The 55,694-nt window shown below is 65.0% G+C and carries 53 protein-coding genes and 1 tRNA gene (2 of these 54 running past the window's edge); 22 read left to right on the top strand and 32 right to left on the bottom strand.

The genetic code is table 11. The annotated features are described in order from the left end of the window. A protein-coding gene (locus ACZ1JC_RS09590; protein WP_465137077.1) for a GNAT family acetyltransferase crosses the window boundary here: on the top strand, positions 1 to 396 show its 3' portion. The gene continues 24 nt to the left of window position 1, outside the view; 396 of the gene's 420 nt are visible here — the last part of the coding sequence; its start codon lies off the left edge, out of view; the stop codon is at positions 394 to 396. Positions 397 to 477: 81 nt separating this feature from the next. Here ACZ1JC_RS09590 and ACZ1JC_RS09585 read toward each other — a convergent pair whose 3' ends face one another. The 4 genes from ACZ1JC_RS09585 to ACZ1JC_RS09570 form a co-directional block, all read right to left on the bottom strand. Further along, positions 478 to 900, bottom strand: coding sequence for a hypothetical protein (locus ACZ1JC_RS09585; protein WP_465137078.1), 423 nt, complete (start codon positions 898 to 900; stop codon positions 478 to 480). A gap of 119 nt (positions 901 to 1,019) precedes the next feature. Continuing rightward, a complete protein-coding gene (gene tldD / locus ACZ1JC_RS09580) occupies positions 1,020 to 2,438 on the bottom strand; it encodes a metalloprotease TldD (RefSeq protein WP_465138636.1) in 1,419 nt (472 codons plus the stop codon). Positions 2,439 to 2,520: 82 nt separating this feature from the next. Beyond that, on the bottom strand, positions 2,521 to 2,733 hold the full coding sequence (locus ACZ1JC_RS09575; protein ID WP_465137079.1) for a zinc-finger domain-containing protein: 213 nt from the start codon (positions 2,731 to 2,733) through the stop codon (positions 2,521 to 2,523). A gap of 200 nt (positions 2,734 to 2,933) precedes the next feature. Further along, positions 2,934 to 3,503 (bottom strand): FMN-dependent NADH-azoreductase, encoded by a 570-nt coding sequence (locus ACZ1JC_RS09570; RefSeq protein ID WP_465137080.1) that lies wholly within the window; start codon positions 3,501 to 3,503, stop codon positions 2,934 to 2,936. A 155-nt stretch (positions 3,504 to 3,658) separates the two neighbouring features. Here ACZ1JC_RS09570 and ACZ1JC_RS09565 point away from each other — a divergent pair, with 155 nt between their 5' ends. Then, positions 3,659 to 4,105 carry a winged helix-turn-helix transcriptional regulator gene (locus ACZ1JC_RS09565; protein WP_465137081.1) on the top strand — a complete coding sequence of 149 codons (447 nt, stop codon included), beginning with the start codon at positions 3,659 to 3,661 and terminating at the stop codon, positions 4,103 to 4,105. 134 nt (positions 4,106 to 4,239) lie between these two features. Here the strand turns inward: ACZ1JC_RS09565 and ACZ1JC_RS09560 are convergent, their stop codons facing one another. Beyond that, positions 4,240 to 5,505, bottom strand: coding sequence for a cytochrome P450 (locus ACZ1JC_RS09560; RefSeq protein ID WP_465137082.1), 1,266 nt, complete (start codon positions 5,503 to 5,505; stop codon positions 4,240 to 4,242). A 166-nt stretch (positions 5,506 to 5,671) separates the two neighbouring features. Between ACZ1JC_RS09560 and ACZ1JC_RS09555 the strand changes: the two genes are divergently transcribed. Next, entirely contained in the window at positions 5,672 to 6,622 is a 951-nt protein-coding gene (locus ACZ1JC_RS09555; protein ID WP_465138637.1) for an ABC transporter ATP-binding protein, read from the top strand. Between the two features lie 120 nt (positions 6,623 to 6,742). Beyond that, a complete protein-coding gene (gene nadB, locus ACZ1JC_RS09550) occupies positions 6,743 to 8,344 on the top strand; it encodes an L-aspartate oxidase (RefSeq protein ID WP_465137083.1) in 1,602 nt (533 codons plus the stop codon). Positions 8,345 to 8,695: 351 nt separating this feature from the next. Here the strand turns inward: nadB and ACZ1JC_RS09545 are convergent, their stop codons facing one another. Then, positions 8,696 to 8,941 (bottom strand): GlsB/YeaQ/YmgE family stress response membrane protein, encoded by a 246-nt coding sequence (locus tag ACZ1JC_RS09545; RefSeq protein WP_465137084.1) that lies wholly within the window; start codon positions 8,939 to 8,941, stop codon positions 8,696 to 8,698. Between the two features lie 907 nt (positions 8,942 to 9,848). On the opposite strand from ACZ1JC_RS09545, the gene ACZ1JC_RS09540 reads away from it, so the two are divergent. After that, a complete protein-coding gene (locus tag ACZ1JC_RS09540; RefSeq protein WP_465138638.1) occupies positions 9,849 to 11,768 on the top strand; it encodes a ribonucleoside-diphosphate reductase subunit alpha in 1,920 nt (639 codons plus the stop codon). Between the two features lie 373 nt (positions 11,769 to 12,141). Continuing rightward, positions 12,142 to 13,293, top strand: coding sequence for a glycerophosphodiester phosphodiesterase (locus tag ACZ1JC_RS09535; RefSeq protein ID WP_465137085.1), 1,152 nt, complete (start codon positions 12,142 to 12,144; stop codon positions 13,291 to 13,293). Positions 13,294 to 13,502: 209 nt separating this feature from the next. Here ACZ1JC_RS09535 and ACZ1JC_RS09530 read toward each other — a convergent pair whose 3' ends face one another. The 3 genes from ACZ1JC_RS09530 to ACZ1JC_RS09520 all read right to left on the bottom strand — a co-directional run bounded on the left by ACZ1JC_RS09530 (position 13,503) and on the right by ACZ1JC_RS09520 (position 17,805). After that, entirely contained in the window at positions 13,503 to 15,017 is a 1,515-nt protein-coding gene (locus ACZ1JC_RS09530; RefSeq protein ID WP_465137086.1) for an alginate export family protein, read from the bottom strand. Between the two features lie 136 nt (positions 15,018 to 15,153). Beyond that, positions 15,154 to 16,461: an MFS transporter gene (locus tag ACZ1JC_RS09525; protein WP_465137087.1), complete on the bottom strand. Its 1,308-nt coding sequence runs from the start codon at positions 16,459 to 16,461 to the stop codon at positions 15,154 to 15,156. A gap of 81 nt (positions 16,462 to 16,542) precedes the next feature. After that, positions 16,543 to 17,805 carry a gallate dioxygenase gene (locus tag ACZ1JC_RS09520; RefSeq protein WP_465137088.1) on the bottom strand — a complete coding sequence of 421 codons (1,263 nt, stop codon included), beginning with the start codon at positions 17,803 to 17,805 and terminating at the stop codon, positions 16,543 to 16,545. Between the two features lie 136 nt (positions 17,806 to 17,941). Here ACZ1JC_RS09520 and ACZ1JC_RS09515 point away from each other — a divergent pair, with 136 nt between their 5' ends. Further along, positions 17,942 to 18,883: a helix-turn-helix domain-containing protein gene (locus ACZ1JC_RS09515; RefSeq protein ID WP_465137089.1), complete on the top strand. Its 942-nt coding sequence runs from the start codon at positions 17,942 to 17,944 to the stop codon at positions 18,881 to 18,883. A 215-nt stretch (positions 18,884 to 19,098) separates the two neighbouring features. Here the strand turns inward: ACZ1JC_RS09515 and ACZ1JC_RS09510 are convergent, their stop codons facing one another. From ACZ1JC_RS09510 to ACZ1JC_RS09500, 3 genes are read right to left on the bottom strand one after another with little or no spacing between them, the layout of a single operon-like run. Beyond that, the gene (locus ACZ1JC_RS09510; RefSeq protein WP_465137090.1) at positions 19,099 to 20,217 is read right to left on the bottom strand and encodes an NADH:flavin oxidoreductase/NADH oxidase; all 1,119 of its coding nucleotides are present in this window, start codon (positions 20,215 to 20,217) and stop codon (positions 19,099 to 19,101) included. 48 nt (positions 20,218 to 20,265) lie between these two features. Further along, entirely contained in the window at positions 20,266 to 20,943 is a 678-nt protein-coding gene (locus ACZ1JC_RS09505; protein ID WP_465137091.1) for a type 1 glutamine amidotransferase domain-containing protein, read from the bottom strand. A gap of 12 nt (positions 20,944 to 20,955) precedes the next feature. After that, positions 20,956 to 21,465 carry an SRPBCC family protein gene (locus tag ACZ1JC_RS09500; protein ID WP_465137092.1) on the bottom strand — a complete coding sequence of 170 codons (510 nt, stop codon included), beginning with the start codon at positions 21,463 to 21,465 and terminating at the stop codon, positions 20,956 to 20,958. 95 nt (positions 21,466 to 21,560) lie between these two features. Here ACZ1JC_RS09500 and ACZ1JC_RS09495 point away from each other — a divergent pair, with 95 nt between their 5' ends. Then, positions 21,561 to 22,457, top strand: a complete 897-nt coding sequence (locus tag ACZ1JC_RS09495; protein ID WP_465137093.1) for a LysR family transcriptional regulator — start codon at positions 21,561 to 21,563, stop codon at positions 22,455 to 22,457. A gap of 87 nt (positions 22,458 to 22,544) precedes the next feature. Here ACZ1JC_RS09495 and ACZ1JC_RS09490 read toward each other — a convergent pair whose 3' ends face one another. From ACZ1JC_RS09490 to ACZ1JC_RS09480, 3 genes are all read right to left on the bottom strand, one after another. After that, positions 22,545 to 24,971 (bottom strand): PQQ-dependent dehydrogenase, methanol/ethanol family, encoded by a 2,427-nt coding sequence (locus ACZ1JC_RS09490; protein WP_465137094.1) that lies wholly within the window; start codon positions 24,969 to 24,971, stop codon positions 22,545 to 22,547. Between the two features lie 234 nt (positions 24,972 to 25,205). Further along, the gene (locus tag ACZ1JC_RS09485; RefSeq protein WP_465137095.1) at positions 25,206 to 25,433 is read right to left on the bottom strand and encodes a DUF2171 domain-containing protein; all 228 of its coding nucleotides are present in this window, start codon (positions 25,431 to 25,433) and stop codon (positions 25,206 to 25,208) included. 148 nt (positions 25,434 to 25,581) lie between these two features. Continuing rightward, positions 25,582 to 25,824, bottom strand: coding sequence for a DUF2171 domain-containing protein (locus tag ACZ1JC_RS09480; protein ID WP_465137096.1), 243 nt, complete (start codon positions 25,822 to 25,824; stop codon positions 25,582 to 25,584). A gap of 317 nt (positions 25,825 to 26,141) precedes the next feature. Here ACZ1JC_RS09480 and ACZ1JC_RS09475 point away from each other — a divergent pair, with 317 nt between their 5' ends. Continuing rightward, positions 26,142 to 27,194 (top strand): ribonucleotide-diphosphate reductase subunit beta, encoded by a 1,053-nt coding sequence (locus tag ACZ1JC_RS09475; protein WP_395330319.1) that lies wholly within the window; start codon positions 26,142 to 26,144, stop codon positions 27,192 to 27,194. Positions 27,195 to 27,268: 74 nt separating this feature from the next. Here ACZ1JC_RS09475 and ACZ1JC_RS09470 read toward each other — a convergent pair whose 3' ends face one another. The 4 genes from ACZ1JC_RS09470 to ACZ1JC_RS09455 all read right to left on the bottom strand — a co-directional run bounded on the left by ACZ1JC_RS09470 (position 27,269) and on the right by ACZ1JC_RS09455 (position 29,371). Continuing rightward, positions 27,269 to 27,838 carry a thermonuclease family protein gene (locus ACZ1JC_RS09470; RefSeq protein WP_465137097.1) on the bottom strand — a complete coding sequence of 190 codons (570 nt, stop codon included), beginning with the start codon at positions 27,836 to 27,838 and terminating at the stop codon, positions 27,269 to 27,271. A gap of 27 nt (positions 27,839 to 27,865) precedes the next feature. Further along, the gene (locus ACZ1JC_RS09465) at positions 27,866 to 28,222 is read right to left on the bottom strand and encodes a PilZ domain-containing protein (RefSeq protein ID WP_465137098.1); all 357 of its coding nucleotides are present in this window, start codon (positions 28,220 to 28,222) and stop codon (positions 27,866 to 27,868) included. Positions 28,223 to 28,377: 155 nt separating this feature from the next. Then, a complete protein-coding gene (locus tag ACZ1JC_RS09460) occupies positions 28,378 to 28,968 on the bottom strand; it encodes a hypothetical protein (RefSeq protein WP_465137099.1) in 591 nt (196 codons plus the stop codon). 40 nt (positions 28,969 to 29,008) lie between these two features. Continuing rightward, on the bottom strand, positions 29,009 to 29,371 hold the full coding sequence (locus tag ACZ1JC_RS09455; protein WP_465137100.1) for a DUF4870 family protein: 363 nt from the start codon (positions 29,369 to 29,371) through the stop codon (positions 29,009 to 29,011). 224 nt (positions 29,372 to 29,595) lie between these two features. On the opposite strand from ACZ1JC_RS09455, the gene ACZ1JC_RS09450 reads away from it, so the two are divergent. Beyond that, entirely contained in the window at positions 29,596 to 31,056 is a 1,461-nt protein-coding gene (locus ACZ1JC_RS09450) for a carboxylesterase/lipase family protein (RefSeq protein WP_465137101.1), read from the top strand. 179 nt (positions 31,057 to 31,235) lie between these two features. On the opposite strand, the gene ACZ1JC_RS09445 is transcribed toward ACZ1JC_RS09450, so the two are convergent. Beyond that, on the bottom strand, positions 31,236 to 32,558 hold the full coding sequence (locus ACZ1JC_RS09445; protein WP_465137102.1) for a NupC/NupG family nucleoside CNT transporter: 1,323 nt from the start codon (positions 32,556 to 32,558) through the stop codon (positions 31,236 to 31,238). A 102-nt stretch (positions 32,559 to 32,660) separates the two neighbouring features. Here ACZ1JC_RS09445 and ACZ1JC_RS09440 point away from each other — a divergent pair, with 102 nt between their 5' ends. The 7 genes from ACZ1JC_RS09440 (at position 32,661) to ACZ1JC_RS09410 (ending at position 37,749) form a co-directional block, all read left to right on the top strand. Beyond that, positions 32,661 to 33,338: a queuosine precursor transporter gene (locus tag ACZ1JC_RS09440; RefSeq protein WP_465137103.1), complete on the top strand. Its 678-nt coding sequence runs from the start codon at positions 32,661 to 32,663 to the stop codon at positions 33,336 to 33,338. Positions 33,339 to 33,522: 184 nt separating this feature from the next. Beyond that, on the top strand, positions 33,523 to 34,422 hold the full coding sequence (gene argB, locus ACZ1JC_RS09435; protein ID WP_465137104.1) for an acetylglutamate kinase: 900 nt from the start codon (positions 33,523 to 33,525) through the stop codon (positions 34,420 to 34,422). 49 nt (positions 34,423 to 34,471) lie between these two features. Further along, complete coding sequence (locus ACZ1JC_RS09430; RefSeq protein WP_465137105.1) at positions 34,472 to 35,029, top strand: hypothetical protein; 558 nt, start codon at positions 34,472 to 34,474, stop codon at positions 35,027 to 35,029. A gap of 191 nt (positions 35,030 to 35,220) precedes the next feature. Beyond that, positions 35,221 to 35,514: a YggT family protein gene (locus ACZ1JC_RS09425; protein WP_465137106.1), complete on the top strand. Its 294-nt coding sequence runs from the start codon at positions 35,221 to 35,223 to the stop codon at positions 35,512 to 35,514. Continuing rightward, positions 35,514 to 36,410 carry a bifunctional methylenetetrahydrofolate dehydrogenase/methenyltetrahydrofolate cyclohydrolase FolD gene (folD, locus tag ACZ1JC_RS09420; RefSeq protein WP_465137107.1) on the top strand — a complete coding sequence of 299 codons (897 nt, stop codon included), beginning with the start codon at positions 35,514 to 35,516 and terminating at the stop codon, positions 36,408 to 36,410. Before ACZ1JC_RS09425 ends, folD begins: the two co-directional genes overlap by 1 nt. Continuing rightward, positions 36,407 to 37,111, top strand: a complete 705-nt coding sequence (locus ACZ1JC_RS09415) for a hypothetical protein (RefSeq protein WP_465137108.1) — start codon at positions 36,407 to 36,409, stop codon at positions 37,109 to 37,111. The genes folD and ACZ1JC_RS09415 overlap by 4 nt, the downstream gene beginning before the upstream one ends. 5 nt (positions 37,112 to 37,116) lie before the next feature. Further along, complete coding sequence (locus ACZ1JC_RS09410) at positions 37,117 to 37,749, top strand: MarC family protein (protein ID WP_465137109.1); 633 nt, start codon at positions 37,117 to 37,119, stop codon at positions 37,747 to 37,749. A gap of 237 nt (positions 37,750 to 37,986) precedes the next feature. Here ACZ1JC_RS09410 and wecC read toward each other — a convergent pair whose 3' ends face one another. The 3 genes from wecC to ACZ1JC_RS09395 all read right to left on the bottom strand — a co-directional run bounded on the left by wecC (position 37,987) and on the right by ACZ1JC_RS09395 (position 41,210). Beyond that, positions 37,987 to 39,306 (bottom strand): UDP-N-acetyl-D-mannosamine dehydrogenase, encoded by a 1,320-nt coding sequence (gene wecC / locus ACZ1JC_RS09405; RefSeq protein WP_465137110.1) that lies wholly within the window; start codon positions 39,304 to 39,306, stop codon positions 37,987 to 37,989. A gap of 252 nt (positions 39,307 to 39,558) precedes the next feature. Next, positions 39,559 to 40,689 carry a non-hydrolyzing UDP-N-acetylglucosamine 2-epimerase gene (gene wecB, locus ACZ1JC_RS09400; protein WP_465137111.1) on the bottom strand — a complete coding sequence of 377 codons (1,131 nt, stop codon included), beginning with the start codon at positions 40,687 to 40,689 and terminating at the stop codon, positions 39,559 to 39,561. 44 nt (positions 40,690 to 40,733) lie between these two features. Then, positions 40,734 to 41,210 carry a hypothetical protein gene (locus tag ACZ1JC_RS09395; RefSeq protein WP_465137112.1) on the bottom strand — a complete coding sequence of 159 codons (477 nt, stop codon included), beginning with the start codon at positions 41,208 to 41,210 and terminating at the stop codon, positions 40,734 to 40,736. A 152-nt stretch (positions 41,211 to 41,362) separates the two neighbouring features. On the opposite strand from ACZ1JC_RS09395, the gene dcd reads away from it, so the two are divergent. After that, on the top strand, positions 41,363 to 41,917 hold the full coding sequence (gene dcd, locus ACZ1JC_RS09390) for a dCTP deaminase (RefSeq protein ID WP_465137113.1): 555 nt from the start codon (positions 41,363 to 41,365) through the stop codon (positions 41,915 to 41,917). Between the two features lie 178 nt (positions 41,918 to 42,095). Here the strand turns inward: dcd and ACZ1JC_RS09385 are convergent, their stop codons facing one another. The 4 genes from ACZ1JC_RS09385 to ACZ1JC_RS09370 all read right to left on the bottom strand — a co-directional run bounded on the left by ACZ1JC_RS09385 (position 42,096) and on the right by ACZ1JC_RS09370 (position 46,454). Continuing rightward, positions 42,096 to 42,878 (bottom strand): enoyl-CoA hydratase/isomerase family protein, encoded by a 783-nt coding sequence (locus tag ACZ1JC_RS09385; RefSeq protein ID WP_465137114.1) that lies wholly within the window; start codon positions 42,876 to 42,878, stop codon positions 42,096 to 42,098. 1 nt (position 42,879) lies between these two features. After that, a complete protein-coding gene (locus ACZ1JC_RS09380) occupies positions 42,880 to 44,151 on the bottom strand; it encodes an acetyl-CoA hydrolase/transferase family protein (protein WP_465137115.1) in 1,272 nt (423 codons plus the stop codon). 130 nt (positions 44,152 to 44,281) lie between these two features. Further along, a complete protein-coding gene (locus tag ACZ1JC_RS09375) occupies positions 44,282 to 45,172 on the bottom strand; it encodes an HpcH/HpaI aldolase/citrate lyase family protein (protein WP_465137116.1) in 891 nt (296 codons plus the stop codon). Positions 45,173 to 45,287: 115 nt separating this feature from the next. Next, a complete protein-coding gene (locus ACZ1JC_RS09370) occupies positions 45,288 to 46,454 on the bottom strand; it encodes an acyl-CoA dehydrogenase family protein (protein ID WP_465137117.1) in 1,167 nt (388 codons plus the stop codon). Positions 46,455 to 46,605: 151 nt separating this feature from the next. Between ACZ1JC_RS09370 and ACZ1JC_RS09365 the strand changes: the two genes are divergently transcribed. The 3 genes from ACZ1JC_RS09365 to ACZ1JC_RS09355 all read left to right on the top strand — a co-directional run bounded on the left by ACZ1JC_RS09365 (position 46,606) and on the right by ACZ1JC_RS09355 (position 51,252). Next, positions 46,606 to 47,817 (top strand): CaiB/BaiF CoA transferase family protein, encoded by a 1,212-nt coding sequence (locus ACZ1JC_RS09365; RefSeq protein WP_465137118.1) that lies wholly within the window; start codon positions 46,606 to 46,608, stop codon positions 47,815 to 47,817. A 143-nt stretch (positions 47,818 to 47,960) separates the two neighbouring features. After that, entirely contained in the window at positions 47,961 to 49,736 is a 1,776-nt protein-coding gene (locus tag ACZ1JC_RS09360) for a thiamine pyrophosphate-binding protein (RefSeq protein ID WP_465137119.1), read from the top strand. A gap of 94 nt (positions 49,737 to 49,830) precedes the next feature. Beyond that, complete coding sequence (locus ACZ1JC_RS09355; RefSeq protein WP_465137120.1) at positions 49,831 to 51,252, top strand: aldehyde dehydrogenase family protein; 1,422 nt, start codon at positions 49,831 to 49,833, stop codon at positions 51,250 to 51,252. A gap of 307 nt (positions 51,253 to 51,559) precedes the next feature. On the opposite strand, the gene ACZ1JC_RS09350 is transcribed toward ACZ1JC_RS09355, so the two are convergent. Then, positions 51,560 to 51,835, bottom strand: coding sequence for a hypothetical protein (locus tag ACZ1JC_RS09350; protein ID WP_465137121.1), 276 nt, complete (start codon positions 51,833 to 51,835; stop codon positions 51,560 to 51,562). A 121-nt stretch (positions 51,836 to 51,956) separates the two neighbouring features. Further along, a tRNA-Val gene (locus ACZ1JC_RS09345) sits at positions 51,957 to 52,032 on the bottom strand. Between the two features lie 132 nt (positions 52,033 to 52,164). On the opposite strand from ACZ1JC_RS09345, the gene ACZ1JC_RS09340 reads away from it, so the two are divergent. Further along, complete coding sequence (locus tag ACZ1JC_RS09340) at positions 52,165 to 54,309, top strand: transglycosylase domain-containing protein (RefSeq protein WP_465137122.1); 2,145 nt, start codon at positions 52,165 to 52,167, stop codon at positions 54,307 to 54,309. Positions 54,310 to 54,331: 22 nt separating this feature from the next. Here the strand turns inward: ACZ1JC_RS09340 and ACZ1JC_RS09335 are convergent, their stop codons facing one another. From ACZ1JC_RS09335 to ACZ1JC_RS09325, 3 genes are all read right to left on the bottom strand, one after another. Then, complete coding sequence (locus ACZ1JC_RS09335; RefSeq protein ID WP_465148416.1) at positions 54,332 to 54,922, bottom strand: DNA-3-methyladenine glycosylase I; 591 nt, start codon at positions 54,920 to 54,922, stop codon at positions 54,332 to 54,334. Between the two features lie 70 nt (positions 54,923 to 54,992). Next, positions 54,993 to 55,484, bottom strand: coding sequence for a nuclear transport factor 2 family protein (locus ACZ1JC_RS09330; RefSeq protein ID WP_465137124.1), 492 nt, complete (start codon positions 55,482 to 55,484; stop codon positions 54,993 to 54,995). 102 nt (positions 55,485 to 55,586) lie between these two features. After that, positions 55,587 to 55,694, bottom strand: partial view of a DoxX family protein gene (locus ACZ1JC_RS09325; RefSeq protein WP_465137125.1) — the 3' end only. Its footprint extends 462 nt past the window's final position; the window shows 108 of its 570 coding nt (coding positions 463-570); the start codon falls outside the window, past its right edge; the stop codon is at positions 55,587 to 55,589.

The raw sequence follows: 55,694 nt of genomic DNA, 5'->3' as shown, positions 1-55,694 counted from the left end.
CTGGCCGCCGATCGCGCCGAAGTGATCGCGCTCTGGCAGTCTGCCGGCCTGACGCGGCCGTGGAACGAGCCTTCGGCGGACTATGATCTCGCTCTCGCACGGGACGGAAGCACGATTCTCTGCGCCCGCAGCGCAGGGGTTCTTGTGGGCACGGTAATGGTCGGCTTCGACGGCCATCGCGGGTGGGTCTATTACCTGGGCGTGAGAGACGAGTGGCGCGGGCAGGGTGTCGCCCGCGCCCTGATGGCGGCTTGCGAACAGTGGTTGGCCGCGCGCGGTTGCCCCAAGATCCAGTTGATGGTGCGCGGCGACAATCGGGTGGCACTCGGTTTCTACGATGCCATCGGGTACGAGGTGCAGGATGTCGTCACGCTGGGCCGCCGCCTGGACGGATAGCCGGGGCAATGCAGAAGGCGACCGAAGCGCGAGGTTCCGGCCGCCTTCATCGGGAGATGCTGATCCCGGTTCGGCTTGCGCCTAGTTTCCGGGGGAAGCCTGCTGTTTCACGCGTGTATAGGGCACGAAGTCCTGCAGGCCTACAAAGCCGTTCCACATGCGCGTGCTGCGGTCATGCAACTGGATCGTGTCCAGCCGGCAGAGCTGGCTGGAATAGAGCTTGGTGACGAGAATGCTGTCCGAATCCAGCTTGTCCGCATTGGTCGGTCGGTTGACGTACAGCGTGCCGCCAATGCGGTAGACGATCGCGGTCTTGTCGATCACTTGCGTATCGTTCGACTGGTTGAGCGGGATGCAGTTTACCGGCTTGCCCGCCTCGCGCCCGTCGAGGATCTTGGCAAGCTGTTGCTCGCCCGTCAGCTTCGGTTTGGCGGAAACGGCGGCGGGGGTGGCGATGAGGCTGGTCGCGATCAGCGCGGCAGCGGCGACACGGTGATATGCCATTGTTTTACCTTCCAGAAAGCCCGCCCTTGCCAGGACATTGGCATGGTCAGGCTTAACCCGCAATGACCGTCGCACGTGTGGGGCGCTTCGCCGTCAGTTGTCCGAAGTCGGCGCCCGAGTCAGGCAGTTCCGCCGACTGTGATGCCCTCCACCAGCAGCGTGGGCTGGCCGACCCCGGCGGGAACGCTCTGGCCGCCCTTGCCACAGACGCCGACGCCGCGATCGAGTTCGAGGTCGTTGCCGATGCCGGTCACGCGGGTCAGCACGGTCGGGCCGTCGCCGATCAGCGTGGCGCCCTTGATCGGGGCGCCCAGCTTGCCGTTCTCCACCTTGTAGGCCTCGTTGCACGAGAACACGAACTTGCCCGAGACGATGTCCACCTGGCCGCCGCCCATGGACTTCACGAAGATGCCGTTCTTCACGCGGGCCAGCAGTTCGGCGGGATCGTCGTTGCCGGCCTTCATGAAGGTGTTGGTCATGCGCACTTGCGGGGCATAGGCGTAGTTTTCGCGCCGGCCGTTGCCGGTCGATTCCACGCCCATCAGCCGCGCGTTCATGCGGTCCTGCATGTAGCCCTTCAGGATGCCGTCCTCGATCAGCACGGTTTCCTGCGTGGGCGTGCCTTCATCGTCGATGGAGAGCGACCCGCGCCGGTCGGAGATCGAGCCATCGTCGATCACCGTCACGCCCGGTGCGGCCACGCGCTCGCCGATGCGGCCGGAGAAGGCGGAGGTGCCCTTGCGGTTGAAATCGCCTTCCAGCCCGTGGCCTACCGCTTCATGCAGGATCACCCCGGGCCAGCCGGGCGCGATTAGCACGGTCATTTCGCCGGCGGGGGCATCCACGCTTTCCAGATTGACCAGCGCCTGTGCCAGCGCGGTGTCGATGGCATTGTTCCAGTTCGCCGGATCGAACAGCGTATCGTAAAGGTGGCGGCCGCCCATGCCGAACGAGCCGGTTTCGCGCCGGCCGTTGCTTTCGGCGACGATCGAGACGGAGAGGCGCACCAGCGGCCGCACGTCGGTGGCGACGAAGCCGTCCGGCCGCACGATTTCCACCACCGACCACTGCCCGGTCAGGCTGGCGCTGACTTGCGAGACGCGCGGATCGCGGGCGCGGGCGGCGGCGTCGATCTGCTCCAGCAGGCGCACCTTGTCCTCGAACGGCACCAGATCGAGCGGGGAGGCATCGGTATAGAGATGGCGGTTGCTGCGCAGCGGCGGCGCGGGGCGGATGCCGGTGGCGGGATCGAGCAGTTGCAGCGTCTCGCCCGCGCGGCGGATGGCGGCGGCGGAAATCTCGTTTGCGTGGGCAAAGCCGGTCATCTCGCCGGTGACGCCGCGCAGGCCGAAGCCGGCATCGCGCGAATAGTCCGCCGTTTTCAGGCGGCCGTCATCGAAGCCGAAGGCCTCGGTGGCGATGAACTGCATGTAGAGTTCGCCGTCCTCGCAGCGCTGCAAGGTCTCGCGGGCGAGGGCCTGAGCCTCCTCGGGCGAAAGCTGGCGATAGAGGAGCGAGCGCGGATCGGGGCTGGTCATGCCCACGGATATAGGGTGGCGATCCGCGGTATCAAACGAATAACGGGCCGGGTCGTTGGACCCGGCACGACAGGAAAGCCGATCAGGCCGCCTGTTGGTCGGCCGGGCCGCCCTTCAGGACGAAGTGGCGGTCGCAATAACCGCAATCGACATAGCCTTTCTCGTCGATCTCCAGCCACACGCGCGGGTGGCCGAGAGCGGCAGCCTTGTAGGTGCCGTTCGAGCGGATGTCGGTGGCCCCGTCGCAGGAAACGCGGTGGGAATCGGTGAAGACGGTTTCGGGCTGCGTGCTCATGGATCGGCCGATTACCAAGCCTCTGGAAGAATTTCCAGCGGGCAAATTTGTTTGAAATCCGCCGTGGGCGGATTTTGCGGCACCGGCCCTCTCCCTCACCCAACCACCCATAGGGTACTATCGTCGGGTGGTTGGGTGGGGAAGAGGGCCGGTGCCGCGTTCCAATGCGCTTTCGCGCATTTGGAACAAACCGCGCAATATCAGGCGGGAACAGTCAGCGCGCCGGCTTCGGCGAGTGCGTCGGCCAGGGCCTTTTCGCGCACTTCCGGCCCGATGGCGATGCCTTCGGCGAGCACGAAGATCGGATCGGTGATGCCGATGAAGCCCAGCACCGCGCGCAGGTAGCTTTCGGCGTGCTCGACGGCGGCGCCGGGCTGGCCTTCACCGTAGTAGCCGCCGCGCGACAGGGCGACGTAGACCTTCTTGCCGCCGGCCAGACCCTGCGGACCTTCGGCGGTGTACTGGAAGGTCTTGCCGGCCACGAGCACGCGGTCGAACCAGGCCTTGAGCTGGCTGGGGATGGTGAAGTTGTACATGCCGGCGCCGATCACGATCACGTCGGCGGCCAGGAATTCGGCCAGTTCGGGCGTGCCGGCCGGGTTGCCGAGGACGTCGAGCGTCAGGTGCGGCAGGGCTTCGGCAGCAAGGTCGCGGTAGCTGACTTCAAGCGAGGGATCGGCCTGCGTCAGGTTGCCGACGATGGCGGCCGAAACCGCGCGGCTGACCGAGTTTTCGCCGAGAATGCTGGAATCGAGATGGAGAAGCTTCATGGGGGGGGTGCCTTCAGTTGGGAGTAGGTGGTCTGGAAAAATGCCGGTCTAGAAAAATGCCAGTCTAGAAAAGTGCCAGTCTAGAAAAGTGACTGGGTATAGCTATGTTGCACTGCGACGCCCGCCAAGAGCGCATTTTTTCAGGACCTGGTAACGTGAAGATGACTACCCTTGAACTCGATGGCCTTGAGCTTGCCCCCGAGACTGCAGACGCACCGCAGCCCGCGCCTGTCATCGAAGTCGTTCACTCCGCCAGCAGTTGCCGCATGGTCGGCGACATTCTGGCGCGCGTGGGTGATAAGTGGTCGATGCTCGTCGTCATGACGCTGCTGGAAGGCAACCGCCATTTCAACGAGTTGAAGCGCGGGATCGAAGGCATTTCGCAGCAGATGCTCTCTCGCACCTTGCGCGCGCTGGAGCGCGATGGGCTGGTGGTGCGGACGGTCCACGCCAGCGTTCCGGTGAGGGTCGAGTATTCGCTCAGCGATCTCGGCCGTTCGCTGGCGGAGCCGGTGAAGGCGCTGGGGGCCTGGGCCGTCACCAATCGCGTGTCGATCGAGGCGAGCCGATCGATCTATGACAGCCGCAGCGACGGGGTTTGAGGGGAAAATCTTTCGCCCCAGATAGCCGTCATCCCCGCGAAGGCGGGGATCCCGCTTGTTCCTGATGCGTAGCGCGAAGAAAGCGGGGCCCCCGCCTGCGCGGGGGCGACGGAGTTTGTTTGGAAGAGGGGGCGTCACTCCACCTTCAGATGCAGGTCCGCCAGTCCGCGAATGATGTAGCTGGGCTCATAGGCGATCCTCCGCGCGTCGGCCGGGCCGTGATATGCCTCGTCCAAGGTTATCGCGCGCGTCGCCGCCAGCAGGCATTCCAGCAGCACCGCCACTTCCGCTCGCGCCAATTGCGCGCCGGCGCAAGTATGCGCGCCGCGTCCAAAGGCCAGATGCTCCTTGATGCGCGGACGGCCGATCACGAAATCCGTGGGGTTCTCCCACCGGCGCGGATCGCGGTTGGCGGCGGAGAGCGAGATGACCAGCCGCTGCCCGGCCGGCACGTCCACATCGCCGATCTTCGTCTTGCGCGCGGCGATGCGGAACGTCGCCTTGGTGGAGCCTTCGATGCGCAGCACTTCCTCAAGGAACGGGCCGATCTTCGACGGATCTTCGCGCAGCATTTGCTGCATCGGCTGATCCTCCGCCAGTCGTCGCAGGGCGTTGCCGATCAGCTTGGCGCTGGTGTCCTGCCCGGCGGCGAAGAGGAACATGGCGGACTTCACCACTTCCATTGCGTCCGGCGTGGAACCGTCGGGATAAGTCGCCATGGCCATCTCGGTCATCACGTCGTCCTGCGGCTGGGCGCGGCGTTCGGCGACGTAGCGCGCGAAATAGCCGGCCATGGCGAGCAGCGGATGGATCGACTGGCCATCATCGCCGGCGTCCATGTTGCCCGGGGGCGGGGCGGCGTCGATCAGGGCGCGGAAGGCTTCGCGGTCCTCGGCCGGCACGCCGAGCAGGTCGGCGATGACCATGGTCACGAAGGGCGTCGCCACTTCGCCCACCAGTTCGCAGCCTCCGCGTGCCACGATATCGCGCACCATATCCTGCGCATAGGTGCGCATGAAGGCGGCGTTTGCCTTGAGACGCGAAGGCACGAACAGCGGATTGAGCAAGGCCCGTGCGGCGGCGTGGCGGTCTCCGTCATAGGAGACGAGCAGTTCCATCTCGGTGCTGGGATGGCTGGCGAGCTGCTCCGAAATATCGTCGCTCTCCACCGCGAAGGGCAGCGGCGTCAGCGGGTCGGGATTGAGCCAGGACGAGAAATCGCGGGCGTTGAGCAGCACGTCCAGTGATTCCTGAAAGCCGGTGACCAGCAGGATGTCCCGCCCCGGCATCGGGCAGACCGGGCCCTGCGCGCGCAGCCGCTCGAAATAGTCGTAGGGATCCAGAAGCACCGCGTGATCGGTGAAATAGTCGTGTTCCGTGTTCAGCGTTGCCGTGGCCATGGCTGCTCTCCCGCCAGAGGCAGGTCGGACTCGCCTGCCTTTTATGATCTATAATGGATCGTATTTGTTCAGCGAAGCACCGTCAATCGGTCAATTGTTGCGCAATCGTACGGCAGCGATGCCGCGCGCCCTTTACTGGCAGGCGATCCTGTCCCACATGCGGCGCATGACCAGCACCACTTCCGCCGCCATCTCCATCCGCGACCTCAAGAAGCGTTATGCCCCGGCGGGCAGCGGAGAGGGCAAGCTGGCGCTGAAGGGCGTGTCGTTCGATGTGCCCGAAGGCGGCATCTTCGGCCTGCTGGGCCCCAACGGCGCGGGCAAGTCCACGCTGATCAACATCATGGCCGGTCTGGTGCGCAAGACCTCCGGATCGATCGACATCTGGGGCTTCGACATCGATCGCAACCAGCGCAATGCCAAGCGATCGATCGGCATCGTGCCGCAGGAAATCGTCTTCGATCCGTTCTTCACGCCGTACGAAGTGCTGGAGAACCAGGCGGGCCTCTACGGCATCGCCAAGACCCTGCGCCGCAGTGAAGACCTGCTGCGCGCCGTCCACCTGATGGACAAGCGCGATGCCTATGCCCGCACGCTGTCGGGCGGCATGAAGCGCCGCCTGCTGATCGCCAAGGCACTGGTCCACCAGCCGCCGGTGCTGGTGCTGGACGAGCCGACCGCCGGTGTGGACGTCGAACTGCGCCGCCAGCTGTGGGAATTGGTCACCGAACTCAACCGCGAAGGCGCGACGATCGTGCTGACCACGCACTACCTCGAAGAAGCCGAGGAACTGTGCGACCGCATCGCCATCATCAATCACGGCGAACTGATCGCCAACATGCCCACCCGCGAACTGGTGGGCATGGCGCGTGAGAAGATCCTGGTCCTGACGCTGGACCGCGACATGGGCGAACTGCCCAACCATCCGGGCTTCGTGAAGTGCGAGAAGGATGGCGAGCGCGTGCTGCACATTACCTATGACAAGGACCGCGCCAATGCGGGCGAGATCCTCTCCGCCGTGCAGGCCCAGGGCTTCTCCATCGTCGACGTGACCACGCGCGAGGCGGACCTTGAGGACGTGTTCGTCAGCCTGACGAGTTCCGCACAGGCCGGCTGATCCGAAGCCTGAACTGAAGCCAGATCTCAAGGTTGTGCTGCACTGCAACATGATTGCGGGGCAAGCAGGAATGCAAAGCTAATTATTGCGCAGTCTGCATAGTCTCGGCATGGAGCCGGCATGACTACGGATTCTGTCGCTGCGCCCGCTCATGACGTCATTGTCGTCGGTTCCGGTGCCGCCGGTCTTACGGCCGCGCTGGCGCTGGCCGAAAAGCTGAAGGTGCTTGTCCTTGCCAAGGGCAGCCTCACCGGCGGGTCGACCGCCTGGGCGCAGGGCGGCATTGCTGCCGTGCTCGACGCCGGCGACACGTTCGACGAGCATATTCGCGATACCATGATCGCGGGCGCCGGGCTCAACCGCAGCGAGACCGTGGAATTCGTGATCGAGCGCGCGCCGCACGCGATCGAGCGGCTGGTGGAACTGGGCGTGCCGTTCAACATGGACGGCAACGAACTGCACCTGACGCGCGAAGGCGGCCATTCGCACCGCCGCATCGTCCACGTGGCGGACGCTACCGGCTGGGCGGTGCAGAGCGCGCTGCTGAAGGCGGCGGAAGCCAATCCCAACATCACCCTGCTGCCCGGCCAGTCGTGCATCGACCTGATCACCGGCCGGCATGAACTGCGCTATTCGGGATCGGGCCGGGTCTGGGGTGTCTATGCGCTGGACGAGAATACCGGCCGGGTGGAGGCGCACACCGCGCGCGCCACGATCCTGGCCACCGGCGGCGCAGGCCGCGTCTATCAGTTCTCCACCGCGCCGCGCGGGGCGACCGGGGACGGCATCGCCATGGCCTGGCGTGCGGGCGCGCGCGTCTCCAACATGGAGATGATGCAGTTCCACCCGACCTGCCTCTACAATCTGGACGTCAAGAACTTCCTCATTACCGAGGCGGTGCGGGGCGAGGGCGGCCGCCTGATCAACCCGCGCACCGGCAAGCGCTTCATGGAATACTACGATCCGGAGCGGCTGGAACTGGCCCCGCGCGACATCGTAGCCCGCGCCATCGACTCGGAGATCAAGCGCTTCGGCCTCGATTTCGTGCACCTCGATATCAGCCACCAGCCCGAAGCATTCGTGAAGGAGCACTTCCCGAACATCTACGAAAAGCTGCTGGGCCTGGGCATCGACATGACCAAGGAGCCGATCCCGGTCGTGCCCGCGCAGCACTATACCTGCGGCGGTATCCTCATCGATCTGGACGGCAAGACCGACCTGCCGGGGCTCTATGCGGCGGGCGAGTGCACCGAGAGCGGCCTCCACGGGGCCAATCGCCTTGCCTCCAACTCGCTGCTGGAATGCTTTGTCTTCGGCGAATCCTGCGCGGCGCACATCCTCGACCACTGGGACGCCTTCGATGCGCCGCCGCCGGTGCGCCAGTGGGACGAAAGCCGCGTGACCGACTCCGACGAGGAAGTGGTCATCAAGCAGAACTGGACCGAGATCCGCCGCTTCATGTGGAACTACGTCGGCATCGTGCGCACCACCAAGCGGCTGGAACGTGCCATGCACCGCATCCAGATGCTGAACGGTGAGGTGGAGGAATACTATCGCCACTTCCGCGTCTCGACCGACCTGATCGAGCTGCGCAACCTGCTTCAGACCGCCGGGCTGATCGTGCGCTCCGCCCTGCACCGGCATGAGAGCCGGGGGCTGCATTTCACGCTGGACTATCCGGTGACGGAGCCGGAGCCGCACGACACCGTGCTGGTGCCCTGACGGGGGGCTCGCCAGCGGAAGTCCAGCACCCTGCCAAGTCCGTCCCAACCAAGTTCGTCATCCCCGCGAAGGCGGGGATTCCGCTTGTTCTGGGGGCGTGGCGCGAAGGCAGCGGGGCCCCCGCCTTCGCGGGGGCGACGAGGTCGTAAAGGCGCGCAGGGAGTGATCGCTTTGGCGGGCAGATTTCCCTCGCCCGTCAATGGCACACGGCACCACCCTATTCGTCATTGCGAGCGTAACGAAGCAATCCAGAGCCGGCGTAAACCGCGCTGGATTGCTTCGTTACGCTCGCAATGACGACTGTTGAGGAAGGGCGAGAGCGCGCCTGAACGCCCCTCGCGCCTTGCAGCCTCACATCCCGATATGCAGCGCGCGGCCGATGAAGATCAGCGCCATCGCGCCCAGCACCGAGGCGAGGCAGCCCGCGCGCTGAAAGCCCGGATCGCCGCGCGTGGTGATCAGTCCGGCGGCGAAGGAACCGCCGATGCCCAGCAGGATCGTGGCGATCCAGCTCATATCCACGAAACCGGGATAGAGCCAACGCGCCAGCACGCCGATGATGAAGCCGCTGATGATGGCGCCGATCAGGTTGATCATGGAATTGAATGTCCTTGAGAATCGCAGGGTTGGCGACGCCTAGAAGCATCCAATGACGAGGTGGTTGCAAGTGGGGAATCGGCAAAGCGCGGATCGAGCCTGTCGAATACCCCGCCGCAAACGTTGCGACGGGTTGAGCCGCTTTGGCGGATCGATACGGGGAAAACGGCATCCAAGTGCCTAGACAGATGGGAAAAGCGGTCTTTCGGCATGCTCATTTCACCGCAAATGCGATTCGGTTCGTCGCCGTTTTATGTGGAAAAATTTTTGTGTCGGGGGATCAGATAGGCCCTTGCGCCCAAGCCCGATGAAGGACTTCCCACGCGTCGCGGCAGGTGCCGCGATGTAAACCCCCGCGATGCGATTGACCTTCGGGCAGGGCACCCCCACTTGCGTTGGAAACCAGAAAGGGCACTATGGGTTGTGGCGCGTCGGTCGCGGGGCATCTAAACCTAGGTATTGTCGTTTCCAGGCTGTGGGGGCTGGGCGGGAACGATTCCGGGTTGGATTGCCAAGCTTCAAGGCTGTTGGCGCCGGGGTCGGTCAGGGAATTTTGTTCTCTTTTTGTGCCGTCCGTGCTAGCCGGGTCGATCCTTCGTCCCGGCGACTCGCGCGGATGGCCGGTCGGCCCTGAAGCTATGTTGTGAAGGCGCCGTGTGGCGCTTCGATGACGCCGATTTAAGCAACGGGGGCAAACGTGGATTTCAGGAACGGAAGCGACGCTGAAGTGAACAGCTCCGATGTAATTGATGATGGTCAGGTTGAAATGCCCGGCTTTGAAACGAGCCGCAGCAATGCCCCGAAGGCGCCCGCAAAGGCGCCCCAGAAGGCAATGCCAAAAGCACTTGGGCCAAAAGCACTTGGTCCGAAGCAGGAAAAGGAGGCGGGCGTGAGCCCGGCAATCGCCATGGACAAGACCGATACCGCTTCGGCCGCGCTGGTGGCTGACGCTCTCGCCGCGGCTGCCTTGGCCGCCGCCATCGAAGCACCGAAACCGCGCGTGACCGATTCGAAGACGATCAACGATCGCCGTTTCACCGTCGTTACCGACGATGCGCGCGATGCGCTGCTGACCGACTTCGGCAAGGAAACGCTGGACGACCGCTACCTGCTGCCGGGTGAAAAGTACCAGGACCTCTTCGCGCGCGTCGCCGATGCCTATGCGGACGATCAGGACCACGCCCAGCGCCTGTACGACTATATCTCGAAGCTGTGGTTCATGCCCGCCACCCCCGTTCTGTCGAACGGCGGCACCGGCCGCGGCCTGCCCATCTCGTGCTACCTGAACTCGGTGGACGACAGCCTTGAGGGCATCGTTTCCACCTGGAACGAGAACGTCTGGCTCGCCTCGCGCGGCGGCGGCATCGGCACTTACTGGGGCAACGTGCGCGGCATCGGCGAGCCGGTGGGCCTCAACGGCAAGACCAGCGGCATCATTCCCTTCGTGCGCGTGATGGATTCGCTGACCCTCGCGATCTCGCAGGGTTCGCTGCGCCGCGGTTCGGCCGCCTGCTACCTCGACGTCTCGCACCCGGAAATCGAGGAATTCCTCGAAATCCGCAAGACTTCGGGCGACTTCAACCGCAAGGCGCTGAACCTGCACCACGGCGTGCTGCTGACCGACGAGTTCATGGAAGCCGTTCGCGACGGCAAGGACTTCGAGCTCAAGAGCCCGAAGGACGGTTCGGTGCGCGGCACCGTCCACGCCCGCTCGCTGTTCCAGAAGCTGGTCGAGGTTCGCCTGGCCACCGGTGAGCCCTATCTGGTGTTTTCCGACACCGTGAACCGCACGATGCCCAAGCATCACCGCGATCTGGGCCTCAAGGTCTCCACCTCGAACCTCTGCTCGGAAATCACGCTGCCCACCGGCCGCGACCATCTGGGCAACGACCGCACCGCCGTGTGCTGCCTCTCCTCGCTCAACCTGGAAACCTGGGAAGAGTGGAAGGGCGAGAAGCGCTTCGTGGAAGACGTGCTGCGCTTCCTCGACAACGTGCTGCAGGACTACATCGACCGCGCGCCGGACGAGATGGCCCGCGCCCGCTACTCCGCCGCGCGTGAGCGTTCGGTCGGCATGGGTGTCATGGGCTTCCACTCGTACCTCCAGAAGCGCGGCATCGCCTTCGAAAGCGCGATGGCCAAGGCGCTGAACATGCAGATGTTCCAGCACATCGCCGCCAAGGCGGACGAAGCCTCGCTGCTGCTCGCCAACGAGCGTGGCCCGTGCCCGGACGCCGCCGAAATGGGCGTGATGCAGCGCTTCAGCTGCAAGATGGCGATCGCGCCCACCGCGTCGATCTCGATCATCTGCGGCGGCACTTCGGCCTGCATCGAGCCGATCCCGGCGAACATCTACACGCACAAGACGCTCTCGGGCAGCTTCGTGGTGAAGAACCCGTATCTGGAGAAGCTGCTGGCTTCGAAGTCGAAGGACTCCACCAATGTGTGGAACTCGATCCTCGAACACGGCGGCTCGGTCCAGCAGCTCGACTTCCTCTCGCCGGAGGAAAAGGCGATCTTCAAGACCAGCTTCGAAATCGACCAGCGCTGGCTGCTCGAATTCGCGGCGGACCGCACGCCCTACATCGATCAGGCGCAGTCGCTGAACCTGTTCATCCCGGCGGACGTGGACAAGTGGGACCTGATGATGCTGCACTTCCAGGCCTGGGAGAAGGGCATCAAGTCGCTCTACTACCTGCGCTCGAAGTCGGTGCAGCGCGCGGGCTTCGCAGGCTCGGGCGGCGTCGAGGCAGACAATACGCCCGAAGCGCCCAAGTTCGAGATCGGCGAGACGACCGATTACGACGAGTGCCTTGCTTGCCAGTAAAGGCAGGCTGACAGGATCACCGAGAGACGGCTCTCCGGCCTTGTGCCGGGGGGCCGTTTTCTTTTGCCCTGAACCCGCCCAAGCCCTTACCCGTCATCCCCGCGAAGGCGGGGATCCCGCTTGTCTTTGCGGGCTCGGCGGAAGGAAGCGGGGCCCCCGCCTGCGCGGGGGCGACGAGGTGATTTGGGCTGCGTGAGGTTTTTCGGCCGGCGGTGATTATATGGCTGACAGAGATGGGCGCCGATGGGGCTTTGACCACAAGCTGTCATTCTCCGGGCCTAGCGACAGGCGCCAAGGCCATGTCTCTGGTTATCCTTGTGAAAATGAGGTGAAACTGCGCATGTCCGGTCTACGCTCGCCAAGGATTCCCCCGATGATCGACAGCCGCCTGTCCCGCCGTTCGCTTGTAGGTGCCGGGTTGGGCGCCGGGTTGGGTCTTGGACTGGCGGCAGGCATCGCGCCCGGCGTGCTGGCAGCGCCTGCAAAGGCGCGCCTCGCGCGTCCGGCCAAGCCGCTGGTGATCGGCCATCGCGGCTGCTCGGCGCTGCGGCCGGAGCATACCTTGGGCTCTTATGCCAAGGCGATTGCCGATGGGGCGGACTTCATCGAGCCCGATCTGGTCAGCACCAAGGACGGTGTGCTGATCGCCCGGCATGAGAACAACATTGCCGAAACCACCGACGTTTCCGCCCACCCGGAGTTCGCGTCGCGCAAGACGACCAAGACCGTCGATGGCGAGCAGATGACCGGCTGGTTCACCGAGGACTTCACGCTGGCCGAGATCAAGAGCCTGCGCGCGAAGGAGCGGCTGGGCGCGCTACGGCCGGAAAGCCAGTCCTACGATGGCAAGTTCCAGGTCGTGACCTTCGAGGAGATCGCAGACTTCGTCGCCGCCGAATCCGCTGCGCGTGGGCGGGTGATCGGGGTGATTCCGGAGCTGAAGCACTCGACCTACTTCGCCGCGGCCGGCCTGCCGCTGGAGCAGCGCTTTCTCGATAGGCTGCACGCCAGCGCCTATCTCCAGAGCGCGCCGGTGATCGTGCAGAGCTTCGAGATCGCCAACCTGAAGTGGCTGCGTGCGCGGCTGGACGGGCTGGGGAATGTCCAGCTTTTGCAACTGACGATGCCGGGCACGATGAAGCCGGCCGATGTCGTGGCGAAGGGATCAGGCCCGACCTTCGATGAGATGCACAGCGATGCCGGGCTGGCCGAGATGGCGACTTATGCCGACTGGATCTCGCCCTACAATATGGCACTGTTGGCGCGGGACAAGGATGGGAAGCTGCTGGCGCAGGGCACCGGTCTGGTCGAGCGTGCCCATGCGGCGGGCCTGCTGGTTTCGACCTGGACGTTCCGGCCGGAGAACTATTTCCTGCCGACCGACTTGCGCGATGGTGGCGGGCAGGGTGCGCGCAATCCGGCGGGATCCATCGCCGAAATCCGCCGCTATCTGGCGCTGGGGATCGACTCGTTCTTCACCGACGATCCGGCGATCGGCCGTCAGGCAGTGGACGGGCGGACCTGATACCAAGGCTTCCGGGGGGGCAACAATTCTCCCACACCCGCTCATGCTGAGCTTGTCGAAGCAGGGGAACCTCGCACTACGTTTCTGGGGGCTTCGACAAGCTCAGCCTGAGCGGGAGGAAAGGTTGCCTCGCTTAAGTCCATCGAAAAACAGGAAAAGGCAGGGAAGCCGTGCTCCCCTGCCTTTTTTCGTGAATTCCGGCTTCGCGCTCAGAACTTGTAGTTCGCCATCAGGCCGAAGTAGTTGCCGTTCTTACCGCCGTTTTCCTGGAAGGAATCGCTGGCGGCGAAGTAGGTTTCCCAAAGGCGGAAGGCCAACCGGTCGGTCACCTGCCACGATGCTTCGAGGTTCAGGTCCGTACCGATCCTGCGGCTGCCGGCGTAAGGCGCGAAGCTCGATCCCGAGGGGCCGATGTAGACGCCGTCGCCCTCGCGCGCGCGCCACAGGAAGTCCGGCCCGGCCATGACGGTGATCGCCGGGGTCGGCTTCACGGTGACCGAGGGGTAGAGGTCCATCAGGTTGGAGAAGCTGAAGAACGCGGCCTCGCTGATCAGCGGCAGGCGGGCGGCGGCGGGGACGAAGGTGCCCACCTTGCCGTCGGTCAGGTCCTTGTCGCCGCTGAAGTAGTTGGCGCGCAGGCCCAGGCGAGGCTTCATCGAAACATCGCCGAAGGTGTAGCCGCCTTCGAACATGGTGCCGAACGCCTTGATGTCCTTGTCGATGAAAGTACCGCTCTGATAGGTGCTCTCAAGGTCGAGGTCCCAGTGCGGGCCGCGCTTCCACAGGCGGCCGCCCCAGTTATTGCGATCGTCCTTGCCGACGCCGGCGGCCAGCGTCGCGCGGTCGCGCTCCATCTCGTACCAATAGATGTCGGTGCCGAAGCCGGCGATGCGGTTGGGTGCGCTGATGTAGACGCCGTGGAAGTCCTGCGCGTGGTTCGGGCCATCGTCGAATGTGCCGGGATCGATCTGGATCGGCTTCACCGCGAAGACGTCTACCGAGACTTTGCCCGGCAGGATGTAGGTGGCGCGCACGCCCTGATAGGTGAAGCGCATGTTCAGGCCTTCGCGCACGCCCACCAGCTTGCCGTTGCCCAGCGGCATTTCGAAGCGGCCGGGGCGGAAGGTGACCTTGCCCGCCTTGCCCAGCGGCACCGTCACGTCGACGAAGGCCTGGTAGATGTCCACCTTGTCGCGGTTGGGCACGGTGGCGAACTGCTCGCCATATTCGCGGTTATCGCCCAGTTCCAGATAGGCGCGCAGGTTCGGGCCGACATGCAGATCCGCCAGCAGGCGCAGGCGCGACTGGACCGGATCGTTGTTGTCGTTGGGCTTCAGGCCGAGCGAGGAGTGGTGCCAGTCGGTGTAGTAGACACGCGCCTCGCCGCCGAGCGTCAGGTAGACGTCGTCATTGGCGATGGGGATGTGCTTGATCTTTTCCAGCAGCGGGGCGTCGGCATCGGGACGCTTCGACCAATCCTCGGTCCAGCGGATCGCCTGGGGCTGATTGGCCGGGCCGGGGCGGCCGCCAGGCATGGCTTCGGCGGGGCGAGCCTGCGATTTGGCGGGGCGGATGCCGGGAGGGGCCTGCGTGGAAAGAGTGCCGGCCTCGTCGGTCTTGCTGGTGTCCGGCGGGACGGACTGGGCAAGGGCGGGCTGGAAGGCGAACAGGGCCGCAGCGGCGGTGCCGCAGGCAAGCAGATTGAAGGCGCTGGGGGTGCGCATGGAAATTCCTCTCTGGAGCGTCTTGCTATTCTAGGCGGGGCGGCCGGCCGCACACGGCCGCCCCTTATCTTTTCTTGGCCGTTTAGGCCAATGGCCAGGCGCCGATGGTCAGGCGCCGACGATCAGGCGCCAATGATCAGGCAATGGCGGATTCGCGGTAGCGTACTTGCGAAAGCACCACGGCGGCGATCAGCGTGCCGCAGGCCAATGTCATGGCCACTGGAGCAAGGCCCCAGCCGGAGCTGAACAGCAGGCCGGCCACGATCGGACCCAGCGCCGCACCGGCGCGGCCCACGCCGATGACGAGACCCGTGCCGCCACCGCGCAGCGCGGCGGGATAGCTCTGGGCGATCACGGCGTAGAAACCGGCGATGGCAGCGTTCAGGAAGAAGCAGGCCACACAGGCGATCAGCGACAGGCCGCTCAGCGTCGTGAAGCCCTGACCGAACAGCATGACGGCCCCGGCGCCCAGCACCATCGAAGCGACCACCAGCGGACGAATGCCGACCTTCTGGCTGAGCAGGCTGACGACCAGCGAACCGATCGCGCCGCCGACATTGGCCCAGACCAGCACGCCGCCCGCCGATGCCGGCGCAAAGCCAAGGTCGACGACGATCTTCGGGATCCACTTCACCAGGAAGTAGAAGGTCATCATGTGGAAGAAGCAGACGGCCGTCAGCATCACGGTCACGTTGGCAAGGCCCGGCGCGAAGAGTGCGGCCACGCTGGTGCGTTCCTTCACGGGTTCGGCAGGCGGCATCGCGGAAAGCGGCTGGCGGTTCTGCTTCACGAGCGTGCGGTTGATCTTCTCCAGCGCGCCGGCGGGGCGCTTCAGCAACAGGAAGGCCATGGTTTCAGGCACCAGCCAGAGCACCAGCGGGATGAAGCAGAGCGTGACGACGGCGCCGAATTCGAAGACCGACTGCCATTGCCCGGTCACGCCGAGCAGCCACGAGGCGATCGAACCGCCGACGATGGCGCCCATCGGATAGCCGCCTGCCATGATCGCGACGTTCAGGTTGCGGCGGCGCGCATTGGAGCATTCGGCGACGACCGCATTGGTCGCGGCGAGCATGCCGCCGATGCCAAGGCCGGTGAACAGGCGATAGACCGAAAGCATCGGCACGCTGGTTGCGGTCGAGGCCAGGAACATGCCGCTGCCCATGATGACAAGGCAGGCGAGCAGCGTTGGACGGCGGCCCATCTTGTCGGCCAGGCTGCCCAGAATGAAGGCGCCGATGCCCATGCCGAACAGTTCCATGGAAAGCACGAGGCCGAGCGCGGCGCGATCGATGCCCCAATCCTTGGAAATGCCGGGTGCAGCAAAGCTGATCGACAGGACATCGAATCCGTCGAGGGCGTTGAGCGCGGTTGCGATGCCTACGGCAATGATCTGCCGGTAATGCATCGGCTCGCGCGCGATTATGGCGCGTGGGTCTTCCATGCACTTCTCCTGTGGTTCCGCTGCCTTCTGTCAGGGCGCGGGAATTATTGGCGACGCGGGGGGGCGGCGCAGGGCCCGATCTCAGGCCGGCTGCGCCGCCACCGAGTAAGTGACCTGCTGGTTGCGGGTCTTCATGAAGTCCTCAAGCGTCTCTCCGCGCATTGAGGCATAAATGTGCAAATTGGATACCCCTGTCACGGCCGCCAGCTTCTCCAGAACGAAGAAGATTGCGCCGTAATGGATCAGCCCGCGCCAGTCGCGGCGGCGGACAAGATCCTGTTCCTGCTCGCTAAGTTCTGCGGCGGCGAAGGCCGCATCCTCGTCCGCCAGGAAGGCGGCGCGCGCTTCGGGCTCCACCAGCGTGTGGAGGAAGCGATTCAGGCGATAACCTTTGGCGCTGCGGTCCAGCGTATAGGGATACGTGCCCGCGAATCGCTCCGCGCCGGCCAGTTGCTCTTCCATGCGGGCGCGATGGGCGGTCAGAAAGCCCTCGTCCGGCGCCGGAGATTCGTTCTCGTAGACGGCCGTGGCAATGCCGGTCATCGAGGGGAGGTAGTAGCTGCGGTGCAGGCAGCGCACGCGGGCAGAGAGCGCGCCGCGCATGATCAGCCACATGATGACCTCGGCGCCTTCCATCCCGCCAAGCTCCGCATACTGGGCGTGAGTCATGCGGCAGAGCGCTTCGGGATCGCTTTCCAGCAGGTCCATGAAGCGGGCGTCCCATTCGGGATTGTTGAACCCGCAGCGCTCGCCGTGAACCTGATGCGAAAGCCCGCCGGTAGCGACGAGCGCGACTTTCAGGTCTTCGGGATAGCTCTCGATGGCGGTGCGCAGCGCTTGCCCCAGCTTGAAGCAGCGGCGTGCGGTAGGGATCGGGAACTGCAGCACGCCGACCTGAAGCGGCACGATCTGCACCGGCCACTGGCCATCCTCGTGCGGCAGCAGCACCGAAAGCGGCGAGAAACAGCCGTGGTCCAGCCCGCGATCGCGGAAAGTGCCGATATCGAACTCGTCTGTCATCAGGCTCTGCACGATGTGGCGAGAAAGGCCGGCGTGGCCGCCGATGGCCGGTACATGACGCGCACCGCCGCCTTCGTCCGCCACTTCGTAGCGGTCGTCCACGCCAAGCGTGAAGGGGGCGTAGTGGTCGAAGAAGAAGGAGGTGATGTGGTCGTTGTAGACGATCAGCAGCACGTCCGGCTGCTTGTCCTCCAGCCACGCGCGCACCGGTTCGTAAGCATCGAAGATCGGCTTCCACGCCGGATCGTCCTGCTTCTTCGCGTCGAGCGCGAAGCCGATGGTGGGCGTGTGTGAACTGGCGATAGCGCCAATGATCCGGGCCATGAGCGGGCCGTCCTTCCTTCGAGCATCCATTCCATTGCGGGTCGGTTCCGGGTGCCCCAAGGGCACGGCGTTCCTGCCGCTTGTGCCCCAATCCACTTTAAACTAACTCGGGTCCATGTCGGAAATTGAAAATCGTTTGGACTTTTCGCCAAATGAACCTGCGCCGGACGAAACCGCTGTCGGCAGCGTCAGCGCCGCCGCGGTCCCGCGCTATGTGCTCTATGGAGAGACCGGCGCGCGGGCGGACTGGTTCGTCAATGTGGAGCGGCTGGACGAGCGCTGCCGGGAACGCGGCTGGGAGATCAAGCCGCATACCCATCCGCACTTCCTCCAGATCGGCGTCTGTACCGAGGCGGGGGGAGAGATCACGCTGGAAGGGCAGGTCCACCGTTTCCGCCCCGGCAGCGTCATGGTGGTGCCGCCCTACCGCATCCACGGCTTCCGCTATGAGCCGAACGCCAATGGCTGGATGCTGACGGTGGAGAAGGGCTACCTCGAAGACCTACTGGTGCGCGCGCCGGTGCTGAAAGGCCTGCTAGATGCGCCGCGCCTGTTCGATCTGCCCGAACCCGTGCTCAGCCGCATCGGCGGAGAGTTCGTGCAGCTTCGTGAGGAAATGGCCGAACAGCGCCACGGCCGCGCCATCGCTGCGGAAATCCACTTGCAGGCGATTCTGCTGCAATTGCTGCGCCACTGCCCGGAATCGAGCACCGCCTCACCCGCTGCCGGTTCGCGCTACGACATCGTCGAGCGGTTCAAGGCGCTGGTGGAGGCGCGCTATCGCCAGCAGCCGCTGCTGCCGGACATGGCCTCGGCACTGGGTGTCAGCGTTTCGCAGCTGCGACTGGCCTGTAATCAGGTGACCGGCCTTTCCCCCAATGCCCTGATTCACGAGCGCACCGTGGCCGAGGCCAAGCGCTGCCTGGCCTATACGGGCATGACGATCTCGGACCTGTCGGACTGGCTGGGCTTCAGCGATGTCGCCTATTTCTCGCGCTTCTTCACGCGCAAAGTGGGCGAGACGCCCAGCGGATTTCGCCGGGCGCAGCGGTTCGGATCGGTGGTGGTCGAGGGGTAAGGTAGCAACCCTAAGCTCGATTGCAGCCCCAAGTTCAGCATCACCCAACCCCGTCATCCCCGCGAAGGCGGGGATCCCGCTTATTCTTTGCGCGCGAGGCAACAAGGAAGCGGGGCCCCCGCCTGCCCTCCGGGCAGTTCATCCTGAGCGTCCGGCTTGCAGGCCGGCCGAAGGGCGCGGGGGCGACGATTGTTAGGTCGCGCGGGCTGGTGGCCTCAGTCGATCACCGCGCCATTCTGCGGCCCGGGATAGCGCGAGAGCCAATAGGCATATTGCTCCGGCAGCAGCGAGGAGGCCTTGGGCACGCCCAGTTCGCGCGCGGTGCGGAACGGATAGTGCGGATCGGCCAGCACACCGCGCCCGACCATCACCAGATCCATCTGCGCCTCCGCGATGGCCCGTTCGGCATCGGCGGGAATATCCATGCCCCATGCAGTGGCGACGGGAAGGCCGGTCTCGTTCCGCACGCGCTGAGCGATCGGCGCCATGAAGGCGGGCGCCCATGGCACATTGGCCTCGATCGTCGAAAAGCCCATCGAGACGTTGAGGAAGTCCAGCCCTTCCGCGCGCATGCGGTTCACCAGCGCGATGGACTCGACCAGCGTTTCCTCGTCCCGACCGTCGAATTCCAACACGCCGAAGCGGGCGGTAAGCGGCAGGTTTTCCGGCCACACTGCGCGCACGGCCTGAAGCGTTTCGATCAGGAAGCGGCCCCGGTTCTCGGCATTGCCGCCGTACTGGTCGGTGCGGGTATTGGCGTGGACCGAGAAGAAGCTCTGCGCAAGGTAGCCGTGGGCGAAGTGCAGTTCCAGCCACTGGAACCCGGCATCGAGCGCGCGCTTGGCAGCGGCAACGAAGTCCGCCTTGACGCGGGCGATGTCGTCCAGCGTCATTTCCTTCGGCACTTTGGGCAGGCCGCCGCCGAAGGCGATGGCGGAAGGCGAGATGGTGGGCCAGCCGCCGGGGGCATCGTCGGGGATATGGTCGTCGCCTTCCCACGGCTTGTTGGCGCTGGCCTTGCGGCCGGCATGGCCGATCTGGATGCCGGGCACCGCGCCCGCCTTGCGGATTTCGGCGGCGATAGCGGCCATGCCGGGCACTTGCGCGTCATTCCAGAGCCCGGTGCAGCCCGGCGTGATACGGCCTTCGGGCGAAACGCCGGTCGCCTCGACGATGACAAGGCCGGCACCGCCGCGCGCCATGCCGGTGTAGTGGGCAAGGTGCCAGTCGGTCGTCAGGCCGTCGACGGCGGAATACTGGCACATGGGCGGCACCGCTATGCGGTTGCGCAGGGTGACGTCCTTGAGCGTGAAGGGAGTGAAAAGCGCGGACATGCGTCCTCCGGTTGGGGGGAGAGAGAAAACGAAAGTGAGTAGGCGGGCTCAGCCGATGGCTTCGAGCACCAGTTGCGCCACCCGCTTCGAAGACGCCGGGTTCTGCCCGGTGACGAGATTGCCGTCGCGCACCGCATGGGGCTGGAAATCCGGCCCGCGTTCGTAAAGCGCGCCCAACTCGCGGATGCGGGTTTCCAGCAGGAACGGCACGGCGTGGGTGAGCCCGGCAGCCTCTTCCTCGCTGTTGGTGAAAGCGCTGACCTTGCGACCGGCGACCAGCGGTTTGCCCTCGGTATCCTTGGCGTTCACGAGGCCGGCCGGGCCGTGGCAGACGGCGGAGACGACCTTGCCCTCGGCAAAGGCGGTGGTCAGCAGATCGGCGAGCGCGGTGCTTTCGGGCAAGTCCCACATGGTGCCGTGGCCGCCGGGCAGGAACACTGCATCGTAAGGTTCGGCAGTCAGGTCCGCGACCTTCAGCGAGTGCTTCAGCTTCTCCACTGCCGGGGCATCGGCGAGGAAACGCGCGACGCTTTCCGGACGGTCCGCCTCGGCCATCGAGCCGGGATCGACCGGCACTTCGCCGCCCGCCGTTGAGGCCAGGTCCACGTCGGCCCCGGCATCGATGAAGGCGTAGTAGGGCGTGGTCAGTTCCTCGATCCAGACGCCGGTGGAGCGGCCGGTCTCGCCGATCTGCGCGTGCGAGGTGAGAACGATCAGGATTTTCATGCCGTTTTCTCCTTAAGCCTTGGCTGCAAATGCGGCGGCGACAAGACCGTCCAGCCAGTCCTGATGGCCGTTGATCATCGGGTTGGGCTTGGTCTTGGCCAGTTCCCTGGCGGGTTCGCCCTTCTGGCTTTCCTGCGTGAGAATGCGCACGCGCCCGGCCGAAAGGTCTTCGATCAGCCAGGCGTGATGGACGTCGAGGCGGGTATCGCCTTCGCCTGACCAGCCATGCCACGCGATCCGCGCGGGCTGGCCTTCCACCGGCGGCACGCATTCGACCACTTGCGATTCGACCGGGAAGCCGAAGGTCTTGAAGAAGAAACGATCACCCTGTTCGAGGACCGGGCCCGCGCCATCGTGAAACGCCACGTCGGAACTGTTGGCGTAATAGCCGGACCAGCGCAGCGGTTCGGCCAGCAAGGGCCAGACATCGGCCGTGGTCAGGCCTGCCACGATCACTTCGTTGGAACAGAAATTGTCGGTGAAGCCGGGCACATAGCCGGCCGGCCAGAGAATGTCGCTCACATGGGTCTCCTGCGCTTCGGGGGGAAAGCTTGACCGGGGAACAGATAAGCGGGCATTTGATATAAGAGAAATCAGGAAGTGGTATTTCCATCATCATGCAGGGTGATATCAGGGGGCTGGACCTCAATCTCCTCAAGGCGCTGGATGCGCTGCTGGAAACCCGCTCGGTCACGCGCGCCGCAGAGCGACTCGGGCTGACCCAGCCGGCGGTCAGCGGGATGCTGACACGCCTGCGCGAAGCCTTTCACGATCCGCTGTTCGTTCGAGCGCAGCGCGGCGTGCTGCCCACCCCGCGCGCCGAAGCGTTGGCGGGGCCGCTGAAGGCGGCGCTGCGCGAGATCGAGGTGCTGCTCCAGCCAGAGGCCTTCGATCCGGCCAGCGCCGAAATGACGATCAGCATTGCCGCCACCGACTATGCCCAGCGGGTGGTGATCCTGCCATTCCTCACCGCGCTGCGGCGAATCGCACCGGGCATCCGCGTTTCGATCCGCCCGGTGGACATGGCCACGCTGGCGCGGGACATGGAGCACAGCCAGCTCGATTTCGCGCTCATCACCCCGGAAATGGCGCCCGAGCATCTGCGCGCGCGGCGACTGTTCGAGGAACGCTACGTCTGCGTGATGCGGCAGGGCCATCCGGCAACGCGGCGGCCGCTCGATCTCGACGCCTTCTGCGCGTTGGACCATGCGCTGATGTCGCATGACGGCACCCAGTTCCATGGGGCCACCGACCGCGCGCTCGATGCCATGGGGCGCAGCCGCCGCGTGGTGCTTTCGGCGCCGAACTTCAGCTTCGTGCTCGATCTGATCCGCGCCTCTGACACTTGCGCGGTGCTGCCCGAACGGCTGGTGCGCGGGCTGGAGGGGCTGTGCCTGCGCGATCCGCCGCTGGAGGTGCCGGGCTTCACCAAGCTGCTCACCTGGCATGAGCGGACCCAGCACGATCCCGCCATGGTCTGGCTGCGCGAACGGCTGGCGGAACGAACGGCCTGAACAGGCGATAACACGTGTGGCCCGTGTTGGAAAAAGGGCGCCGGCAACACTGCGCTGCCGGCGCCCTTTTTCATTCCGCCAATGCGGTCAGGGGCGCGCGCCGGTCAGCGGGAAGGTGCCGAAGGGGCCGTTGGAATTCTCCCCGGTCATCCGGCCGTCCTTCACGGTCACGTCGTAGCTGACCGTGATCGGCATCGGCATCGATGCCTTGCCCTCGAACTTCGCGCGGCCGTCCTTGACCCCGCCGGCGACGTTGACGGTGCCCTGCTCGGCGCTGACTTTGCCGGTCACCACGTTGCCGTTCACCGTCAGGTCCATCACCGCCTTCTGCGGGCCGACCGGCGTCTGGATCACGATCGCCCACTTGCCCACGAAGTCCTGCGGCTTGGCGGTGCTGGCGGCGGCCGCCTTGGCCTTGTCCAGCAGCGCCTGCTTTTCGGCCGGGGCGGCCTGCGCGCGGGCACGCAGGTAGAAGCGGATGGTCTCCAGATCGTTGTCGGAGATATCCGGGAAGGGCGGCATGCCGTTCATCTTCAGGCCACCGTCCTTGACGATCTGCCTGAACGTCGTGGGATCGGTAATGAGCGGCGAATAGCGCAAGTCCGGCGCGGCGCCGCCGCCCACCGCATTCCAGCCGTGGCAGACGATGCAGGCCTTCATCCCGAACAGCATGGCGCCGGCCTGTGCCTTGGCCAGATCGGGCTTGAAGGTGGGATCCTGCGGCGGTGTCGGCTCCACATAGGCATAGGGCGGGATCGTGTCCTTGCCATCCAGCGCGAAGGTCAGCACGCGGCGCGGCAGGCGATAGTCGGTGCGATAGGCGGCATTGCCGATCGACTGCATGCCCGCGCCCTGGCCGCCCGCGCCGGTGATGACGGTGACGTACTGCTTGCCGTTCATGCGATAGGTGATCGGCGCGCCGACGATCGGGCTTTCGGTCTTGAACGACCAGAGTTCCTTGCCGGTCTTGGCATCGCGGGCGACGAATTTGCCGTCCACCTGCCCTTCGAACACCAGCCCGCCGCCGCTGGCCATCACGCCGCCGGGCCAGGTGCCGGGCAGTTCGACTTCCCAGGCCAGCGTCTGCGTGGCCGGGTTCCAGGCGCGCAGGAAGCTCTTGTGGCCGCCGGGCAGCTCCACTTCGGGGATCAGCGTCACGCCCATGCCCTTGCTGATCTCACCGCCGCCGGCACCGCCGTCACCGATCAGCGCGCCCATCTCCAGCACCGGGATGTAGACCAGCCCGGTCTGCGGACTGTAAGCCTGCGGCATCCACGAATGCGCGCCGGTCGGCCCGGGCCACATCTCGAACATGCCGGGCTTTCCGGCGTAGCGGATGCCGGGGTTCTCCACCGGGCGGCCGGTCTTCTTGTCGATATGATCGGCCCAGCTGACCTTGGCGATCTTGTCCGCCGAGATGAATTCGCCGGTCGCCCGGTCGATCACGTAGAAGAATCCGTTCTTCGGCGCCTGCATCAGCACCTTGCGGTCCTTGCCGTCGATCTTCAGCGTCGCCAGCGACATGTCGGTGGTGGCGGTGCAATCCCACTGCTCGCCGGGGCAGACCTGATAGTGCCACTTGTATTCGCCGGTGTTCGCATCGACCGCGACGATCGAGGCGAGGAACAGGTTGTCGCCGCCGCCGGGGCTGCGCAGGTTCTGGTTGTAGGGGAAGCCGTTGCCGACGCCGAGGTAGATCAGGTTCAGTTCGGGATCGTAGCTGAACGCGTTCCAGGCCGTGCCGCCGCCGCCGCGCCGGGTGCCGTCGGGGTTCTTCCACCCGCTGGGCCATGTCTTGCGCATGACCGCTTCGGCCTTCTGGTTGCCGGGCGAAACCTCGTCCCCCGGCGTGGTGAAGAAGCGCCAGGCCTGCTTGCCGGTCTTCTCATCATAAGCGGTGACGAAACCGCGCGCCGGGCTGATGTCCGCGCCGCCGAAGCCGACGATCACCTTGCCGCCGAACACGCGCGGCGCGCCGTTCGAATTGCGCGGCGCCTGATCGGGATAGTCGTAAGTCTTCCAGACTTCCTTGCCGGTCTTGGCGTCGAGCGAGATCACATAGCCATCAGTGGTGACGAGGAAGACGTGGCCCGCATCATAGGCGATGCCCTTGTTGCCCCAGCTCATCTGCAGGGCCGACTTCGCCCGTTCGCGCGTGCCGCCGTCGTATTCCCAAAGCTGCTTGCCGGTCACCGCATCAAGCGCGCGGATGTGCGAATGGCCGCTGGTGAGGAAGACCTTGCCCTCCGCCATCAGGGGCGTGCTGGCGGTATAGCCCGGCTCCAGATCGTAGTGCCATGCCAGCTTCAGGTTGCCGACGGTGTCGGTATTGATCTCGTCCAGCGGGGAATAGTGCGTTTCGCCGGGGGTGCGGCCCCAACTGGGCCATTCGTCGGGATCGGCGATCATCCCCTGTTCGATGGGCTGCGCGGGCTTGTTGCAGGCGGTCAGCGCCACCGGCGCAAGCATTGCCAGCGCCAGTCTGAGCACAGTGGTAACGGGACGTGCGTTCACGGCGTCTTCCCCCGGGATTATCTTGTCTTTTCGGGTGAAGGGCTATCAGCCGGAGAAGGGCTTGGGAAGACTTGCTATATTGTGTGTATCATATCTTTGGGCGGTTCATCGCCCCCGCGAAAGGGCAAGGAACACGAAAGGGCAGGGAACGAGAAAGACGCTGAACACGAAAGGCCCCGGCCTTCCCTGTGCGAAAGACCGGGGCCCTAGGGCTGTTTCGGTGCCCAAAGGGGATTAATGGGTACCGGCGCCCATGGGGATGGGGGTGCCTTCCTTCAGGTAGACGCGATTGTCTTCGATGCGATCGACATTGTCGAAGGCGATGAAGTGGTGCGCGCCGTCCGAACTGTCGGATCGGGTGAGCTTGATCTGGTCGTCCTTCACTTCATCGATAGTGCCGACATGCTGGCCGGCGGCGTCGGCGACTTCCATATGCTCACGGATTCGCAGCTTCTCAAACATGAGAATTCTCCCGTTTTTGGCTTGGTATGCCTAATAAACGGGGGGCGGACGCCATCGTTCCGGCATTCGTCCTGCCGGAGAAACGCTTCATGGGGAGGGCGTGAGCCGGTACTGCAAAATTCGCGTCTCGCGGATTTTCAAACCGGCTTCAGGGCGTGGCGCCCAGTCCGAAAGTGGCGTCTCCGCGCGGGGACAGCAGGATACGGTCGCCATCGATTCCGTCGATCTCGCTCACGGCGATGAAAGGATGGCCGGCCTCTGCCAGCAGAACTTCCTGCCCATCCACGCGGTCCACCACGCCCAGTACGGTTCCTTCCGGGCCGATCACCGTCATCCCCTTGCGAATGAAGCCGGATTCGGTGGGCCAGACGGTCTCGTTATCGTCAGTCATGACAGGTCTCCGCAAAGGCGAAAGGGAGGGGTTGAACCCCCGCAATCTGGCGCGATCCGGCGAGTCGCGCAATTCCCTCTGGTCTACCAGTGCTAGCGTCCCCATATTGGCGGAGGCGCTAGATATGCTGTTTTACCTGTGCAAACTTTCAGGGGTGCGGCTCCACTTATGGTGGAATTTGAGTATCGTGGCCCTCGTAGGTTCCCGGGTTCGCCCCGGGGCCGGAAATTTCAAGCGCCGCGAATGCCCGGAACGCCGCCGAATGCGGCTGCCAGCAGTCTCGGCGCGTCTGCACGAATCGCCATCGGAGTCCGCCCATGTCCCTTCTCGAAGCCCGCAAGACCTATAAGCCCTTCGAATACCCCTGGGCTTACGACTACTGGAAGATCCAGCAGCAGGTCCACTGGCTGCCCGAAGAAGTGCCGCTGGGCGAGGACTGCCGCGACTGGGTTCAGAACATCTCGGAGCATGAGCGCAACCTGCTGACGCAGATCTTCCGCTTCTTCACGCAGGCCGACGTGGAAGTGCAGGACTGCTATCACGAGAAGTACGCCCGCGTCTTCAAGCCCACCGAGATCAAGATGATGCTCACCGCCTTCTCCAACATGGAGACGGTGCACATCGCCGCCTATTCGCACCTGCTCGACACCATCGGCATGCCCGAGAGCGAATATGGTGCCTTCCTCGAATATGCCGAGTTGAAGGACAAGCACGACTACCTGCAGAAGTTCGGCGTCGACAACGACGAGGACATTGCCCGCACCCTGGCCATGTTCGGCGGCTTCACCGAAGGCGTGCAGCTGTTCGCCAGCTTCGCGATGCTGATGAACTTCCCGCGCTTCAACAAGATGAAGGGCATGGGCCAGATCGTCTCGTGGTCGGTCCGTGACGAATCGCTGCACTGCGAAGGCATCATCAAGCTGTTCCACACGTTCGTGCAGGAACGCGGCTGCCTGACCAAGGCGGTGAAGGACGACATTGCCGACCAGTGCCAGACGACGATCCGCCTGGAAGACAACTTCATCGATCTGGCCTTCGAACTCGGCCCGGTTCCGGGCATGACGCCGAAGGACATCAAGAAGTACATCCGCTACATCGCCGACTGGCGTCTGGGCCAGCTGGGCCTGAAGCCGATCTACCTGATCGACGAACACCCGCTGCCCTGGCTGCAGCCGCTGCTGAACGGTGTGGAGCACGCCAACTTCTTCGAAACGCGCGCCACCGAGTACTCGAAGGGCGCCACCCGCGGCGACTGGAACACCGTCTGGACGAATTTCGATTCGCGCCGGAAGGCCAAGGCCAACGATTCGGAGCCGCTGGTGGACCTGTCGGAGCCCGACATGTTCGGCAGCACGCAGGCCGCCGAATAAGCGCCTGCGATCCGCGCCTTATACGGCAAAGCGAAAACCCCGCATGTTCTGAGACATGCGGGGTTTTTCGTCTTTCAGCACCAGTTGCGGCGAAAGCCCTGCCAGCGTTCGGCCAGACCTTCGGCCACCAGCACCTCGCCCAGGCTCTGCCCGCCGCGCGTGATCACGCGCAGTTCGCGGCCATAGCGATCGGTATCCCGCCCGTCGGTCCAGGGCTCCAGCGAGAAGCGCCCTTCGTTCAGCAATTCGGTCATCCGCGCCGTGGCGCGATGGCCCAGTTTGGCTTCGGCCGGGCATTCGGGCTCGCTGGTTTCGGGCGTGTTGATGTCGGCGATGCGGATCTTCTTCCCTTCATACCAGATGGTGTCGCCATCGACGACGCAGGTGCGGCGGGTGCGACCGCTGCAATGCGCGAAGTGCCCGGCCTCATGGTCGTCTGCCGAAGCGGTCAGTCTGGCGGAGGGTTGGGGCTGGGGGGCGGTCGCGGGCCAGAAGTACACCGCTGCAAAGGTCGCCAACGGGGCGATTACCCAGATAGGCCAGAGACGGGAAGAGCGGCGCTTGGGGCGGCGGCGCGCAAAGCCGCGCTGCGCATCACGCGCGCCGGCAATCGGAATGACGTTCGATCGGCGAGAAAAAAGCATGAAACTCTGGGGATTTGGAAGGCCGGATCAGGTTCCGTATTCGCGCAGTTCCGGCTCGTCAAATTCACCGCGGCAGGTGCGCACAAGCAAATCCAGCTCGGCGCGGTGCAGCGCGCGGACCAGTTTCATGCCCAGTGTGCCGCCGCCCGTCCACCGCACCCGTGCTTCGATCGGCACGGCACCGTCCACCTTGATGGTCACCAGATCGTCGATCGAGAGGGTGGGGACATTGTTCTGCCCGGCGTCGGACAGGCAGCCGATCCGGCAACCTTCCTGAGACAGTTCGACCAGCAGGCCGCTGCCGATGCGGCGGCCTTCGCAATGGATACTGGCTTTTCTGCTTACGGCATAGCGCTGGTGGGCGCTGTATCTCAGTATCCTCACAGACGGCGCCCCCCGGTCGTTCCGTTCCTGATAGTCACGCCTTTCCGGCCTCTTTCGATATCGGCCAGCGTTTCGATCAGGAGCGAGCGTGCTCTCTCATGATTACCAATTGGTTATCTTATAGGCGATTGTACGCCAACTAGGTTTAAAAACGGTCAGCCCAGGATTTCGTAGATTCGCCCGATCCAGCTGAGCAGATAGGCAAGGAATGCCAAGGGCAGCACGATGTGGAAACGGCGGTTCGCGGTCCACGCGGCAATGGCGAATAGCGCGCCGCAGACGATCAGCCGGATGGGATATTCGGGCCCCAGCGCCTTCAGGTAAGCGGGGCCCTTGATCCAGGTGTCCACCCAGTCCGCCGCGCAGATGGCGACCAGCAGGCCGAAGAACCACGCGCGGCGGGAAAGGAAGTAATCCTCGTACCCCGCATAGTCGTCCATCCACTCAGGGAACAGCAGGCTTGCCAGCAGATAGTGCAGGAAGGCGTAGCCCAGCACGAAGGCGAACAGTTCGAATCGCCAACTGGTGATGTGCGCCAGCCCGAATTCCCACCACCAGAAATGGATGGTCATCACCAGCACCACCGCCACCCACGCCAGATGCGCGGGATAGAGCCGCCGCCGCCGTGGATGCTGGACGATGCCGGATATGCCCGAAAGCAGGCGGGTAAGTGCAAGGCCGAGGACAAGCCCGACCAGCACGCGAACGTGCAGGAAAACCTCACCCGTCGGCGCTACCTGGCCCATGCTCACCCTCCTTGCGAAGGTCGCGGAATCGGTGGGAGGGTCAGATCGTCCAGCTAGCCGGGTTGGGCATGGGCTGGTGCTTCTGCGCATTGAGCAGGCTCATCACGCAGCGCACGATCACCAGCACGCCCACCGCCGCCAGCACCAGCAGGCCGATCACCACGATCAGCAGCAGGCCGCCGATGATCGATCCGATCAGGCCGATCCAGAAAGTGTTGATCAGGTATTGGTAGTGGGAGGCTTCCCAATCCGCCTTCGCTTCGCCGCGCCAGACATAGGCAAGCACGATGCCGACGATGGCCGTGACCCCCGTCACGCACGAGGCGAGATAGAGCAGGCAGATGATCGTCGGGTGATTGAATTCGAAACTGGAACCGGTGCTGCTGCGATCGAGGTCGTCCATGGGGTCCTCCCTGATGGCCGGGCCCACGATGCTGCCTTCATTGGCGGCTGCGTGCAAGTATTGTTTCAAAAAGGGAAAAACGGTCATTCCACGAATACTTCCGGGCCACGAAAACACCACGGCGGCGAATTATATGATTTGCCCTCTGGTCTTGTCGCTTGCGGCGGTTACCACTGCCGTAGCGGGCCTTTAGTCATGGTGCGGGCCGCAGGGGGAGTGACGCCGTGACCGAGATCGTGATCGAAACGCGCAGTGGCACGCTGGCCGGTATCGGCGAGGCGGGGCTGACGCGCTTTCTGGGCATACCTTATGCAAGGGCGGGCCGGTTCGAAGCGCCGGAGCCCGCCGCGCCGTGGCAGGGCACCTGCGCGGCGGACAAGTTCGGCCGCCAGTGCCCGCAGCAGTTCGGCGGCAAAGTGCGCCGCGATGTGCTGGAGAGCGAGACGTACGGCGAGGATTGCCTCTACCTCAATGTGTTCCGCCCGGAAGGCGGATCGATCGGACCGAAGCCGATCATGGTCTGGATCCACGGCGGCGCGTTCCTGGCCGGCGGCGCCAATTCCTACGACGCATCGCGGCTGGCGCGGGAGGGTGACATTATCGTCGTCACCATCAACTACCGCATCGGCGTGCTGGGCTTCGTCAACTTCGCCGATGCGCTGGGCATTCCGGCGATCCCGTCCAACATCGGCCTGCGCGACCAGATCGCCGCACTGGAATGGGTGCGCGACAACATTGCGGACTTCGGCGGCGATCCGGGCAAAGTGACGATCTGCGGCCAGTCGGCCGGATCGATGTCGGTCTCGCTGCTGATGCTCTCTCCGCTGGCGCGCGGGCTGTTCCACGGCGCGGTGATGCAGTCGGGCGCGGTGAGCCTGATCCACGACCGCGAACGCTCGATCCGCGACGGCCGCCGTTATGCGGAAGCGCTGAAGCTGGACCAGTCGAGCCTGCAGCGGTTGAGAGCCATGGACATCGCCGAACTGATCGGTGCGCAGGCGACCGTGGGCAAACAGTTGAAGAACGCGATTCCCGCCGCGCCGTGGTACGATGGCGATGTGCTGCCCGCCTCCTTCGATGAGGCGGTAGCGACGCAGACGGCGCCGGTGCCGCTGCTGGCCGGCGCTACGCGGGACGAGGTGCGGCTGTTCGATTTGATGCCCGGCGATATCCTGCCGACCAAGTGGGACGATCTGCAAGGCCTGCTGCGCGACCAGTTCGGACCCGAGCAGACCGCGCGAATCCTGGCGACGTATCCGCGTAACCGGAAGGGGCGCACGGCGCTGGGGTCCGACCTCACTTTCGTGATGCCCACGCGCCACTTTGCGGAACGCCACGCACGCACGAATCCAACGTGGTTCTACCGCTTCGATTATGAGCACCCGCTTGTCGGGGCCGCGCACGGGCTGGACCTGACGGTATTCTGGCCGTTCTCCGGCCTTAAAATGGCGCTGGTGCGCGGCGGGCCGGACAAGGGGCGGCGCGCGGAACTGGGGCAGCGGATGCGCTCTCACGTCGCGCATTTCGTGCGGCATGGCGATCCGGGCGATATCTGGCCGCGCTATGAGGAGACCACGCGCAAGGTGCGCATCTACGATCTGGCCGATAGCTTCGCGGCGAATCCGGAGGCGGAGCGCTACGCGGCGTGGGCCGGCCGCGATGTGGAGCCGGGGCGGGGGAAGTAGGGGGGGGGCGGCTTGAGCGGCGCTGGATACGGCCGCTCAATCCCACCTCGTCATCCCCGCGAAGGCGGGGATCCCGCTTTTCTTGCGGTACACGGTACGTCGCAGAAAGGAAGCGGGGCCCCCGCCTTCGCGGGGGCGACGAGACCTTTAAGCAGGGGGCGTGGGGCCCGGTTAGCCCCTCAGTTCAGCCCCAGAAACAGCCCAGCGAGCGCTGCACTCATCAGGTTGGACAGGCTGCCTGCGCAAAGCGCGCGAAGGCCGAGACGGGCGATGATCGGGCGCTGGTTGGGGGCAAGGCTTCCGGTGACCGCCATCTGGATCGCGATCGATGAGAAGTTGGCGAAGCCGCACAATGCAAACGTCACCACCGCCACGGTGCGCGCCGAAAGCTCCTTCATGTTGCCAAGGTCGATGAAGGCGACGAATTCGTTCAGCACGATCTTGCTGCCGAACAGGCTGCCGGCCTGCATCGCCTCATGCCAGTCGGGCGTGGCAAGCAAGTAGAACACCGGCGCGAAGACATAGCCCAGCAGGCCCTGGAAGGTGACGCCGGCAAAACCGAACAGGCTGGCGATCCAGCCGACCAGACCGTTGGCCAGCGCAATCAGCGCCACGAAGGCCAGCACCATCGCGCCGACCGCCACCGCCAGCTTCACGCCGGTCTGCGCACCTTGCGATGCAGCCATGATGATGTTGGCGGGCTTTTCCTCATCATGCTCGACCGCCTCTGGCTCGTCGATATGCACGCCGGGAAGGTGCGTCACGTCCGCGCGGTTGAGCGCGGCGGCAGCGGCACCGGCGGGGGGCAACGTGCTTTCGTGCACATCCGCCTCTTCGACCACCGGGCGCGGATCGGGCATGATCATCTTCGCCATGAAGATACCGCCCGGCGCCGACATGAAGGCGGCGGCGACCAGGTAATCGATGCGGATGCCCATGGAGGCATAGGCGGCCAGAATCGTGCCGGCCACGCCTGCAAGGCCCACGCTCATCACGCAGAACAGCTGCGAGGGATTGAGCGCCGCCAGATAGGGGCGGATCACCAAGGGCGCCTCGCTCTGGCCCACGAAGATGTTGGACGCAGCGCAAAGGCTTTCCACTTTGCTGATCCCGGTCACCTTCTCCAGCGCGCCGCCGATCCAGCGCACCACCAGCGGCATGATCTTCAGGTAGTAGAGGATCGAGATCAGCGAGGCGAAGAAGATGATCACCGGCAGGGCCGAGATCGCGAAGGAGTGGCCGCCGATCTCCGGGCTGGCCAGCGGGCCGAACAGGAAATCCACGCCGGCATGGGCATAGCCCAGCAGGCTTTCCACGCCCGCCGCGGCGCCGCCCAGCAGATCCTTGCCGAACGGAACATAGAGCACCAGCGCGGCCAGACCGGCCTGCAGCGCGAAGGCCGCCCCCACCACGCGCAGGCGGATCGCCCGGCGATTGGTGGAAAGAAGAAAGGCGGCGGCCATGATGAGAACGATGCCAAACAGGCTGTAGGCGACGTGCATCGTCCCCGGGTCTCCAAAAAACATGCTGAATCTGTGCGCAAACCTAGAGGCGCGCATTCGTGGCGGCTAGTGCAATTGTGCCAAGCCCGTTAGAGCATCGTCATGGAACCGCAAGCCCCGGCAAGCGCGCAGTCGCGCGCGATTCTCATGCCCCGTTCGATGTTCGTCTTCGCCACCCTCTATGGCGGGCTGGTGGTGCTGGCCGGTGTGCTGGGCATCAAGATCGCATCGCTGGGGCACTGGCCGGTGGTGGGCGACTTGGCGGTGGAATCGGGAATCTTCGCATTCCTGCTGCTGGTGGTGCTCTCCAGCGCGGTGGCCGAACTGCACGGCACCGTTGTTGCCAACCGTCTGGTGCGCTTCGGTTTCATCCCGCTGATCGTATCGATGAGCCTGCTGACTTTGGTGATCCACGTGGTGCCGCCCGCACCGTTCTGGCAGGATCAGGAGGCCTATGCCCGCCTGCTGGGTCAGGGCGCGCGGATGCAGTTCGCGGGGCTGGTTTCCTATGGCGTGTCGCAGACGCTGAACGTCATGGTGTTCTCGCGCCTGTCGGCCGGCCGCGAAGGGACCATGCTGATGGTGCGCGCCTGGATTGCCAGCCTGCTGTCGCAAGTGGTCGATACCCTGATCTTCATCACCATTTCGTTCGCCGGCGTGCTGCCGCTGTGGTCGATCATGGAAGGGCAGATCATCTCGAAGGTGCTGCTCTCCACGATCATGGTGCCGCCGTTCATCTGGCTCTTCGTGAAGCTGGGCCGCGCGCTGGATGGCGTTTGACTGAAAATCCGCGACACGCGGATTTTGCGGCACCAGCCCGCTCCCCCACCCGACCGCCCACGAGCGTACCCTGATGGGCGGTCGGGTGGGGGAGCGGGCTGGTGCCGCCAGCCTTCGACGGATGTCGAAGGCGCACCGCAAAAAAGCGGTTTAAAAACTGACGCAGGGGTCTAAAGCGCCACCCATGCCGAATCCGCACGATCCCGCCATGCTCTCGAAGGCCGAGACGCTCGTTGATGCGCTGCCCTACATGCAGCGTTATGCAGGTCGCACGTTCGTCGTGAAATACGGCGGCCATGCCATGGGCGATCCCGAACTGGCGCGAGACTTCGCGGAAGACGTGGTGCTGCTGAAGGCCGTGGGCATCAACCCCGTGGTCGTCCACGGCGGCGGCCCGCAGATCGGCGCCATGCTGAAGACAATGGGTGTCGAATCGCGCTTCGTGGACGGTCTGCGCGTTACCGACAAGGAAACCGCCAAAGTCGCCGAAATGGTGCTCTCGGGCGTGATCAACAAGGAAATCGTCGGCTGGATCGCCGGTGCCGGTGGCAAGGCCATGGGTATTTCCGGCAAGGACGGCGGCCTTGTTACCGCATCCAAGGTGCAGCGTACCGCCAAAGATCCGGACAGCAATATCGAGCGCGTGGTCGACCTCGGCTTCGTGGGCGAACCGGCACGGATCGACACCAGCGTGATCGAGACGATCTCCGCCGCGGGCATGATCCCGGTGATCGCCCCGATCGCCCCCGGTGAAGACGGCCAGACCTACAACATCAATGCGGATACGATGGCGGGCGCCATTGCTGCGGCCCTCGGCGCCGCGCGGCTGTTCCTGTTGACCGATGTGCACGGCGTGCTGGACAAGCAGGGCGAACTGCTGACCGACCTGAAGCCGTCGGACATCAAGGTGCTGCAGGAAGACGGCACGATTTCCGGCGGCATGATCCCCAAGCTGGAAACCTGCGTCCACGCGGTGGAGGCGGGCTGCGAGGCGGCTGTCGTGCTTGACGGGCGTGTTTCGCATGCCATGTTGCTGGAAATATTCACGCAGGAAGGCGCCGGTACGCTAATCCGGGCCGGCTAAAATACCTGCAGCGGGGGGAAATTCCGGCAGAAAGGCCCTTTCGATCACAATGCGTACCAGTTTCCTTCTCGCCCCGGTTCTCTCTGTTTCGGCCCTCGCGCTTGTGCTGGCGGGCTGCACCAAGGAGCCGAGTGCCGAGCCTAGCGGCGCGGCGAGCATGGAAGCGAGCGAGGCGGCGGTTACCGACGATACGCCCAGCGACGATGCCACGGGCGCTGCTGCTGCCGGCGTCGCGGCCAAGCTGGACCTCGATGCGCTGAACGAACGCCGCGATCCGGAACGCCTGCTGCGCTTCTACACCAATGCCCTGCGGGTGGGCGACTGGGCGGACGCCGCGCGCGCCTGGACCCTGGACGCGCAGATGACGCCTGAAACGCTGGCCAAGGAATTCGGCGGCGATGCCGGCCCGAAGATCGCGGTGGGCAAGGGCGATGTCGAAGGCGCCGCAGGTTCGCTCTATTACGAAGCGCCGCTGGTGATCGATTTCGCCGATGGCCGCCCCTCGCGCCGGGGCACCATCGTTCTGCGCCGTGTCAACGATGTGCCGGGGGCCAGCGAGGAACAGCTGAACTGGCGCATCGAGCGTACATCCACGCTGTCGCAATAAGTCCGATCCGATAAGACGCGCGCCGAGCGGGTTTTTCCGACCCGCTTTGGCGCTCATCGATCCCTGTTGCACTGCGATGGACGCGCCCTTGCCCCAGCGCCGTCCATTCGGCTATCAGCACTTCAGAAATTTGCTGGAAAGTCCGCAGCTCGCGGGCATCTTCGCATTCCCACGCATCCAAGGAGCCGGCGTTGCTGTTCCTCACCCTCTACCAGATCATTTCCTACCTGATCAGCATCATCGTCTTCGTGGTGATCGTGCAGTTCGTACTGGGCCTGCTGATCGCGTTCAACGTGGTCAACACCCACAACCAGTTCGTCTCGGCCGTATGGACCGCGCTCAACGCGATCCTGGAGCCGATGCTGCGGCCGATCCGCCGCATCATGCCGAACACCGGCGCGATCGATTTCTCACCGATGGTGCTGATCATCGGCCTGAAGATCCTGCAGATCATTCTCGGCAACGTCGCGCAGGCCTATTACTGATGGCGCAGGCAGATATCATCGACGGCAAGGCCTTTGCCGAGGGCCTGCGCGCCCGCGTAGGCACCGCTGCCGTCGGGTTCGAGGCGCGCACCGGCCGCAAGCCGGGCCTGGCCGTGGTTCTGGTGGGCGAAGACCCGGCCAGCCAGGTCTACGTGCGCAACAAGGGCAAGCAAACGCTGGCCGCCGGCATGAACAGCTTCGAACACAAGCTGCCCGCCGACACCAGCGAGGACGATCTGCTGGCGGTAGTGCGCCAGTTGAACGAAGACCCGAACGTCGACGGTATTCTCGTCCAGCTGCCGCTGCCCGCGCACATGAACGAGCAGAAGGTGATCGCCACGATCAACCCCGACAAGGACGTGGACGGCTTCCACGTCGTCAATGTCGGGCGTCTCGCCACCGGTCTGCCGGGCTTCGTGCCCTGCACGCCGCTGGGCTGCGTGATGCTGCTTAAGGACCGGCTGGGCTCGCTTTCCGGCCTCGACGCCGTGGTGATCGGCCGTTCGAACATCGTCGGCAAGCCGATGGCGCAGCTGCTGATCGCCGAAAGCTGCACCGTCACCGTGGCGCATAGCCGCACCAAGGATCTGCCCGAAGTCGTCCGCCGTGCCGACATCGTGGTGGCCGCCGTCGGCCGTCCCGAAATGGTCAAGGGTGACTGGCTGAAGCCCGGCGCCACCGTGATCGACGTGGGCATCAACCGCGTTCCGGGTGCCGAGGAAGGCAAGACCAAATTGGTCGGCGATGTCGATTTCGCCTCGGCCACCGAAGTGGCCGGTGCGATCACCCCGGTTCCCGGCGGTGTCGGCCCGATGACCATCGCCGTGCTGCTGCGCAACACCATCGTCGCCGCCTACCGCAGTGCCGGTCTGGACTTCGACGAGAGCGCCCTTTGAGCCTCGGCCGGGCTCTCGCCGGAGCGGCGGCGCTGGCACTGGTGGCAACACCGGCGCTTGCACGCCGTCCTGATCGGGCGCCCGGCGTCGGCACCGCCAACCCCAGCGCGCTGATCGCGGCGGAGATCGCGTTCGCCCGCATGGCGCGCGAGAAGGGGCAGTGGACCGCCTTCCGCGAAACCGCCGCCGAAGATGCGGTGATGTTCGTGCCGGAACCGGTCCGCGCGCAGACATGGCTCAGCGGCCGCAAGGATCCACCCGCCGCCGTGCAGTGGCAACCCGCGCAAGTCTGGATGAGCTGCGACGGTACCCTGGGCGTGACCAAGGGCGCGTGGCAGCGGCCTGACGGTTCGGTCGGCTATTTCACGACGATCTGGCAGAAGCGCTGGAAGAAGACCGATTACCGCTGGGTGCTCGATCAGGGCGATACGCTGGCGCAGCCCTTGCCGAACAGCGACATGCTTTCGGCTTCCGTGGCGGACTGTGCGGGCGGAGGCGGCCCGCGCCCCGATACGCAGCGCCCCGAACCTGCCAAGGGCCCGCCCGGCATGACCGGCGAAGGCCGTTCGGACGACGGCACACTGACGTGGTCCTACCGTGTCGCCGCTGACCAGTCCCGCTCGCTCGTCGTCTCGCTGATGAAGAACGGCACCATGACCGAAGTGATGCGCAGCGATGTCGCCGCGCCGAAGGCCCCGTAACCCGCATGTACGAACTCTTTCTCAGCGCCTTCGTCACGCTCTTCGTCGTGATCGACCCGCCCGGCTGCGCGCCGATCTATGCCGGTCTTTCGGCCGAGGCGAACCGATCGCAGGCGATCTCCATGGCCGGCCGCGCCTGCCTGATCGCCACCGCCATCCTCGTCGTCTTCGCGCTGTTCGGCGAGCGACTGCTGCATTCGCTGCACATCGAACTCAACGCCTTCCGCATCGCCGGCGGCATCATGCTGTTCATGATCGCCATCGACATGGTCTTCGAAAAGCGCACCCAGCGCCGCGAGGAACGGGCCGAGAAGATCATCGCCCACAACATGGAAACGCCCGAGGTGGACGACGTTTCGGTGTTCCCGATGGCCATGCCGATGCTGGCGGGACCGGGCTCGATCGCCACGATCATGCTGCTCACTTCGCGCGCGCACGGCATGGAAGAGACGCTGGCCGTGCTCGCCGCGATGATCGCAGTGATGGTGCTCAGCTTCGCCGCGCTGGCCGCCGCAGGCCCGCTGATGCGGGTGCTGGGGGATAAGGTGGAGGCGGTGATTACCCGCCTGCTGGGCGTGCTGCTGGCGGCCCTGGCTGCGCAGTATGTGATCGACGGTGTGAAGGCCGTACTGCTCTGATTGCCGGGCGGGCGTAACGCCCGCCGTCTGCCGCAAACCTCACCAAACATAACCCGTCGTCCCCGCGAAGGCGGGGACCCCGCTTGTTCTTTTAAAGCACGCAGAGACGGGGAGACGCCGAGGGTGCAGAACCGCACGGCGTCTCCGCGTGAACTCACAAAAGCGGGGCCCCCGCCTTCGCGGGGGCGACGAGGATGGATTGAGGTAGGTGGACCGAAGGAAGCCGCCGGCTGGGCCTTACCCGGCCAAAGCCAGCTTCGCCGCTTCTTCCCGCACCACACGCGGCTGATCCGGCCAAATTCCGCGCGTGTCGTAGACCAGCTTGTCCGCACGCTCGGCCAGCGGGACCACGCGGAACACGTCGTGATCGACGAGGACGATCAGGATCTGGCACGTCTCCAGCGCATCGTCGATGTCGATCTGCACCGCGCCGGTATCGGTGAATTCGATGGGAAGCTGCGCCGCGTAGGGCTCCACCACATGGATGCGGCTGCCGAACTTGCGGGCGAGGCGGCTGGTGACGAAGCGGGCCGGGCTCTCGCGGAAATCGTCGATGTTCGCCTTGAAGGCGAGGCCGAGGCAGGCGACTTTCGCCTCCGGATTGGCCTCCACCAGCGCTTCGGCCTTGGCTATCACGTGGTGCATCTTGTGGTCGTTGACGCCGCGCGCGGTGCGGATCAGCGGGGTTTCCTCGGGCGCGCCGTGGACGATGAACCAGGGATCGACGGCGATGCAGTGCCCGCCGACGCCGGGGCCGGGGGTCAGGATGTTCACGCGCGGGTGGCGGTTGGCAAGGCGGATCACCTCCCACACGTCCAGCCCCATGCGGTCTGCCACCATCGACAGTTCGTTGGCGAAGGCGATGTTGACGTCGCGATAGGCGTTTTCGACCAGCTTGGTCATCTCGGCCGAACGGGCATCGGTGGTCACGCATTCGCCGCGCACGAAGCGCTTGTAGAAGGCCAGCGCCTTGCGCGCGCAGCGCGGGGTGATGCCGCCGATCGAGCGATCGTTGTTGGTCAGTTCCTCAAGGATGCGGCCGGGCAGCACACGCTCGGGGCAATAGGCGATCGAGACGTCGGGCGTATCGCGGGTGAGGCCCCCCTTATCACTATAGGGTATTTTGAGGTCCGGGCGCAGCTGCGCGATCAGGTCGCGCAATTGCTCGGTGGTGCCGACCGGAGAGGTCGATTCCAGAATCACCACGTCGCCCGCCTTCAGCACCGGCGCGACCGAGCGGCCAGCGGCGAGGACGTAGGAAATGTCAGGCGCGTGGTTCTTGTCGAACGGCGTCGGCACCGCGATCACGAACACGTCGGCGGGTGCGATCTCGGTCGAGGCCGAGAGCAGCCCGCGTGAGACTACGCCCTGTACAAGGCCGTCGAGATCGACTTCCTCGATATGGATTTCGCCCCGATTGATGGTGTCGACCACCGCCTGCGAGACGTCGAGGCCCAGCACCTTGCACCCGGCGCGGGCGATCACTGCGGCGGTGGGAAGGCCGATATAGCCCAGCCCTACGACGCAGACGTCAGGCGGCGAACCTGTCCGGCTCATTGGGATACTCCGTGATTGGCATTGGAAGTTCGCTGGGTAGGAGCGGCGCGCCGGGCGGGCTGGTTGTCCCGGACAAGCGTCGTGACGCCCCCAGCGAACTTCCAATGCCAACCCCGAAGGGGCGGGCCAATTTTGGCCCATTGCTGCGTTACTCGTCGGTCACAATGGGCAGGCATTGCTCCCTCCTCGTGCCTTGCACTGGGCCAAAATTGGCTCCGTCCCGGAGCATCCCAATGAGCCGGACAGGTTCGTTTATCCGATTTCACTGGCAAGCAACTCCACGATTCGGCGCGAGGAATGCCCGTCCCCGAAGGGGTTGTGGGCCCGCGCCATGGACTCGTATGCCACTCTATCATCCAGCAGGGTTGATAATTCGGTAACGATCGTATCGGCCGAAGTTCCGACCAGTTTCGCGGTTCCGGCCGCCACGCCCTCCGGCCGTTCGGTCGTTTCGCGCATCACCAGCACCGGTTTGCCCAGCGCGGGAGCTTCCTCCTGCACGCCGCCCGAATCGGTCAGCATGATCTCCGCAATGGAGATCAGGCGGGCGAAGTGCGGGTAGTCGAGCGGTTCGATCAGCGCGACATTGTCGAGCCCGGACAGCCGCTCGTTCATCACTTTGCGCACGTTGGGGTTGAGGTGGACGGGGAAGATCACTGCCACATCGGGCCGCGCGGCGATTGCGCGGATGGCCTTGGCGATCTGCTCCATGCCCTCGCCGAAATTCTCGCGCCGGTGGCTGGTGACGCCGATGATCCGCTTGCCGGCGAAACGCGCTTCCAGATCGGCAAGCCCGGCGGCCAGCGCGGGCTGGCGCTCGATTTCGCCGACCACCCAGTGCAGCGCATCGATCACCGTATTGCCGGTGACATGGACGCGCGCGGGGTCGACATTCTCGCGCAGCAGCGCGGCCTCAGAGGTTTCGGTCGGCGCGAAGTGCAGGCTGGCCATGGCGCCGATGATCTTGCGGTTCACTTCCTCGGGCCAGGGGTGGTGGATATTGCCCGAGCGTAGCCCCGCTTCGACATGATCGACCGGCAGCTTGCGATAATAGGCGGCGAGCGCGCCGGCCATGGCGGTGGCGGTATCGCCCTGCACGATCACGCGGTCGGGCTTCACGGCGTCCATGACTTTGCCGAGCCCGGTCAGCAGATTTGCGGTCAGCGCATCCAGCGTCTGATCGGGCTGCATCACGTCCAGATCGTGATCGGGCACGATCCCGGCGATCTCCAGCACCTGATCGAGCATCTGGCGATGCTGCGCGGAGACGCAGACCACGCATTCGAAGCGTGGATCGGCTTTCAGCGCATGGACCAACGGGAAAAGCTTGATGGCTTCGGGCCGGGTGCCGAAGACGAGGAGGATGCGGGCAGGGCGAGTCATGGCGGGGTGGCTATCAGCCTAATGTTAAGCTTGGGATAAAGGGCTTATGCGGCGAGCAGGATCCCATGCGGGTCATCGTCGTTGGCAGAGGTCGGCCGGATGCGTGGACGCCGGCGCGTTCTGGCAGTTCGCAGGCGGGTACGGCGGAACGGCGCGCGCAACAGGCTGGGCACGAACGTGCCCATCGTCCGGATTCGCACTGTGGCCGCCATGATCGCCACGGCCGCCATAGCATCGAGCAGCGTCGAAATCTCGAACGTCATGGCCCAGGTCGTCACTTCCGGCAGCGCCATCGACGAAACGCGCAGACCGTCTCCGCCCAAGAGCCAGACCAGCAGGCTGAAGAACGCGGCAAGGCCCACCGTTAGCAGCATATGCCCGCGCGTTATCCGCGAAAGCCGCCGGGCTAGGGGGATCACCAGCCCGTCATGCCAGATCCGCCCGCGCAGGCTGCTTCGCGGTCCCGTGGCCAATGTGAGCGCGGCGAAAAGGACCAGCATTTTCAAGGCAATCAGAATCACGGGCAAACTCGCAGACGGCAATGTCGATTGCAGCGTGCCCCAATGCACGAGGGCATTGGAAGTTAAATCGGCTCAAGCCTAAATGCCTTGCCCCGTGGACAAATAGAGAGCTGCCCCTTGCCCCACCCCGTACCATCGGGAATGACTGCGGCATGTCTATCCTGAGCGACAAGTGGATCCGCGAGCAGGCGCTCGAACACGGAATGATCGAGCCCTTCGTCGAGGCCCAGCGCCGCGACGGGTGTATCTCCTACGGCCTCTCGTCCTACGGCTACGACGCGCGCGTCGCGCCGGAGTTCAAGATCTTCACCAATGTCGATTCGGCGGTGGTCGATCCCAAGGATTTCGCCGCCAATTCCTTCGTCGATCGCACGACCGACGTCTGCGTGATCCCGCCCAACTCCTTCGCGCTGGCCCGTACGGTGGAATACTTCCGCGTGCCGCGCGACGTGCTGGTGATCTGCCTTGGCAAGAGCACTTATGCCCGCTGCGGCATCATCGTGAACGTCACCCCGCTCGAACCGGGCTGGGAGGGGCACGTGACGCTGGAATTCTCCAACACCACGCCGCTGCCGGCCAAGATCTACGCCAACGAAGGTGCGTGCCAGTTCCTGTTCCTGAAGGGCAACGAGCCCTGCGAGACCAGCTATGCCGACCGCGCGGGCAAGTACATGGGCCAGCTTGGGGTGACCTTGCCGAAGCTTTGAGCTGCGTTCCGTTGGGCGATCGGACCCGACGGCCTCTACCGCACAACAATCCTCGTCATCCCCGCGAAGGCGGGGATCCCGCTTTTCTTGGCGGGCGCGGCGAAAGGATAGCGGGGCCCCCGCTTTCGCGGGGGCGACGGAGTGAGTTTGGGCGGAGCGAGATTACGTCCTCCGCCGCTTACTTACCCGACCACACCGGCTTGCGCTTTTCCGCGAATGCACGCGGGCCTTCTTGCGCATCGGCGCTGTTGTAGGTGTGCTCATGCGTCGCACGCGCGGCCTGCAGCGCGGCGGAGCGGCCCATTTCGGTCGACAGCATCACCGTCTCGCGCGCGGCCTTTACCGAGAGCGGCGCGCCTTCCAGCACTTCCAGTGCCAGTTCGATGGCCGCGTCCAGCACCGCGCCGGGCTCGGCAAGGCGGTTGACGAGGCCGATCTCGTAAGCGCGGCTCGCGGTGATCGGCTTTCCGGTCAGCATGATCTCCATCATGATCCGCTGCGGGATCATGTGGATCAGCGGCGAAGCCCAGGGGCTGCCGCGCCCCACCTTCACTTCGGTAATCGCGAACTTCGCATTGGTGCTGGCGACGCAGAGGTCGCAGGCCTGCGCGATCATCCAGCCGCCGGCGAAGGCGTGGCCGTTGACGGCGGCGATGGTCGGCTTGGTCAGTTCGATGGTGTCGTAGGGCAGCGCGTAAAGGTCGCGCGGCGGCACGGCCATGCCGGTTTCGACCATCTCCTTGAGGTCGCCGCCCGCGCAGAAGGCCTTGTCGCCGCTGCCGGTGAGGATGGCGATGCGGGCAGAGGCGTCGGCCTCGAACGTCGCCCAGGCCTCTCGCAACCCCTCGCGCACTTCGCGGCTGAGGCAATTGCGCTGTTCGGGGCGGTTGATGGTGATGACCGCGATGCCGTCGTCATGGGCATCGTAGATGACGGCCCGGCTTTCTTGCGAACTCGACACTTCAGAAGCCCCTTTTCTCGATCTCATGGGCGGTGCGCGACAGATCCTCGCGGAAGTCGGGATGGGCGATGGCGACCAGTCGCTTCGCGCGTTCGGCCAAGGTCTGACCCTTGAGCTGTGCCGCGCCGTATTCGGTGACGATCACGTCCACCTCGGTCCGCGCGGTGGTGACAGGGCCGGAGAGGGTGGGGACGATCTTGCTCAGCGTGCCGCCCTTGGCGGTGGAGGCCAGCACGATCAGCGAGGCACCGCCCGGCACGCGCGATCCGGCGCGGACGAAATCGACCTGCCCGCCGGTGCCGCCGAGGTAGGTCGCGCCCGATTGCTCGGCATTGACTTGCCCGGTGAGGTCCACTTCCAGCGCGGAGTTGATCGTCACCAGCCGGGTCAACTGGATGATCGGCTTCACGCCGTGGGTGTAGCTGCTGGGCGCCATGCGGATCGCCGGATTGTGCGCGGCCCAGTCATAAAGCCGCCGCGTGCCGATCAGCGCGCCGTTGATCGAGACGCCCCGGTCGATCTCCTTGCGGGCATTGGTCAGCACGCCGGCCTCGGCAAGGTCGACAAGGCCATCGCCCAGCATGCCCGAATGGACGCCAAGGTCCCGGCGGTCGTGCAGCAGGCGCAGGATCGCGTCCGGCACCGCGCCCACGCCGGTTTGCAGCACCGCGCCGTCCCCGATGAATTCGGCGCAGTGGCGGGCAATGGCTTCATCGGTGGGGCCGATCTTCGCGGGAGCCACTTCCACCGGCGCGCGGCTGACTTGGACGGCCACGTCGATCAACGCGGCGGGGATCGTCTCGCCCGGAACGTAGGGCACCTGTTCGTTGACTTCGGCGATCACGAGGCGGGCCTTGTCCACCGCCGCGCGCACGTAGTCGGAGATCAGGCCGCAGCTGTGATTGCCCTGCGCATCGGCCGGGCTGACCTGAATCATCGCCACGTCGCAGGGCATGATCCCGGCCTCGATCAGGCAGGCGATCTGGCTTACGTGGACGGGGATCACGTCCAGCGCATTGGCCTTGGTCATGCTCCGCAGCGCGCCGATGGCGCCCATGCTGGAGAGGCGGAAGGCGCGCGCGCTTTCGGGCGTGAACAGGCCGGAAAAGCTGGTGGCTATGAAAGCGTGGAGGCCGCCGATGGCCTCCCCCTGTTCGATCAGCGCCTGCACCAGCGTGGTCGGCTCGCCGCAGGCCTGGCCGAACACGATGCGGTCACCCGGTTTCAGGAACCGCGAAAGGTCGAGCGTTTCGGGAGTGAGTTTAAGGGTCATGCGCTTTGCCCCTCCCCTTCAGGGGAGGGGTTGGGGTGGGGGGCTTCGGCAAATGCTGACGTTGCTTGAGGGCGAGAGCCCCCACCCCCGGCCCCTCCCCTGAAGGGGAGGGGAGGTCGGAGGTTCTCGCTCACAGCTTCCCTGCCTGCCGCAGCAGCCGTTCGGCACGGGCGAGGTAGGGACGATCGAGCATGCCGCCCTTCCAGCCGATGGCGCCCACGCCGGGATTGGCGGCGAATATATCGACGATTTCCTGCGCTTCGGCGATCTCCGCCTCGGTCGGCGTGAACGCCTCGTTGATCACCGGGACTTGCGCCGGGTGGATCGCCATCATCCCGCGATAGCCGTCGCGGCGGACCTTCTCGGCGCGGGCCTTGAGCGCTTCCAGATCCTTGAAGTCGGCGCTGATCGTCTCGATCGCGGTGACGCCGGCGGTCGCCGCGCCCAGCACCGTCAGGCTGCGGGCCAGTTCGTAGGTGAAGGAGTACGATCCGTCCGCATTGCGGTTGGACGATGCGCCGATGGAATCGGCCAGATCTTCCGCACCCCAGGTCAGCGCCACCACGCGCGGCGCGCCCTTGTAGTCGCCGGTGTGGAACATTGCCTCGGCCGTTTCGGTGATCAGCACGATAACCGGGGTCGATCCCTGTTCGATGCCGTTCGCCACTTCCAGCGCTTCGAGATAGCGGTCCAGCGTCTCCACATCCTGCCGGCCATAGACCTTGGGCAGCATGATCCCGCCGGGACGCGCCGGCATGATCGCCACAAGATCGTCCAGCGTATGCGGCCCGTCCAGCGGGTTGATACGCACCCAGAGACGGCCGCGCTGATCGGGGTGGGCGGCGATGAAGTCATGCACCATCGGGCGTGCGGCGGCCTTGGAGTCAGGCGCGACGGCGTCTTCCAGGTCGATGAGGACGATGTCCGCCTCACCTTCCATGGCCTTGGTCATCTTCTTCTCGCTGTCGCCCGGCGCGAAAAGCCAGGAGCGGGCGGCGATAGCTTCGTGGGTTATGGGCATGTTCTCTCCAGTCGTCATCCCGGCGAAAGCCGGGATCGCGGGCGGCCATGCCCCGCGCTGCCGATTACGATCCCAGCTTTCGCTGGGATGACGGGGTTTCTCAAGTGGAGCGGCGTCAATAACTCTTGGGCAGCTCCAAAACCCTCTCGGCGATGAAGTTCATGATCTGGTGCGGGCTGACCGGCGCGATGCGCGGAATCATCACTTCGCGCAGGTAACGCTCCACGTGGTATTCCTGCGCATAGCCCATGCCGCCCATCGACATGACGGCGGTCTGGCATGCCTCGAACCCGGCTTCTGCGGCCAGATACTTGGCGGCATTGGCCTCCACGCCGCAGTCCAGCCCCTTGTCGAACAGGGTGGCGGCCTTGAACACCATCAGGCTGGCGGCCTCCACTTGCATCCACGCCTTGGCAAGCGGGTGCTGGATGCCCTGATTCTGGCCGATCGGCCGCCCGAACACCACGCGTTCGCGGGCATAGCGGGAGGCGCGCTGGATCGCGACGCGGCCAAGGCCCGTCGCCTCCGCACCCAGCAGCACGCGTTCGGGGTTGAGGCCCTTGAGCAGGATGCGGAAGCCCTGCCCCTCCTCCCCAATGCGATCTTCCTCGGGGATGAAGAAGTCGGTGATGAACATCATGTTCGAACCCACCGCGTGGCGGCCCATCTTGGGGATCAGGCGAGTCTCGATCTTCTCGCGATCGAGCTTGCAATAGAAGAGCGTGAGGCCGTCGGTCTTCTTCTTGACCTCTTCCAGCGGCGTGGTGCGCGCGATCAGCAGCATGCGGTCGGCGACGTGGGCGTTGGTGATCCAGATCTTCTCGCCGGTGACGCGGTAGCCGCCGGGCACGCGCTCGGCGCGGGTCTTGAGGCTGGTGGTGTCGAGCCCGGTGTTCGGCTCGGTCACCGCAAAGCACATCTTCTCCTCGCCCGAAAGGATCGGCGGGATCATGCGCTGCTGCTGTTCCTCGTTGCCGAAGAGTATGACCGGTTCGAGGCCGAAGACGGGGCCGTGGATCGCCGAGGCGGCGGTCATGCCGCCGCCGCTTTCCGCCACCGCCTGCATCATCACTGCCGCTTCGGTTATGCCCAGCCCAGCGCCGCCGACGCTTTCGGGCATGGCCACGCCCAGCCAGCCGGCATCGGCCATCGACTTGTGGAACTCGGTGGGGAATTCGCCGCTGCGATCCTTTTCCAGCCAGTACTCGTCAGAGAACTGCGAACAGTGCTTGAGAACCGCCTCGCGGATGTTCTGCTGGTCGTCGGTAAAGGCGAAATCCATGGCAATCCTCTTGTCTTCCCACTCACGGGACTAGCAGCGCGGCCCTAGGCCCACAACCATCATCGTGCCGATATGCGTCCGTCAAACGCAAATACGAATGGTTTTCGCTCCGGCGGTGCGTTACCCATGGCATGACAAGAAGGAGAGGGCCTTGACCGCGAGCAAGGAAAACAAGGGTGAGGGGGCGGCAAGTGGACCGCTGGCGGGGCTGCGCGTGGTGGACCTCACCAGCGTGGTCTTCGGCCCCTATGCCACGCAGATCATGGCGGACATGGGCGCCGAAGTGATCAAGGTGGAGCCGCCAGAGGGCGACAATACCCGCTGGATCACCAAGGGTCCGGTGCCCGGCATGGGCGGCATCTACGTCAATGTGAATCGCGGCAAGCGCGGGCTGATGCTTGATCTGCGGCAGGAGCAGGACCGCGAATCGCTGCGCCGGCTGATCGCCACGGCGGACGTCTTCATCCATTCGATGCGCGGCAGCGCGATCCGCAAACTGGGCTTCGATTACGAAGCGGTGCGCGCGATCCGGCCGGACATCGTCTACACCAATTGCTACGGCTATTCGCGCCGCGGGCCGGAGGGCGACAAGCCCGCCTATGACGATACCATCCAGGCCGAATGCGGCATTCCGCATGTGCAGGGCCTGATGAATGGAGAGCCCGGCTATGTCGCCACGATCATGGCGGACAAAGTGGCGGGCCTCCACGCGCTCTACGCGACGATGATGGCGCTCTATCACCGGGAGCGGACGGGAGAGGGGCAGGAAGTCGAAGTCACCATGTTCGAGGCGATGACCTCGTTCATGCTGGTGGAGCACGCCAACGGCGCGATGTTCACGCCGCCGACCACGCCCGCGCATTACCACCGCGCGGTCGAGCCCAACCGGCGGCCCTACAGGACCAAGGATGGCTACGTCGCCGCGCTGGTCTACAACGACAAGCACTGGAGCGCCTTCGTCGAATCGGTGCAGCCGGAATGGGCCCGAGGTGAACTGGGTGATGAGTTCTCGACGCTGGAAAAGCGCGCGCGTCAGATCGGCCGGGTCTACGGTCTGCTCGGCGAGACGTTCCTGACCCGCACCACGCAGGAGTGGCTCGACACCCTGCGCGGCCTGCACATCCCCTGCGCGCCGCTGCGCTCCACCGACGAGCTTTTCGACAACGCGCATCTGAACGCCATCGGTTTCTTCGAAGACGTCGAGACCGAGCAGGGCCAGGTACGCTTTCCCGGCGTGCCGACGTGGTTTTCGGCCACCCCCGGCAAGGTCCGCGGACCCGCGCCGACGCTTGGGCAGGACAACGAAAGCGTCCTGTCTGAACTCGAAAGCGTCGCCCCAGCGATAGCAGTCGATTCGAAGTAAACAGTACTGTTGATTTCACCTGACAGCGTCCCGAGGCTTGCGCTAACCACCTGTTCAAGCCGGGCGCTGCGATAGCGGTGGAGGGGCAGGTCCCCCCGAGAACCGCCGGCAACGAGATTGGGATCGAGAAGGAAGGCACCACCATGTACGACGATCAACCGCAGGCCGAAGCACCGGCAAAGGCGCGCAAGGGCACCCCGGTTTACAAGCGCATTCTCGATCTGTTCGAGGCTGAGGGCATCAAGACCCTGTTCGGCATTCCCGATCCCAACTTCGTCCACCTGTTCCTGGAAGCGGAAGCGCGCGGCTGGACCGTCGTTTCGCCGCACCACGAAGCATCCGCCGGCCACATGGCTGCCGCCGCTGCCCGTATCACCGGCAAGCCAGCACTCTGCATCGGCACGCTCGGGCCGGGCATGGCGAACATGATGCCGGCGGTGCAGTGCGCCAAGGTGGAGAACGATCCGGTGATCTTCATGGGCGGCCAGCGCGCCCGCATCACCGAGCGCCGCGTGCGCCGTGGCCGCATCCAGTTCGTCCGGCAGGAGCCGATGATCGAGGATTCGGTGAAGTTCTCCAGCTCGATCGAATATGCCGACCAGACCGATGAAATCGTCCGCGAGGCGATCCGCGTCGCCATGTCGGGCACGCCGGGGCCGGCCTATATCGAATACCCCGCGCACGTCATTCTCGAAGAACTCGACCTGCCGCCGGTGCTGCCGCCGCATCGCTACCGCCTGACCATGCAGGGCGCCGATGGCGACCGCATTGCCGAAGCGGCCGAGATCATCCGCAATGCGAAGAACCCGGTGCTGCTGGTCGGCCACGGCGTCTACACCGCCAAGGCGGGCGCTTCGGTCAAGGAACTGGCCGAACTGATGCAGTGCCCGGTGATCCAGACCTCGGGCGGCACCTCGTTCATCGACGGGATCGAGGATCGCACCTTCCCCTACGGCTTCTCGGAAGCCTCGATCGACGCGGTCGTCGAAAGCGACTGCTGCGTGGCGCTAGCCACCGAACTGGGCGAGCCGAGCCACTATGGCCGCTGGCGCCACTGGGTGGACAACGAAGCCAACCGCAAGTGGATCTACGTTCAGCAGGACCCGACCGCGATCGGCGTCAACCGCCCGATCGACGTGCCGCTGGTCGGCGATGTCCGCGCCGTGGTGCCGCAGCTGGTCCGCGCGCTGAAGGATACCCCGCGCAAGGCTGCACCGTCGCTTGCCGAATACATCCAGCGCGATGCCGATCAGCTTGTCGAACTGGCAGAGGAAGCCGCGACCAAGCCCGATGGTTCGACCGCGAAGATGCACACCAGCCAGTTCGTCACCGAAGCGACCAAGGCCTTCCCGAAGGACGGCATCCTGATCCGCGACGGCGGCGCCACCGTGATCTTCCAGTGGACCTATTCGCAGGCCAAGCCGCATGACGTGATCTGGAATCAGAACTACGGCCACATCGGCACCGGCCTGCCCTATGCCACCGGCGCCATGCTCGCCGACCAGGCCGAAACCGGCAAGGTCCGCCCGGGCATGCTGCTGACCTCGGACTCGTCGTTCCTGTTCCACGTCGGCGAACTCGAAGTCGCCGTGCGCAAGAACCTGCCGCTGGTGATCGTGGTCGGCGTCGACTTCCAGTGGGGCCTCGAAGTGGGTGTCTACAAGCGCACTTTCGGCAAGGGCACCAAGGAAACCGGCGTGCACTGGTCGGACAAGGTCCGCTTCGACAAGATCGCCGAAGGCTTCGGCGCGGCGGGCGAATATGTCGAGAAGGCGGCGGACATCGGCCCGGCCATCAAGCGCGCTTACGAGCGTGGCGGCTGCACCGTGATCCACGTGCCGATCGACCCGGCGGCGAACTCGGAAGAAATGCCGAACTACTCCGAATTCCGCACCTGGTACGCTGAAGGAACGCAGTAATTCCGGACGCCGGAAAACACATGCAGACCTGAGCGAAACCGCCCCCTCTCAACCCGAGAGCGGGGCGGTTTTGGCTTGGGAACGGGAGAGAACGATGCGCAATTACACCCAGTTCTACATCGACGGTCAGTGGGTCGATCCCATCGCGCCGCGCACCGCACACGTCGTCAATCCGGCGACCGAGGAAGTTTCCGGCACGATCTCGCTCGGCACGGCCGCCGATGTCGACAAGGCCGTCGCCGCCGCGCGCCGCGCCTTCGCCACGTTCGGTGAGACCAGCGCCAAGGAACGCCTCGACATGCTCGAAGCGATCCTGGCCGAATACCAGAAGCGCGAGACCGAACTGGGCGAGGCGGTCAGCGAGGAAATGGGCGCGCCGATGTCGCTCGCCTGCGGGTTCCATACGCTGCTGGGCAAGGGCCACCTCTCCACCGCGATCGAGGTGCTGAAGGAGTTCAAGTTCGAGGAACAGCGCGGCGTCACGCTGATCCGCAAGGAGCCGATCGGCGTCTGCGGGCTGATCACGCCGTGGAACTGGCCGATGAACCAGACTTGCGTGAAGATCTTCCCGGCGCTCGCCGCCGGCTGCACGATGATCCTGAAGCCGCCGCAACTCGCCCCCTATTCGGCGCAAATCCTTGCCGAAATCCTGCACGACGCGGGCGTTCCGGCGGGCGTATTCAACATGGTGCAGGGCAAGGGCAGCGAGATCGGCACCGCGCTCTCCACCCATGAGGACGTGGACATGATCTCCTTCACCGGCTCCGAGCCGGTGGGCGTGCAGATCCAGAAGGACGCAGCCGATACCGTGAAGCGCGTCGGCCTCGAACTCGGCGGCAAGTCGGCATGGGTCGTGCTCGACGACGCCTCGCTCGCCGCCAATGTCGCCGCCGCCACCGCGGGCATGATGGGCAATTCCGGCCAGACCTGCTCGGCCGGTTCGCGCCTGCTGGTGCCGAACGCGCGCATGGACGACGCCATCGCCGCCGCTACCGAGGCCGCGAACGGCGTTACCGTTGGCGATCCCAAGGGCAACTTCGCGATGGGCCCGGTCGTTTCGAAGAGCCAGTACGAGATCATCCAGGGCTACATCGAACGGGGCATCGAGGAAGGCGCCAAGCTGATCGCGGGCGGTCCCGGCAAGCCCGAAGGGCTCGACAAGGGCTACTACGTCAAGCCCACCGTCTTCGTCGGGACCAATGACATGGTCATCGCGCGCGAGGAAATCTTCGGCCCGGTGCTCGTCATCATTGGCTACGACGATGTGGATCACGCGGTGGCCATCGCCAACGATTCCAACTTCGGCCTGGGCGGCTACGTCTCGGGCGAAGACCTCGACGCTGCCCGCGCCGTCTCGCGCCGGATGCGCACCGGGGCGATCTGGGTCAACGGCGGCTTCGACTTCCACGCACCGTTCGGCGGCTACAAGCGCTCCGGCAACGGCCGCGAGTGGGGCGAGCATGGCTTCGCCGAATATCTGGAAGTGAAGGCCGTGATCGGCTGGAACGCCGCCTAAGGCGCTAGGTCGGTTTTAAGGTCAGCTGAAAGGAAAGGCCCGGAGGCATGCTTGAACCATCAAGCATGCCGTCGCCCCCGCGAAGGCGGGGGCCCCGCTTTTTTTGGGGCTGCGCGACATCTTTACGCCGGGCGTGGCTCGACAAAAGAACAAGCGGGATCCCCGCCTTCGCGGGGATGACGGGGAGTTTGGGGGGAGGTTTTGGGGTTCCTGAGTTCCCGACGTATTCGCGGTTACCGAGGTTCCCGATTTTTTCGCGGAGCCCGACGTTCCTTGCGTCCGTAACCTCTCGCCCTCTGGTGCTGCCTCAGGCGTGCCCGTTCTGGGCCAGCGTGGCGGAGGCCATCAGCCGCCAGATATTGGCGGCATCGTTGCGATAGGCATCGTCCGATTCGTCCGGGCCGACATGGCGCACGATCTCGGCGCCGGCTTCCATCATGAATTCATCGGGTTCGTGCAGCGTTTCCAGCACCGCGCGCGCGGCCGTCCGGAAGCGCTTTTGAAGATTGGCGTCCAACGAATCCCAGTCGCGGCCATCCAAAGATGCCGCCAAAGCCCGCGCCGCCCGTTCCATAAATGCCATCGCACCCGTCCATGCCCAGTGGAAAGATCGGGCAAGCGGACACTATTGCGCGTTCGAATGCAATCGCCATTGCAGCCGGGTGCGCACTAAGCGCAAGATTTTATATTCAGAATGAAGGGAATGGTGGGCGATGACGGGCTCGAACCGCCGACCCTCTCGGTGTAAACGAGATGCTCTACCAACTGAGCTAATCGCCCAAACGCGCTGTAACGCGACTGGAGGGCCGCATTTAACGCCTTTGCCGCACGGGTCAAGCGGGTGTCTTGCGCCAAGTTGTGCGTAGACCGCTTTTCGTAAGGCGCGGCAGCCAGTATAGCGACGCGCTGACGATGGATAACCTTCAGCCTCTGCCTTCTGCCGCCAAGTCTCCGATTCTGGCCCCGGAAGCGCTGCCCAACCAGCCCGCCCCTGCCGGTGCGATTCCCGGCGCGCCGCTCGATTCGCAGGTGCCGCTGCGGGGGCGCCGCACGCGCCTGTGGTGGATCACGCGCGGGATTGCCGCGATGCTGCTCGCTTTCTTCCTGCTGATCGGCTGGCTGGCGATTACCGCGCCGCTGTCCAAATCGCTCCAGCCGATCTCGCCGCCGCAGATCACCCTGCTCGCCGCAGACGGCACGCCGATCGCGCGCAACGGGGCGATCGTAGACGCGCCGGTGGAGATCAAGACGCTGCCGATCCACGTGCCGCAGGCCTTCATCGCCATCGAGGATCGCCGCTTCTATTCGCACTGGGGCATCGATCCGCGCGGCATCGCCCGCGCCCTATGGAGCAATGTGACCGGCGGCAGCACGCAGGGCGGCAGCACGATCACCCAGCAGCTTGCCAAGTTCACCTTCCTCAGTTCGGAACGCAGCCTGACGCGCAAGGGGCGCGAGATGCTGATCGCCTTCTGGCTGGAAGCGTGGCTGACCAAGGACCAGATCCTCGAGCGTTATTTGTCCAACGCCTATTTCGGCGACAATTGCTACGGCCTGCGCGCTGCGGCGATGCATTACTTCCACCGCCGGCCAGAGAACCTGACGCCCGCGCAGGCGGCGATGCTGGCCGGGCTGATGAAGGCGCCTTCGCGCCTTGCCCCCACCACCAATTACGACGGCGCGGCGGACCGCATGAAGCTGGTCGTCCAGTCGATGGTGGAGGCCAATTTCCTCACACCGGCGCAGGCCAAGGCGATTCGTCCGCCCCGGCTGGACGTGCGCGTGCAGAACGAATTGCCCACCGGCACCTACTTCGCCGACTGGGCGCTGCCGCAGGCGCGCATGATCGACGAGGCGAGCTATGCCGCGCAGACCTACCGCACCACGCTCGATTCGCGGCTTCAGGCGGCGGCCCGGCGTGCGATCGAGGGTTCGGGGCTGGGCTCCGCCCAAGTCGCGCTGGTGGCGATGCGCCGCAATGGCGAAGTCGTCGCCATGGTCGGCGGGCGGGACTATGCCGCATCGCCGTTCAACCGGGTGACGCAGGCCCGCCGCCAGCCGGGTTCGACGTTCAAGCTGTTCGTTTACCTCGCCGCGCTCGACAAGGGCTGGAAGCCGAAGGATACGATCGAGAACACCCCGATCGAGACCGGCTATTACCGCCCGCAAAACGCCGGCGGGAACTATTCGCAGACGATCACGCTGGAGGATGCCTTCGCGCGGTCCAGCAATGTCGCCGCCGTGCGCCTGTTGCAGAAAGTGGGCGATACTGCGGTGATCGACATGGCCCACCGCCTTGGCGTCACCTCGCCGATGCCGCAGGGCGATCCCAGTCTGGCGCTGGGCACCTCGACGATGTCGCTGATGGAACTGACCGCCGCCTATGCCGGCGTCGCCGCCAACCGCTTCCCGGTCGAACCGCGCGCGTTCCCGGTGCCGGAAGAGGGCTGGTTCGACTGGCTGTTCGATGGCCGCCATTCGATGTCTGACGGAGAGCACGAGAATATCGAGACGCTGCTGCGCGCGGTGGTCAACAAGGGCACCGGGCGCGGGGCGATGTTGAAGGCGGCGAACTTCGGCAAGACCGGCACCAGCCAGGAAAACCGCGACGCGCTGTTCGTGGGCTATGCCGGCGATTACGTTGTCGGTGTCTGGGTCGGCAATGACGACAACAAACCGCTGAAGGGCGTATCCGGCGGATCGATCCCGGCGAAGATCTGGCGCGACTTCATGCGTCAGGCGCTGCGCGAAGGCGGCGCTCCGGCCCCGTCGGGCAAGCCCAGCCCGAATCCCAGCGGCCCGATCCAGCCGCTCGACGTGCCCGACATCGGCGACATTCCCACGGCCTTGCCTACCGGGCTGCCTAGCGGGATGGCGCCGGATGTCAGTGTAGGCGACGTGAAGGTGGAGAACGATGCCGCGACGCTGAACGGCCAGATCAACGGCATGCCGGTGGAAGTGAAGCTCGATCAGAAGGGCCTGCAGATCAACGGGCAGCGGCTCGGCGACCAGCCGCCCACCGCGCCGCCGGCGGGGGCCACGCCCAAGGGTAACTGAGCGCGGTTGACAGCTGTGTCGGTCAGGCCGGAACCGCGTTCCGGCGGAAGCAGTCGGGGTGATGGTCGTTGACCATGCCCACGGCCTGCATGAAGGCATAGACGATCGTCGGCCCGACGAACTTGAAGCCTTCGGCCTTCAGCGCCTTGGAAAGCGCCTGCGACGTTTCGGTTTGTGCCGGCACGGTGATGCCATCGTTCACGACGGTCGATCCGCCCACGAAGGACCAGACGAACTGCGCGAAATCGCGGCCTCTTTGGTGCCCTTCGGCCTGAAGCTGCAGATAGGCGCGGGCATTGCCGATGGTCGCTTCGATCTTGGCGCGGGCGCGGATGATGCCCGGGTCCTGCATCAGTTCCTCGATCTTTTCCGGTCCGTAGCAGGCGACCGCTTCGGGATCGAAATGGTCGAAGGCCCGGCGGAATCCCTCGCGCCGGTGGAGGATCGTGCGCCACGACAGCCCGGCCTGGAAGCTTTCCAATACCAGCATTTCCCAAAGCGTCCGGGAATCGCGCAGCGGCACGCCCCATTCGGCATCGTGATAGGCTTCCATCAGCGGATCGCCGTTCGCCCAGGCACATCGAGTGAGGGCGCTTTGCGTGGAGTGAGGCATTGGGCAGAATTCTCGATATCGGTTCGCGCGGACCGATACCATAGACCCTGCGCGATCCAAATCTCGTGCCCTATGCTACGCCGCGCATTCCGGTGCTGCGGGCGATGGCGGGCTTGAACAGACTGGCCTCCGCCTCCCAATCCATCCGCACGCGGCGGTGGGCGATCAGCCAATGGCCGTTCACGCGGCGCAGATCGTCCAGATAATAGCCGGCATGATCGGCGCCGATGCGCGTCCAGGCCTGCCAGTAAGTGCGGGCGGTCGCTTCGTCGCGCGTCACCAGGTCTATCTGCGAGGTGGTGAGGTGGTGGCGCACGAAGTTCGCATCGTGGACGGGGGCGCCCGTTGCGGCACGGTCCAGCCACTGGGTCTGCCATTCGCGGATCGCCTCGCGGCCGACGAAGCGGAAGGCCCGGTCTGCGGGAACGCGGTCGCTTTCCAGTATCGCATCATGGGTGAAGCAGGCGACGAAATCGTCGATCCGCAGCCGGTCTCCGGCCATGTTGTAGCGGGCGATCACATCGCGAATCCCTTCGCGCGCCAGCACGTCTTCGTTGGTCATCCTCGGCCTCTCCCGCCGCTTGTTATCTAGGGTCAGGGTCTCGCGGCGGGAGAGGCGCGTCAAGGGTATTCGTGGGCGATCAAATCCCAATCTGGCAGCGGCTTACCAGTCGAACCAGCGGCGGCGGGTCACCGGAATGGTGCCGCGATCGTAGTCGGACAGGGCAGAAACGGGCACGGTTTCCCCCGCGACATGGGTTTCCGCCAGCAC

It is taken from the genome of Sphingomonas sp. BL-S-28 (genome assembly GCF_055521515.1).
This window is presented reverse-complemented; position numbering and strand designations above follow the sequence as displayed.

Bases quoted from the DNA above. Each gene is read 5' to 3' on its own strand.
- ACZ1JC_RS09585 (WP_465137078.1), bottom strand. From the start codon at position 900: ATGGCATATCACCGTGTCGCCGCTGCCGCGCTGATCGCGACCAGCCTC.
- tldD (WP_465138636.1), bottom strand. From the start codon at position 2,438: ATGACCAGCCCCGATCCGCGCTCGCTCCTCTATCGCCAGCTTTCGCCC.
- ACZ1JC_RS09575 (WP_465137079.1), bottom strand. From the start codon at position 2,733: ATGAGCACGCAGCCCGAAACCGTCTTCACCGATTCCCACCGCGTTTCC.
- ACZ1JC_RS09570 (WP_465137080.1), bottom strand. From the start codon at position 3,503: ATGAAGCTTCTCCATCTCGATTCCAGCATTCTCGGCGAAAACTCGGTC.
- ACZ1JC_RS09560 (WP_465137082.1), bottom strand. From the start codon at position 5,505: ATGGCCACGGCAACGCTGAACACGGAACACGACTATTTCACCGATCAC.
- ACZ1JC_RS09555 (WP_465138637.1), top strand. From the start codon at position 5,672: ATGACCAGCACCACTTCCGCCGCCATCTCCATCCGCGACCTCAAGAAG.
- nadB (WP_465137083.1), top strand. From the start codon at position 6,743: ATGACTACGGATTCTGTCGCTGCGCCCGCTCATGACGTCATTGTCGTC.
- ACZ1JC_RS09545 (WP_465137084.1), bottom strand. From the start codon at position 8,941: ATGATCAACCTGATCGGCGCCATCATCAGCGGCTTCATCATCGGCGTG.
- ACZ1JC_RS09540 (WP_465138638.1), top strand. From the start codon at position 9,849: ATGGACAAGACCGATACCGCTTCGGCCGCGCTGGTGGCTGACGCTCTC.
- ACZ1JC_RS09535 (WP_465137085.1), top strand. From the start codon at position 12,142: ATGATCGACAGCCGCCTGTCCCGCCGTTCGCTTGTAGGTGCCGGGTTG.
- ACZ1JC_RS09530 (WP_465137086.1), bottom strand. From the start codon at position 15,017: ATGCGCACCCCCAGCGCCTTCAATCTGCTTGCCTGCGGCACCGCCGCT.
- ACZ1JC_RS09525 (WP_465137087.1), bottom strand. From the start codon at position 16,461: ATGGAAGACCCACGCGCCATAATCGCGCGCGAGCCGATGCATTACCGG.
- ACZ1JC_RS09520 (WP_465137088.1), bottom strand. From the start codon at position 17,805: ATGGCCCGGATCATTGGCGCTATCGCCAGTTCACACACGCCCACCATC.
- ACZ1JC_RS09510 (WP_465137090.1), bottom strand. From the start codon at position 20,217: ATGTCCGCGCTTTTCACTCCCTTCACGCTCAAGGACGTCACCCTGCGC.
- ACZ1JC_RS09505 (WP_465137091.1), bottom strand. From the start codon at position 20,943: ATGAAAATCCTGATCGTTCTCACCTCGCACGCGCAGATCGGCGAGACC.
- ACZ1JC_RS09495 (WP_465137093.1), top strand. From the start codon at position 21,561: ATGCAGGGTGATATCAGGGGGCTGGACCTCAATCTCCTCAAGGCGCTG.
- ACZ1JC_RS09485 (WP_465137095.1), bottom strand. From the start codon at position 25,433: ATGTTTGAGAAGCTGCGAATCCGTGAGCATATGGAAGTCGCCGACGCC.
- ACZ1JC_RS09480 (WP_465137096.1), bottom strand. From the start codon at position 25,824: ATGACTGACGATAACGAGACCGTCTGGCCCACCGAATCCGGCTTCATT.
- ACZ1JC_RS09475 (WP_395330319.1), top strand. From the start codon at position 26,142: ATGTCCCTTCTCGAAGCCCGCAAGACCTATAAGCCCTTCGAATACCCC.
- ACZ1JC_RS09470 (WP_465137097.1), bottom strand. From the start codon at position 27,838: ATGCTTTTTTCTCGCCGATCGAACGTCATTCCGATTGCCGGCGCGCGT.
- ACZ1JC_RS09460 (WP_465137099.1), bottom strand. From the start codon at position 28,968: ATGGGCCAGGTAGCGCCGACGGGTGAGGTTTTCCTGCACGTTCGCGTG.
- ACZ1JC_RS09455 (WP_465137100.1), bottom strand. From the start codon at position 29,371: ATGGACGACCTCGATCGCAGCAGCACCGGTTCCAGTTTCGAATTCAAT.
- ACZ1JC_RS09445 (WP_465137102.1), bottom strand. From the start codon at position 32,558: ATGCACGTCGCCTACAGCCTGTTTGGCATCGTTCTCATCATGGCCGCC.
- ACZ1JC_RS09440 (WP_465137103.1), top strand. From the start codon at position 32,661: ATGGAACCGCAAGCCCCGGCAAGCGCGCAGTCGCGCGCGATTCTCATG.
- argB (WP_465137104.1), top strand. From the start codon at position 33,523: ATGCCGAATCCGCACGATCCCGCCATGCTCTCGAAGGCCGAGACGCTC.
- ACZ1JC_RS09430 (WP_465137105.1), top strand. From the start codon at position 34,472: ATGCGTACCAGTTTCCTTCTCGCCCCGGTTCTCTCTGTTTCGGCCCTC.
- folD (WP_465137107.1), top strand. From the start codon at position 35,514: ATGGCGCAGGCAGATATCATCGACGGCAAGGCCTTTGCCGAGGGCCTG.
- ACZ1JC_RS09410 (WP_465137109.1), top strand. From the start codon at position 37,117: ATGTACGAACTCTTTCTCAGCGCCTTCGTCACGCTCTTCGTCGTGATC.
- wecC (WP_465137110.1), bottom strand. From the start codon at position 39,306: ATGAGCCGGACAGGTTCGCCGCCTGACGTCTGCGTCGTAGGGCTGGGC.
- wecB (WP_465137111.1), bottom strand. From the start codon at position 40,689: ATGACTCGCCCTGCCCGCATCCTCCTCGTCTTCGGCACCCGGCCCGAA.
- dcd (WP_465137113.1), top strand. From the start codon at position 41,363: ATGTCTATCCTGAGCGACAAGTGGATCCGCGAGCAGGCGCTCGAACAC.
- ACZ1JC_RS09380 (WP_465137115.1), bottom strand. From the start codon at position 44,151: ATGACCCTTAAACTCACTCCCGAAACGCTCGACCTTTCGCGGTTCCTG.
- ACZ1JC_RS09375 (WP_465137116.1), bottom strand. From the start codon at position 45,172: ATGCCCATAACCCACGAAGCTATCGCCGCCCGCTCCTGGCTTTTCGCG.
- ACZ1JC_RS09370 (WP_465137117.1), bottom strand. From the start codon at position 46,454: ATGGATTTCGCCTTTACCGACGACCAGCAGAACATCCGCGAGGCGGTT.
- ACZ1JC_RS09360 (WP_465137119.1), top strand. From the start codon at position 47,961: ATGTACGACGATCAACCGCAGGCCGAAGCACCGGCAAAGGCGCGCAAG.
- ACZ1JC_RS09355 (WP_465137120.1), top strand. From the start codon at position 49,831: ATGCGCAATTACACCCAGTTCTACATCGACGGTCAGTGGGTCGATCCC.
- ACZ1JC_RS09350 (WP_465137121.1), bottom strand. From the start codon at position 51,835: ATGGCATTTATGGAACGGGCGGCGCGGGCTTTGGCGGCATCTTTGGAT.
- ACZ1JC_RS09340 (WP_465137122.1), top strand. From the start codon at position 52,165: ATGGATAACCTTCAGCCTCTGCCTTCTGCCGCCAAGTCTCCGATTCTG.
- ACZ1JC_RS09335 (WP_465148416.1), bottom strand. From the start codon at position 54,922: ATGCCTCACTCCACGCAAAGCGCCCTCACTCGATGTGCCTGGGCGAAC.
- ACZ1JC_RS09330 (WP_465137124.1), bottom strand. From the start codon at position 55,484: ATGACCAACGAAGACGTGCTGGCGCGCGAAGGGATTCGCGATGTGATC.